The sequence below is a fragment of the Pseudotabrizicola sp. L79 genome (genome assembly GCF_036553525.1).
In the GTDB taxonomy this organism is placed as follows: Bacteria; Pseudomonadota; Alphaproteobacteria; order Rhodobacterales; family Rhodobacteraceae; genus Pseudotabrizicola.
Genome location: NZ_JAZHDA010000051.1, coordinates 113,583 through 168,542, shown reverse-complemented (window position 1 = coordinate 168,542; position 54,960 = coordinate 113,583). Strand labels below are relative to the sequence as shown.

57 protein-coding genes (1 of these 57 cut by a window edge) are annotated in these 54,960 nt (G+C 62.6%); 22 read left to right on the top strand and 35 right to left on the bottom strand.

The annotated features are described in order from the left end of the window. Nucleotides 1-20: 20 nt before the first annotated feature. The 7 genes from V3C85_RS12590 to V3C85_RS12560 all read right to left on the bottom strand — a co-directional run bounded on the left by V3C85_RS12590 (nt 21) and on the right by V3C85_RS12560 (nt 7,214). Nucleotides 21-632, bottom strand: coding sequence for a L,D-transpeptidase (locus V3C85_RS12590; RefSeq protein ID WP_331795449.1), 612 nt, complete (start codon nt 630-632; stop codon nt 21-23). A 193-nt stretch (nt 633-825) separates the two neighbouring features. Further along, entirely contained in the window at nt 826-2,967 is a 2,142-nt protein-coding gene (pnp, locus tag V3C85_RS12585) for a polyribonucleotide nucleotidyltransferase (RefSeq protein ID WP_331795448.1), read from the bottom strand. A gap of 190 nt (nt 2,968-3,157) precedes the next feature. Further along, nucleotides 3,158-4,159: an NAD(P)H-binding protein gene (locus V3C85_RS12580; protein WP_331795447.1), complete on the bottom strand. Its 1,002-nt coding sequence runs from the start codon at nt 4,157-4,159 to the stop codon at nt 3,158-3,160. Beyond that, complete coding sequence (locus V3C85_RS12575; RefSeq protein ID WP_331795446.1) at nt 4,152-4,880, bottom strand: phytochelatin synthase family protein; 729 nt, start codon at nt 4,878-4,880, stop codon at nt 4,152-4,154. Before V3C85_RS12575 ends, V3C85_RS12580 begins: the two co-directional genes overlap by 8 nt. Nucleotides 4,881-4,975: 95 nt before the next feature. After that, nucleotides 4,976-5,455 carry a pyridoxamine 5'-phosphate oxidase family protein gene (locus V3C85_RS12570; RefSeq protein WP_331795445.1) on the bottom strand — a complete coding sequence of 160 codons (480 nt, stop codon included), beginning with the start codon at nt 5,453-5,455 and terminating at the stop codon, nt 4,976-4,978. Nucleotides 5,456-5,517: 62 nt separating this feature from the next. Beyond that, entirely contained in the window at nt 5,518-6,492 is a 975-nt protein-coding gene (locus V3C85_RS12565) for a class 1 fructose-bisphosphatase (protein ID WP_331795444.1), read from the bottom strand. A gap of 236 nt (nt 6,493-6,728) precedes the next feature. Next, on the bottom strand, nt 6,729-7,214 hold the full coding sequence (locus V3C85_RS12560) for an RrF2 family transcriptional regulator (protein WP_331795443.1): 486 nt from the start codon (nt 7,212-7,214) through the stop codon (nt 6,729-6,731). 175 nt (nt 7,215-7,389) lie between these two features. Between V3C85_RS12560 and V3C85_RS12555 the strand changes: the two genes are divergently transcribed. The 4 genes from V3C85_RS12555 to V3C85_RS12540 all read left to right on the top strand — a co-directional run bounded on the left by V3C85_RS12555 (nt 7,390) and on the right by V3C85_RS12540 (nt 11,834). Continuing rightward, entirely contained in the window at nt 7,390-8,610 is a 1,221-nt protein-coding gene (locus V3C85_RS12555; RefSeq protein ID WP_331795442.1) for an HlyD family efflux transporter periplasmic adaptor subunit, read from the top strand. Then, a complete protein-coding gene (locus V3C85_RS12550; protein ID WP_331795441.1) occupies nt 8,607-9,779 on the top strand; it encodes an FtsX-like permease family protein in 1,173 nt (390 codons plus the stop codon). The genes V3C85_RS12555 and V3C85_RS12550 overlap by 4 nt, the downstream gene beginning before the upstream one ends. A 5-nt stretch (nt 9,780-9,784) precedes the next feature. Further along, nucleotides 9,785-10,486, top strand: coding sequence for an ATP-binding cassette domain-containing protein (locus V3C85_RS12545; RefSeq protein WP_331795440.1), 702 nt, complete (start codon nt 9,785-9,787; stop codon nt 10,484-10,486). Nucleotides 10,487-10,565: 79 nt separating this feature from the next. Continuing rightward, nucleotides 10,566-11,834, top strand: a complete 1,269-nt coding sequence (locus tag V3C85_RS12540; protein WP_331795439.1) for a glycerate kinase type-2 family protein — start codon at nt 10,566-10,568, stop codon at nt 11,832-11,834. On the opposite strand, the gene V3C85_RS12535 is transcribed toward V3C85_RS12540, so the two are convergent. The 7 genes from V3C85_RS12535 to V3C85_RS12505 all read right to left on the bottom strand — a co-directional run bounded on the left by V3C85_RS12535 (nt 11,831) and on the right by V3C85_RS12505 (nt 16,155). Further along, on the bottom strand, nt 11,831-12,850 hold the full coding sequence (locus V3C85_RS12535; RefSeq protein ID WP_331795438.1) for an AI-2E family transporter: 1,020 nt from the start codon (nt 12,848-12,850) through the stop codon (nt 11,831-11,833). The genes V3C85_RS12540 and V3C85_RS12535 overlap by 4 nt on opposite strands. A gap of 12 nt (nt 12,851-12,862) precedes the next feature. Then, nucleotides 12,863-13,786 (bottom strand): hypothetical protein, encoded by a 924-nt coding sequence (locus tag V3C85_RS12530; protein WP_331795437.1) that lies wholly within the window; start codon nt 13,784-13,786, stop codon nt 12,863-12,865. Nucleotides 13,787-13,831: 45 nt separating this feature from the next. Next, nucleotides 13,832-14,161 carry a phage holin family protein gene (locus V3C85_RS12525; RefSeq protein WP_331795436.1) on the bottom strand — a complete coding sequence of 110 codons (330 nt, stop codon included), beginning with the start codon at nt 14,159-14,161 and terminating at the stop codon, nt 13,832-13,834. Next, entirely contained in the window at nt 14,158-14,391 is a 234-nt protein-coding gene (locus V3C85_RS12520; RefSeq protein ID WP_331795435.1) for a hypothetical protein, read from the bottom strand. The genes V3C85_RS12525 and V3C85_RS12520 overlap by 4 nt, the downstream gene beginning before the upstream one ends. Before the next feature lie 103 nt (nt 14,392-14,494). After that, entirely contained in the window at nt 14,495-14,686 is a 192-nt protein-coding gene (locus V3C85_RS12515; RefSeq protein ID WP_331795434.1) for a PLD nuclease N-terminal domain-containing protein, read from the bottom strand. A gap of 164 nt (nt 14,687-14,850) precedes the next feature. Next, nucleotides 14,851-15,651: a PRC-barrel domain-containing protein gene (locus V3C85_RS12510; protein ID WP_331795433.1), complete on the bottom strand. Its 801-nt coding sequence runs from the start codon at nt 15,649-15,651 to the stop codon at nt 14,851-14,853. A 24-nt stretch (nt 15,652-15,675) separates the two neighbouring features. Further along, the gene (locus V3C85_RS12505; protein ID WP_331795432.1) at nt 15,676-16,155 is read right to left on the bottom strand and encodes a hypothetical protein; all 480 of its coding nucleotides are present in this window, start codon (nt 16,153-16,155) and stop codon (nt 15,676-15,678) included. 214 nt (nt 16,156-16,369) lie between these two features. Here V3C85_RS12505 and V3C85_RS12500 point away from each other — a divergent pair, with 214 nt between their 5' ends. From V3C85_RS12500 to modC, 10 genes are all read left to right on the top strand, one after another. Next, nucleotides 16,370-17,401: a substrate-binding domain-containing protein gene (locus V3C85_RS12500; protein ID WP_331795431.1), complete on the top strand. Its 1,032-nt coding sequence runs from the start codon at nt 16,370-16,372 to the stop codon at nt 17,399-17,401. Between the two features lie 139 nt (nt 17,402-17,540). Continuing rightward, on the top strand, nt 17,541-18,542 hold the full coding sequence (gene iolG / locus V3C85_RS12495; protein WP_331795430.1) for an inositol 2-dehydrogenase: 1,002 nt from the start codon (nt 17,541-17,543) through the stop codon (nt 18,540-18,542). Next, nucleotides 18,542-20,443 (top strand): bifunctional 5-dehydro-2-deoxygluconokinase/5-dehydro-2-deoxyphosphogluconate aldolase, encoded by a 1,902-nt coding sequence (locus tag V3C85_RS12490; protein WP_331795429.1) that lies wholly within the window; start codon nt 18,542-18,544, stop codon nt 20,441-20,443. The genes iolG and V3C85_RS12490 overlap by 1 nt, the downstream gene beginning before the upstream one ends. A gap of 4 nt (nt 20,444-20,447) precedes the next feature. Then, complete coding sequence (gene iolD, locus V3C85_RS12485; protein WP_331795428.1) at nt 20,448-22,280, top strand: 3D-(3,5/4)-trihydroxycyclohexane-1,2-dione acylhydrolase (decyclizing); 1,833 nt, start codon at nt 20,448-20,450, stop codon at nt 22,278-22,280. Beyond that, a complete protein-coding gene (gene iolE / locus V3C85_RS12480) occupies nt 22,277-23,170 on the top strand; it encodes a myo-inosose-2 dehydratase (RefSeq protein ID WP_331795427.1) in 894 nt (297 codons plus the stop codon). Before iolD ends, iolE begins: the two co-directional genes overlap by 4 nt. Before the next feature lie 64 nt (nt 23,171-23,234). Beyond that, a complete protein-coding gene (gene iolB / locus V3C85_RS12475) occupies nt 23,235-24,041 on the top strand; it encodes a 5-deoxy-glucuronate isomerase (RefSeq protein ID WP_331795426.1) in 807 nt (268 codons plus the stop codon). A gap of 109 nt (nt 24,042-24,150) precedes the next feature. Then, nucleotides 24,151-24,492 (top strand): winged helix-turn-helix domain-containing protein, encoded by a 342-nt coding sequence (locus V3C85_RS12470; RefSeq protein WP_331795425.1) that lies wholly within the window; start codon nt 24,151-24,153, stop codon nt 24,490-24,492. Nucleotides 24,493-24,577: 85 nt separating this feature from the next. Next, on the top strand, nt 24,578-25,351 hold the full coding sequence (gene modA / locus V3C85_RS12465; protein ID WP_331795424.1) for a molybdate ABC transporter substrate-binding protein: 774 nt from the start codon (nt 24,578-24,580) through the stop codon (nt 25,349-25,351). After that, the gene (gene modB / locus V3C85_RS12460) at nt 25,348-26,046 is read left to right on the top strand and encodes a molybdate ABC transporter permease subunit (RefSeq protein WP_331795423.1); all 699 of its coding nucleotides are present in this window, start codon (nt 25,348-25,350) and stop codon (nt 26,044-26,046) included. Before modA ends, modB begins: the two co-directional genes overlap by 4 nt. Continuing rightward, on the top strand, nt 26,043-27,143 hold the full coding sequence (modC, locus tag V3C85_RS12455) for a molybdenum ABC transporter ATP-binding protein (RefSeq protein WP_331795422.1): 1,101 nt from the start codon (nt 26,043-26,045) through the stop codon (nt 27,141-27,143). The genes modB and modC overlap by 4 nt, the downstream gene beginning before the upstream one ends. 70 nt (nt 27,144-27,213) lie before the next feature. Here the strand turns inward: modC and rpsO are convergent, their stop codons facing one another. Further along, a complete protein-coding gene (gene rpsO / locus V3C85_RS12450; protein WP_331795421.1) occupies nt 27,214-27,483 on the bottom strand; it encodes a 30S ribosomal protein S15 in 270 nt (89 codons plus the stop codon). 332 nt (nt 27,484-27,815) lie between these two features. Between rpsO and V3C85_RS12445 the strand changes: the two genes are divergently transcribed. Further along, nucleotides 27,816-28,928: a calcium-binding protein gene (locus tag V3C85_RS12445; RefSeq protein WP_331795420.1), complete on the top strand. Its 1,113-nt coding sequence runs from the start codon at nt 27,816-27,818 to the stop codon at nt 28,926-28,928. A 3-nt stretch (nt 28,929-28,931) separates the two neighbouring features. Here the strand turns inward: V3C85_RS12445 and V3C85_RS12440 are convergent, their stop codons facing one another. From V3C85_RS12440 to rbfA, 5 genes are all read right to left on the bottom strand, one after another. Next, nucleotides 28,932-29,825 carry an alpha/beta fold hydrolase gene (locus V3C85_RS12440; protein WP_331795419.1) on the bottom strand — a complete coding sequence of 298 codons (894 nt, stop codon included), beginning with the start codon at nt 29,823-29,825 and terminating at the stop codon, nt 28,932-28,934. 75 nt (nt 29,826-29,900) lie between these two features. Next, a complete protein-coding gene (locus V3C85_RS12435) occupies nt 29,901-30,413 on the bottom strand; it encodes a DUF1643 domain-containing protein (protein ID WP_331795418.1) in 513 nt (170 codons plus the stop codon). A 4-nt stretch (nt 30,414-30,417) separates the two neighbouring features. Further along, complete coding sequence (gene truB, locus V3C85_RS12430) at nt 30,418-31,323, bottom strand: tRNA pseudouridine(55) synthase TruB (RefSeq protein WP_331795417.1); 906 nt, start codon at nt 31,321-31,323, stop codon at nt 30,418-30,420. 3 nt (nt 31,324-31,326) lie between these two features. After that, the gene (locus tag V3C85_RS12425) at nt 31,327-32,052 is read right to left on the bottom strand and encodes a phosphodiester glycosidase family protein (RefSeq protein ID WP_331795416.1); all 726 of its coding nucleotides are present in this window, start codon (nt 32,050-32,052) and stop codon (nt 31,327-31,329) included. Between the two features lies 1 nt (nt 32,053). Continuing rightward, complete coding sequence (gene rbfA, locus V3C85_RS12420; RefSeq protein WP_445942016.1) at nt 32,054-32,485, bottom strand: 30S ribosome-binding factor RbfA; 432 nt, start codon at nt 32,483-32,485, stop codon at nt 32,054-32,056. A 100-nt stretch (nt 32,486-32,585) separates the two neighbouring features. Here rbfA and dapB point away from each other — a divergent pair, with 100 nt between their 5' ends. Beyond that, entirely contained in the window at nt 32,586-33,395 is an 810-nt protein-coding gene (gene dapB / locus V3C85_RS12415) for a 4-hydroxy-tetrahydrodipicolinate reductase (RefSeq protein WP_331795414.1), read from the top strand. Nucleotides 33,396-33,467: 72 nt separating this feature from the next. Next, on the top strand, nt 33,468-33,830 hold the full coding sequence (locus V3C85_RS12410; RefSeq protein WP_331795413.1) for a dihydrodipicolinate reductase: 363 nt from the start codon (nt 33,468-33,470) through the stop codon (nt 33,828-33,830). 8 nt (nt 33,831-33,838) lie between these two features. On the opposite strand, the gene V3C85_RS12405 is transcribed toward V3C85_RS12410, so the two are convergent. Continuing rightward, nucleotides 33,839-34,033, bottom strand: a complete 195-nt coding sequence (locus V3C85_RS12405) for a DUF1674 domain-containing protein (protein WP_331795412.1) — start codon at nt 34,031-34,033, stop codon at nt 33,839-33,841. 69 nt (nt 34,034-34,102) lie between these two features. Here V3C85_RS12405 and V3C85_RS12400 point away from each other — a divergent pair, with 69 nt between their 5' ends. Then, nucleotides 34,103-35,356, top strand: coding sequence for an RsmB/NOP family class I SAM-dependent RNA methyltransferase (locus tag V3C85_RS12400; RefSeq protein WP_331795411.1), 1,254 nt, complete (start codon nt 34,103-34,105; stop codon nt 35,354-35,356). Here V3C85_RS12400 and V3C85_RS12395 read toward each other — a convergent pair. From V3C85_RS12395 to V3C85_RS12375, 5 genes are read right to left on the bottom strand one after another with little or no spacing between them, the layout of a single operon-like run. Further along, complete coding sequence (locus V3C85_RS12395) at nt 35,353-36,090, bottom strand: SDR family NAD(P)-dependent oxidoreductase (RefSeq protein ID WP_331795410.1); 738 nt, start codon at nt 36,088-36,090, stop codon at nt 35,353-35,355. The two genes, V3C85_RS12400 and V3C85_RS12395, sit on opposite strands and share 4 nt — an antisense overlap. Beyond that, nucleotides 36,087-36,647 carry a DUF3833 domain-containing protein gene (locus V3C85_RS12390; RefSeq protein WP_331795409.1) on the bottom strand — a complete coding sequence of 187 codons (561 nt, stop codon included), beginning with the start codon at nt 36,645-36,647 and terminating at the stop codon, nt 36,087-36,089. The genes V3C85_RS12395 and V3C85_RS12390 overlap by 4 nt, the downstream gene beginning before the upstream one ends. Nucleotides 36,648-36,650: 3 nt before the next feature. Next, nucleotides 36,651-37,910, bottom strand: a complete 1,260-nt coding sequence (locus V3C85_RS12385; protein ID WP_331795408.1) for an MFS transporter — start codon at nt 37,908-37,910, stop codon at nt 36,651-36,653. Further along, complete coding sequence (locus tag V3C85_RS12380; RefSeq protein WP_331795407.1) at nt 37,907-38,659, bottom strand: DUF1365 domain-containing protein; 753 nt, start codon at nt 38,657-38,659, stop codon at nt 37,907-37,909. The genes V3C85_RS12385 and V3C85_RS12380 overlap by 4 nt, the downstream gene beginning before the upstream one ends. Next, a complete protein-coding gene (locus V3C85_RS12375; protein WP_331795406.1) occupies nt 38,656-39,948 on the bottom strand; it encodes an NAD(P)/FAD-dependent oxidoreductase in 1,293 nt (430 codons plus the stop codon). The genes V3C85_RS12380 and V3C85_RS12375 overlap by 4 nt, the downstream gene beginning before the upstream one ends. Before the next feature lie 258 nt (nt 39,949-40,206). Between V3C85_RS12375 and V3C85_RS12370 the strand changes: the two genes are divergently transcribed. The 3 genes from V3C85_RS12370 to V3C85_RS12360 all read left to right on the top strand — a co-directional run bounded on the left by V3C85_RS12370 (nt 40,207) and on the right by V3C85_RS12360 (nt 43,147). Next, on the top strand, nt 40,207-40,764 hold the full coding sequence (locus V3C85_RS12370) for a sigma-70 family RNA polymerase sigma factor (RefSeq protein ID WP_331795568.1): 558 nt from the start codon (nt 40,207-40,209) through the stop codon (nt 40,762-40,764). Continuing rightward, the gene (locus V3C85_RS12365; protein WP_331795405.1) at nt 40,761-41,402 is read left to right on the top strand and encodes a ChrR family anti-sigma-E factor; all 642 of its coding nucleotides are present in this window, start codon (nt 40,761-40,763) and stop codon (nt 41,400-41,402) included. Before V3C85_RS12370 ends, V3C85_RS12365 begins: the two co-directional genes overlap by 4 nt. A gap of 146 nt (nt 41,403-41,548) precedes the next feature. Continuing rightward, nucleotides 41,549-43,147 (top strand): GMC family oxidoreductase, encoded by a 1,599-nt coding sequence (locus tag V3C85_RS12360; protein WP_331795404.1) that lies wholly within the window; start codon nt 41,549-41,551, stop codon nt 43,145-43,147. On the opposite strand, the gene V3C85_RS12355 is transcribed toward V3C85_RS12360, so the two are convergent. The 7 genes from V3C85_RS12355 to V3C85_RS12325 all read right to left on the bottom strand — a co-directional run bounded on the left by V3C85_RS12355 (nt 43,144) and on the right by V3C85_RS12325 (nt 51,870). Next, nucleotides 43,144-43,818, bottom strand: coding sequence for a DUF1523 family protein (locus V3C85_RS12355; RefSeq protein ID WP_331795403.1), 675 nt, complete (start codon nt 43,816-43,818; stop codon nt 43,144-43,146). The genes V3C85_RS12360 and V3C85_RS12355 overlap by 4 nt on opposite strands. Before the next feature lie 7 nt (nt 43,819-43,825). Beyond that, complete coding sequence (locus V3C85_RS12350; RefSeq protein WP_331795402.1) at nt 43,826-44,095, bottom strand: hypothetical protein; 270 nt, start codon at nt 44,093-44,095, stop codon at nt 43,826-43,828. After that, nucleotides 44,092-45,453, bottom strand: coding sequence for a DUF6638 family protein (locus V3C85_RS12345; RefSeq protein ID WP_331795401.1), 1,362 nt, complete (start codon nt 45,451-45,453; stop codon nt 44,092-44,094). Before V3C85_RS12345 ends, V3C85_RS12350 begins: the two co-directional genes overlap by 4 nt. Before the next feature lie 94 nt (nt 45,454-45,547). Continuing rightward, nucleotides 45,548-47,473 (bottom strand): AAA family ATPase, encoded by a 1,926-nt coding sequence (locus tag V3C85_RS12340; RefSeq protein WP_331795400.1) that lies wholly within the window; start codon nt 47,471-47,473, stop codon nt 45,548-45,550. Nucleotides 47,474-47,490: 17 nt separating this feature from the next. Further along, entirely contained in the window at nt 47,491-48,621 is a 1,131-nt protein-coding gene (locus tag V3C85_RS12335; protein ID WP_331795399.1) for a hypothetical protein, read from the bottom strand. Between the two features lie 15 nt (nt 48,622-48,636). Further along, nucleotides 48,637-49,710 carry a hypothetical protein gene (locus V3C85_RS12330; protein WP_331795398.1) on the bottom strand — a complete coding sequence of 358 codons (1,074 nt, stop codon included), beginning with the start codon at nt 49,708-49,710 and terminating at the stop codon, nt 48,637-48,639. Between the two features lie 183 nt (nt 49,711-49,893). Beyond that, the gene (locus V3C85_RS12325) at nt 49,894-51,870 is read right to left on the bottom strand and encodes an oxidoreductase (protein ID WP_331795397.1); all 1,977 of its coding nucleotides are present in this window, start codon (nt 51,868-51,870) and stop codon (nt 49,894-49,896) included. A 297-nt stretch (nt 51,871-52,167) separates the two neighbouring features. Between V3C85_RS12325 and V3C85_RS12320 the strand changes: the two genes are divergently transcribed. After that, nucleotides 52,168-52,740, top strand: a complete 573-nt coding sequence (locus tag V3C85_RS12320) for a hypothetical protein (protein ID WP_331795396.1) — start codon at nt 52,168-52,170, stop codon at nt 52,738-52,740. A gap of 16 nt (nt 52,741-52,756) precedes the next feature. Here the strand turns inward: V3C85_RS12320 and V3C85_RS12315 are convergent, their stop codons facing one another. Next, on the bottom strand, nt 52,757-53,575 hold the full coding sequence (locus tag V3C85_RS12315) for a glycosyltransferase family 2 protein (RefSeq protein ID WP_331795395.1): 819 nt from the start codon (nt 53,573-53,575) through the stop codon (nt 52,757-52,759). Beyond that, a protein-coding gene (locus V3C85_RS12310) for a hypothetical protein (RefSeq protein WP_331795394.1) crosses the window boundary here: on the bottom strand, nt 53,569-54,960 show its 3' portion. It continues 1,146 nt past the right edge of the window; the window shows 1,392 of its 2,538 coding nt (coding positions 1,147-2,538); its start codon lies beyond the right edge, outside the window — the gene reads right to left on this strand; its stop codon occupies nt 53,569-53,571. Before V3C85_RS12310 ends, V3C85_RS12315 begins: the two co-directional genes overlap by 7 nt.

The window sequence follows — 54,960 nt, the reverse complement described above, 5'->3', positions numbered from 1 at the left end:
CGCAGCTGGCATGTGATCGCTTAGCTGGATTGTGACCGCTTGGCGTAAAGGGTGACGGGGGCGCCAATCGGCACCAGATCATACAACTGCGTGATCTGGTCATTCACCAGCCGCACACAGCCATTCGACACGGCCGAGCCGATTGTCCAGGGATCAGGCGTGCCGTGGATGCGCAAGAATGTGTCGCCGCGCCGATCATCGAACAGATACAGCGCCCGTGCGCCCAGCGGGTTGGTCGGCCCGCCCGGCATGCCATCGGCATAGCGTGCATAATGGCCGGGGTCGCGGGCGATCATCTCTTTCGTCGGGGTCCAACTGGGCCATTCCTTTTTCGCGCCGATGCGGAAACTGCCGGGTTCATACAGGTTGCCCCGGCCGACCCCCACGATAAAGCGCATGGCCTGCTTTTTCTCCATCGTCCAATACAGCGAGAAGGTGTTGGGATCGACAAGGATCTGGCCGGGGGCAAACTGATCGCGCAGTTGCACAAGTTTGGGCTGATGCTCGGGCGGAACGACATAGGTTTTGCGGTCTGGTTTCGTCTGGGCCGCTGCGCGAGAGATTAGGGCCGGTGTGGCCAAGGCAGCCACGGCAGTTGTCAGGAAAAGGCGGCGGTTGGGAAATGATGTCATGCGGCAGGCCCTCATTTTTCTTCTGTATAGCTTAATTAAGTCGCGGATGCGCGCAAACGTTCCGTGATCGTGGTGTTTTCTGCGCTGAAATCAACTGATCTGGCGTGGCAAACCGGACACGCAGCCACCACCGACCCGCCAAAAGAAAAGGCCCCGGAACCCCGGGGCCTTTCTGGAACTGTCAGGAAAAAGATCAGGCCTCTGCGGCTTCGTCTTTCTTCTCGGCGAGTTCTTCGCCGGTTTCCTGATCGACCATCTTCATGCCAAGGCGCACCTTGCCACGATCATCAAAGCCCAGAAGTTTGACTTTCACTTCCTGGCCTTCTTTCAGGATCTCATTCGGATGGGTCAGGCGCTTGTTGGCGATCTGGCTGACATGCACCAGACCATCGCGCTTGCCGAAGAAGTTCACGAAAGCACCGAAATCGACCAGCTTGACGACCTTGCCGGTATAGATGCGGCCTTCTTCCGGCTCTGCCACGATCGAATAGATCATGTCATAGGCGCGCTTGATGGCGGCAGCATCGTTCGAGGCGATCTTGATCTGACCGTCGTCGTTGATGTCAACCTTTGCGCCCGATGTTTCCACGATCTCGCGGATGACCTTGCCGCCCGAGCCGATCACTTCACGGATCTTGTCGGTTGGGATCTGCATCGTTTCGATCTTGGGGGCATATTCGCTAAAGCCCTGCGGGGCCGACAGCGCCTTGGCCATTTCACCCAGGATGTGCATCCGGCCATCTTTGGCCTGTGCCAAAGCCTGCTCCATGATGGCAGGCGTGATGCCGGCAACCTTGATGTCCATCTGCAGCGAGGTGATGCCGTTCTCGGTGCCAGCCACCTTGAAGTCCATGTCACCAAGGTGGTCTTCGTCACCCAGAATGTCGGTCAGAACAGCGTAAGAGCCGTCATCTTCCAGGATCAGACCCATCGCCACACCAGCGACCGGGGCTTTCAGCGGAACGCCGGCATCCATCATTGCCAACGAGCCACCGCACACCGATGCCATCGAGGACGAGCCGTTGGACTCGGTGATCTCGGACACGACGCGGATGGTATAGGGGAAGTCGGTCGGGGCCGGCAGCACGGCCTGCAGCGCGCGCCATGCCAGTTTGCCGTGACCGATTTCACGACGACCGGGCGACCCCACGCGGCCCACTTCGCCCACCGAATAGGGGGGGAAGTTATAGTGCAGCAGGAAGTTCGAGCGGCTGTTGCCGTGCAGCGCGTCAATGATCTGCTCATCCTCGCCGGTGCCAAGGGTGGTCACGACCAGACCTTGGGTTTCGCCACGGGTGAACAGGGCCGAACCATGGGTGCGCGGCAGAATGCCGGTTTCGCAGACGATCGGGCGCACGGTCTTGGTGTCGCGGCCATCAATGCGGGTGCCGTTCTTGACGACGTCACCGCGCAGGATCGACGATTCCAGCTTTTTGATCGCCGAGCCAAGGTTGGCATCGGCCAGATCTTCTTCGCCCATGGCCTCTTTGATCGCAGCCACGGCAGCCGAGATCGCATTCGTGCGGTCTTGCTTGTCGCGGATGGCGAAAGCGGCGCGCATCTGGGCTTCGCCAGCGGCTTTCACCTTGGCATAAAGATCCGAATAATCGGGGGGCGAGAAGTCGAAGGGCTCTTTGGCGCAGGCTTCGGCGAAGTCGATGATCATGTCGATCACCGGCTGCATCGCATCATGGCCAAACTTCACGGCGCCCAGCATTTCGGCTTCGGTCAGTTCATAGGCTTCGGATTCAACCATCATCACGGCGTCTTTGGTGCCGGCGATGACCAGATCAAGGCGCTGGTCGGGGTTGTTGCGCAGGTTCTGCATGTCATCAACTTCGGGGTTGAGGACATATTCGCCATTCGAGAAGCCAACGCGGGCCGCACCGATCGGGCCCATGAACGGCACGCCGGAAATCGTCAGCGCGGCGCTTGCAGCGATCATGGCGACGATATCGGGCTCGTTCACCAGATCATGGCTCAGCACGGTGCACATCACCAGAACTTCGTTCTTGAAGCCTTCGACGAACAGCGGGCGGCACGGACGGTCGATCAGACGCGAGGTCAGCGTTTCCTTTTCGGAAGGACGGGCCTCACGCTTGAAAAAGCCACCCGGGATCTTCCCGGCGGCATAGTATTTCTCTTGGTAGTGCACGGTCAGCGGGAAGAAATCCTGCCCCGGCTTTGCCTGTTTGGCAAACGTCACGTTGGCCATGACGCTGGTTTCGCCAAGGGTGGCGATCACAGAGCCGTCGGCCTGACGGGCAACCTTGCCCGACTCCAGTGTCAGCGTTTCATTGCCCCACTGGATCGACTTCTTAGTCACGTTGAACATCTATCGTTTCCTCTTGGAAGCACTCACGGCCCCTGCCGTGTCTTCCGTTTCTATGGCGGCCCCATTGCCGCCGCCCCCAATCCTTTGCATGCGCCCGGGGGCATGGGCTCACGTCACAGATGGGGGGCCAATACAGGAAAAACGCCCGTTTGGGAAGCGCGCAGATTCGGCCCGCTGTGCGGCCGTGGTCTTACCAGACCGCATGTGCCCCACGATCATCGTCCACCTCGCCACGCAGCAGGGCGGCGTAATGATCCTCTAGCCGGTCCATGCCGAATTCAGGGGTGGCGTCGGCGTCATACTGGCCGGTTCGCGGGTTCCAGACCAGCATCGACTGCGTGGCGTAATAGCGCCCGATGCGGGCCAGTTCGGCCTTTTCCGCAAGGCGGGGCGAAACCGCGCCCAGAACGGCCAGCACCGTTACGATCGTATCCATCAGGGCCAGCGGCACATGCTTGATGCGCAGGGGTTTGACCGTCAGCCGCCCCAGCATGGCCGCCTGATCCAGCGGCGTGATGGCTGGCCCCGGCCCGCCAATCGGCAAGATCCGGTGATCGGCCGTGGGGTCGGTCAGTGCGCGGGCCAGAAACCGTGCCAGATCGCGGTCAGAAATCGGCTTGCAGGCGGTCAGTCGCCCGTTGCCGAATACCATAAAGGCCTTACCCGCCTGCACCCTTGGCACCTGTCCCGAAAGGGATTTGAAAAAGGCTGTGGGCCTGACGATCGTCCACCGCAGCGGGGCGGCCTGCAACTCTGCCTCAAAGGCAAGTTTGGCCTGCTGAAACGCCAGTAGGGGCCTTTGCACGCAAATGGCCGACAGCAGCAAAAAGCGCCCGACCCCCGCCGCCAGCGCTGCGCGCAAGACGGCACTGTGTGCGGCGTGGTCTATGGCCCAGGCATCTTTCGGTGCGCCTGTCCGGCTGGCCAGGCATGACATCACGGCGTCGAATGGGGCCCCGGCGAAGACATCCGCCAAGGCCCGGCCATCGGCCACATCGCCGGGGTGCAGGGCGCATCCGGGCGGCGCGTATTTTGCCCCCGGTCGCACCAGTGCCGTTACCCGGTGGCCCGCCGCCACCAAAGCGGCGGCTGTGGCCCGCCCGATTGTGCCGGTGCCCCCCAAAAGCAGGACGTGCAAGCCCCCGTCTTGCCCCGGTGCGGCGCGGGCGGGCGCGGCGTCTGGGTCAGCCACCGATCCGCACAAAGCCGCCCGTCTGCCCCTCTAGCGGGCCATGCTCGGCCGATGTTGGCTTGACCATCGCATCAAGCAGCACGGGGGCAGGCGTCCAATAGGGAACGTACCATTCCTGATCCACCTCTAGCACCAGCACGCGGTCTGTGGCGGCATCATAGGCCCCGATCAGGCTGATATGCGGGCCATCCCAATCGCCGGTGATGACCCCCTGGTTGAAATAGACCAGCAGCGCATCCTTGGCCGAAGCTTCGTTTTCGGTCAAAAGCCTGCGCAACTCGGCCAAGGCGGCGGCGTCTGCGGCAGCGGGGTGAAAGGTGCTGACGGTCTGCGCCATGCCCTTGGCTGCCAGCGTGGCCTTGGTGAATTCGGCCAGTTGGTCAAACGTCACCCCATCGCCCCCCTCGGCAGACAGGGCGGCCCATTCGGCATTCCCGACCAGCTCCAGCATCTGGGGTTGGGTGGTGACGGTATCTTCGGCATGGGGCGGCAGGCCCGACAGGCCATTGACCGCCGCCGTCACCGTGGCGATCGAGCAGGCCGAAGTGGTGAATTGTGGTTTCACAAAGGGGCCAAAAGCCCAGTAATCGGGGGCCGGATTGGTGCGCAAATAGGCATTGTCGGCGGTCACCGGCACCGCGTTCGGCCCCAGTTTGGGTGCAGGCGTTTCGGCCAAAGCGGGAGAGGCAAGGCAAAGGCAAACAAGGAAAAAGGCGCGCATCAGAGTGATCCTGAACAAATGATCAAATGACGCTATCCGGTTTCGGTGCTCTGTCAATGCCCCGTTGCGGCCCCGTTGCCGCCCTGCCTGCGGGCCTAGAAGCGGACCACACCTTGGGCGCCTGCGTCAGGGGGTGTGCCCTTGACCCGTGCTTTGGCCAGTTCGAAGAAAAAGGTGACAGCATTTGTGGTGGTCACCGAAACTTCGCCCTCTTGCGGGGTAAAGCACAGCAGGCACACATCGGGATCGTGCTTTCCACCCTCAAACCACGCATCTGCGACAAAGCTCCAGGCTTCCTCCAGGGCTTCGCGGTCATGGCTGCGGGCCAAGCTGCCTGCGACATCGGCAAAAAGCCCCGCGCTGTCGCTGGAAATCACCATCTGAGCAGGCTTTGGGCCGGTTTCGGTGGCCTTGGCAAGGTCGGTGCCGCGCGCGGTGATGAACCAGATCTTGCCGGGGAAATCATCATCCACCGAAGGCGACATTGCCACCAGCCGACCCTCGCCCCGGATGCCCAGCATCGCCGTGCGCACGTCGTCCATACGGTCCCAGAATTCCTCTTTCAGATCATTCATGGCGGTCTTCCTTTGGTTTTTTCGGTTCCCAAGCAGAACCGCCCAAGGCAGATTTGGTTCCGTCAGTCCTGATCTTGCTGGCCCGTATGGCCGAAATACGCCGCCACCCGCGCAACCTTGGCGCGGCTGCCAAAGACAAAAGGCGTGCGGTCATGCAGGCTGCGGGGCACGGCATCCAGAATGCGGGCGGTGCCATCGGTGGCCGCGCCGCCCGCCTGTTCGATCAGCATGGCAATCGGCGCACATTCATAGACCAGCCGCAAGCGCCCGTTTTCATAGCCCCTGCGGCTGTCGGCCGGATAGAGAAAGATGCCGCCGCGTGTCAGGATGCGGTGGGTTTCGGCCACCAGAGATGCGATCCAGCGCATGTTGAAATCACGGCCTTCGGGGCCTGTGCTGCCCGCCACCCGGTCGTCAACATAGGCGCGGATCGGTTCCGGCCAATGCCGGTGGTTCGAGGCGTTGATGGCATATTCCCGCGCCTCGGGGGCGATCGGGGGCACCGGGCCGGTCAGCACGAATTGCCCGGCCTGCGGGTCCAACACATATTTCAGAACACCTGCGCCAAAGGTGACGATCAGGCAGCATTGCGGGCCAAAGATCGCATAGCCCGCCGCGCGCATCTGGTGGCCGGGGCGCAGAAAGCTGGCCTCGGGCGTGGTGGCAGCATCGTAAAGGGCAAAAATCGTGCCAATCGACACATTGGTGTCGATGTTTGACGACCCATCCAGCGGATCAATCGCCAAGGCCAAGGGAGCGCCGGCGTTCAGCGTCAGAACGCCATCCTGTTCTTCTGACGCGTAATGCCGCACATCGCCGCCCCGCAACGCTGCCTGAAAGGCCGTGTCTGCAATCACATCCAGCGCCTTTTGCGCATCGCCATCGGTGTTGGTGCCGCGTGCTGCGCCAAGATGTTCATCAATCCCCCCCCGCGCGATGCGGGCGGCAATCCGAATGCAAACCCCGGCCAGACAATCGACGGTGCGCACAAGGGCAGGATCCGCCTTTGCAGGTGCGGTGTTCAGATGGGTGGGCATTATTGGTCCTTTTTCCGGCGCTGGGCAGCATAAACCGAGACAGCGGGCTGCACCAGCGCCTGCCAAGCCGCCCGCGCCTTATGGGTGCAGTCAACCCTGGATGGCCGGATATGAACAGACTCTGTACAACGCAATGCAACGGACCCTCGGGGTTCGTTCATGGTCCGCGATCATGCGTCTAATCTGAAGTGGGTCATGGGAAATGGATGTTTGGTGACCGATGCGCCAGCGGCCTGTTACGCCGGTTGTCCTGCAACCTGGCTGGATGGGCAGGTGGCGGGCGAGCGGGGGGCCATTTCCAGAAGCGCCGACAGGCCGCAGTTGCCCTTGACCAGATCTTCCAGCGTGATCATGTCCAGCTCATGGTAAAACGCTTCAACCGCCCGCCCGATATAGCTGCGCAGGCGGCAGGTGCTGTGCAGGGGGCAGGTGTTGCTGGCGGGGTCAAAGCATTCGGCAAAGGGGGTGCCGGATTCAAAGACCCGAAACACCTCTCCGATCGAAATCCGGTCAGGCCGCTGCGCCAGACGCAAACCGCCGCTTCGCCCCCGGATGGTTTCGACAAAGCCGTATTCCTGCAAATTGTTCACCACCTGCAACAGATGGTTCACCGAAGCGTTGCAGCGTTCCGCAATTTCGGGTGTGCGCACTGTCAGGCCATCGTTCACGGCGCAAGACATCAACACCCGCACGGCCAGATTGGTTTTTGTGGTCAGTCGCATGAATCGTGTCTCTTGGCGGTTTGGGGTTGTTGATCGGTCATTCGGCAACGCCCGACGGCCGGGCGCATGCTGTTCTTATCAAGAATGTCACAAGATCGTTTCGTCGGCCTTGATTTAAGTCATACGCGGGATGCCGGTTATACGACTAGGGTCGCGCAAACGACAGGATCACACAATGACCGACACACCCAAGACTGATGCTGATCTTCCGCTGCCCGTGGCCAAGCCAGATCCGGCGCCGGGCAAGGCGGGTCGGCGCTTTCGCAAGCGATACTTGCTGGTGCTGCTGGTGCCGGTTCTGATGTTTTCGGGCGGTGTGATGGGCATGTATTTTCAGCCGCCGGGGCTGAAAGTCTTTTATCAGGTGACGGGGCTGACCCCAGGCGCGGGGTCGGACAGCCCGATTGCCTTGCCGCCCGAGATTGATCTGCCCAAGGACATGGCCGAAACCATGCGCCCGACCGATGTGCTGGGCCTTGCCCGGCTGATGCCGCGCGGTGATGTGGCGGTGGTGGCGGCACCTTATGGCGCAGGCGATGCGCGGGTGGCTGCGGTGTTGGTGGCCATCGGCGATCGGGTGACCAAGGGGCAGGCCGTGGCGCGGCTGGATAATTCGGGTGTTCTGGAAAGCGCCGTCCTGCTGGCCGAGGCCAATCTGGCCGTGCGTGAGGCCACGTTGATGCAGACGAAATCAACAGTGCAAATCAGCCGGGATGAGGCTCAGGCCACGCTGGATCAGGCGCAGGCTGCCGCCGAAGAGGCCAGTTCGCAGCGCCAACGCAGCGAAGATCTGTTTCAGCGCAGCGTCGCCACCCAAGCCACACTGGACGCCGCGCGCGCCAGCGAGCGACAGGCGCTTGCCGCCGTTGCCAAGGCCGAGGCCACACTGGCCCGCTATACCGCCATCGCGCTGGACGACCAGCCCGATGTTATCGTCGCCTCTCGCAATCTTGACGCGGCCCGCGCTGATCTGGATCGTGCCAAGGCGGATCTGGCCCGCGCCATGGTGATGGCCCCGATTGATGGCACGGTGCTGGATATCCACGCCACCCCCGGCCAGCGGCCGCCAACCGAGGGCATTCTGGAAATGGGCAATACCGATGTGATGATGGCCGAGGCGGAAATCTGGCAGGATCGCATCGTGCAAGTGGCTGTGGGCCAACCGGTTGAACTGGCCGCCCCGGCCTTGGGCCGCACGTTTCAGGGCCGTGTCGATTCCATCGGTCTGACGGTGGGCCGGCAGGGGCTGATTTCGGATGACACCGCCGCCAATACCGATGCGCGGGTGGTCAAGGTGATGGTGGCACTGGATCAGGAGTCGTCGGCCATGGCTGCCCGCTTTACCAACCTTGAGGTTATCGCCCGCATCGACACCCATACAGGCCCCACGCAATGAGCCGCCTGTTGCAAGCCCTGTTTGGCCGCCTGCCCATTGGCTGGCTGCAACTGACGCATTCCCGAACCCGCTTTGCGGCTGCTCTGGCGGGCGTGGCTTTTGCCAATGTGCTGGTGTTCGTGCAGTTGGGCATCATGAATTCAATGGCGATTGCCACGCTGAAACCCTATGAATTCATGCGTGCCGACATCATGATTTCTGCCAGCGATTCCGACGCAATGACCGACGGTGGCAATGTGGCGCGCCAGTGGATGTTGCAGGCCATGGCCGACCCGGATGTGATCGGCGGGATGGGGCTGTTTCTGGGCAATGTCACATGGCAGCGTGCGCCCAACAGCATTGGCCTGTCTACCTTTGGCATTGATCCGGCCCAGACGGGCTTTCTGGCCCCCGACATCGCGGCCAAGACCGGGCCGTTGCAGGTGCAGATGTCAGGTCTGCTGGATCGTCTTTCGCGGGGTCTGCCCAGCGAGCAGGCCGCCGCAATCCGCCCGCAAACCCCGTTGTCGTTTGAAACGGGCGGCAAGACGGTGACGCTGTATGACACCTTTTCCGGCGGTGGTGGCTTTGGGGGGGATGGCTATATGATCGTCTCGGACCAGACCTTTCTGACCCTGTTTCCCGCCCGCAGTTCAGCGGCCCCTGACCATATCCTGCTGAAAACCGCACCGGGTGCAAACCCCGAAGTTGTGGCGGCCCGCCTGCGTGACATCATTTCGGATAAAAGCCTGCGGATCCGCAGCTATGATCAGGCCGCGCAAGAGGAATTGACCTATCAGCAAACCAAACGGCCAACCGGCCTGATCTTTGGCTTTGGTGTGGTGATCGGCGTTCTGGTGGGGTTGGTGATCGTCTATCAGGTTCTGTCCACCGATGTGGCCGACCATTTGCGCGAATATGCCACCTTCAAGGCCATGGGCTATGGGCCCGGCTTCTTTCTGGGTGTGGTGTTCGAAGAGGCGCTGATCCTGGGCATCATGGGCTTTGTTCCCGGCCTGATGGTGGGCACCGCCATCCTGACCTTCATGGGCAAGATGACTACCTTGCCGCTGATGATGACCCCCAGTATGGCCCTTATGGTTTTTCTGGGCACGATTGCCTTTTCCACCCTGTCGGGCGCGATTGCCACCCGTCGCCTTGCCGCCGCCGATCCGGCAGATTTGTTCTAAGCGCCATGACCGACACCCCGCCAATCAACGCCCAAGCGCTGAACCACTGGTTCGGCAGCGGCGAGGCACGCAAACAGGCGCTGTTCGACATTTCCCTGCAGATCCCGCGGGGCAGTTTTACAGCGCTGGTGGGGCCGTCAGGGTCGGGTAAAACCACGCTGTTGACCCTGCTGGGCTGTCTGCGCGATGTGCAAGAGGGATCGGTGCAGTTGCTGGGCCATGAATTGCGCGCCGCGCCCGAGGCTGATCTGATCACGCTGCGGCGGCGGCTTGGCTTTATCTTTCAGGCGCATAACCTGCATGAAAGCCTGACGGCGATGCAGAATGTGATGATGGGGTTGCAAGTGCACGGCCGTATTGACGATGCCACGGCCAAACAGGCGGCCGCGCATGCGCTTGGTCTTGTGGGTCTGTCCGAGCGGTTGCACTACCTGCCCGGCAACCTGTCGGGCGGGCAAAAGCAGCGCGTGGCCGTTTCGCGGGCGCTGGTTGGCAGCCCCGATATCGTCATGGCCGACGAACCCACCGCCGCGCTTGACCGTGAAAGTGGCGCCAATGTGGTCGATCTGCTGAAGCGGATGGGGCAGGCGCGCGGCACGACAACGCTGATGGTCACGCATGATGGCCGCATCCTTGACCGCGCCGACCGCATTCTGACGCTTGAGGATGGTCGGATCGTCAAGGATGAACGCCGCAGTCCGGCCTGACGCCAAGGCTGCTTCCCTTCTGCCTTGAAAACCGGTCAATATGGCGGCGCACCTTGGCTTGCCCCACCGAAAGACTATCATGCTGACTGATCCTGCCCACTTTCTGCGCCGCCTGTTTGACCGTGCTGTCGAGGTGGCAGACCCGATGCGCTCGCTGGCCCACCATCTGCCGCCCAAACCGCCGGGGCGGGTGGTGGTTGTCGGGGCGGGCAAGGCCAGTGCGCGGATGGCCGAGGCGGTCGAGGCCGCCTGGGGGCCCTGTGACGGGCTGGTGATCACCCGCTATGGCTATGGCCGCCCGTGCCAGGGCATTCGCATTGTCGAAGCCGCGCATCCGGTGCCCGATGCCGCAGGCGCGCAAGCCACGGCGGAAATGCTGGCGCTGCTGCAATCTTGCGGCCCGGATGACTTTGTTCTGGCGCTGATTTCGGGCGGGGCATCGGCCCTGCTGATCGCCCCGGTCGATGGTGTCAGCCTTGCCGAAAAGCAGGCGGTCAACGCGGCACTTTTGGCCAGTGGTGCCCCGATTGACCGGATGAACACGGTGCGCAAACACCTGTCGCGGGTCAAGGGCGGGCAACTGGCGGCAGCGGCCTATCCGGCCCGGATGCTGTGCCTGATGATCTCGGATGTGCCGGGCGATGATCCGGCCTTTATCGGTTCGGGCCCCACGGTGCCAGATGCCACCACCCCCGCCGATGCCCGTGCGGTCTTGGCGAAATGGCAGGTTGCCGTGCCAGACAGTGTGACGGCAGCGCTGACCCGGCCTTCGGGCGTCATTCCGCCGGGCGATCCGCGCCTGTCGCGGGTTGAAAACATCATCTACGCGGCCCCGGCCCAATCTTTGGCGGCAGCCGCCGAATTGGCGGCGAAGTGCAGGGTTCAGATGCTGGGCGACGCGCTTGAGGGCGAGGCGCGCGACGTGGCCGCCGATCAGGCCCAGATGGCGCAAAGCATTGCCGCAACGTTGCAGGCCGATGACCTGCCCGTGCTGCTGCTGTCGGGTGGTGAATTGACGGTGACGCGCCGCGGCGATGGCATCGGCGGGCCGAATGCCGAATTCTGTCTGGCCCTGGCCATCGCCTTGCAGGGCCACCCCCGCATTCACGCAATCGCCTGCGATACCGACGGCGTGGATGGCGCGGCCGAGGTTGCGGGGGCAATCATCGGCCCCGACACATTGGCCCGCGCCACGGCGGCAGGGGTTGACCCCGCAGCCGCCTTGGCGCGCAACGATGCCCACCAGTTCTTTGGGGCCATCGGCGCACAGGTGGTTCCGGGGCCGACGCTGACCAATGTCAACGACTTCCGCGCCCTGCTGATCTTGCCGCCTGACGGTTCGCTTTAATCCGCAAGATTGGCCGAGCCACTGTGCAGCACGGCCACCCACAGCAGCAGCGGGATTGCCACGATCCCGCCAATGGCCCCCCAAAGCCAGATGCCGAACAACAGCGCAACGAAAACCAGCAGCGGGTTCAACTCCATCTGCTTGCCGACCAAAGCGGGGGTCACGAACTGGCCTTCGACAAAGTTCAGCGCCGCAAAGGCCAGCGGGGGCAGCAGCACCGCCGCCCCGTCAAAGCTGGCCACCCCGGCAAAGAGCAGCGCCACGATCAGCATCGCGGGGCCAAGATAAACGACGTAGTTCAACAAGAACGCCACCACGCCCCATAAGAATGCACCCGGCAGCCCGATGGCCTGCAAGACAGCAGCCGTGGCAAGGCCCAGAACAGTGTTGATCGCGGTGATGGTCACGAAATAACGCGATACCGTCACCTCGGCATCGCGCAACCGTGCCGCCACCTGCCCCCGCTGGGCAGCTTTGGCCAATCGACGGGCCGCCCATTCATAGATGTCGTTGCGCGTCAGCAGAAAAAAGAACAGCGTGCCGATAAAGGTCAGGATCTGGGCAGCCACTGCGGGCGCAATCAGCAGCGCATCGGTCACCGATGGCATCTCGACCATGCTTTGATCGGTGGCGGGCGCGGCCGTGGCCGGTGGTGCAGCAGCCGACGACACTTCTCGCGTCGCCTCGGCCAAGCCCGCGGCAAGGCTGCGCAGGGCCTGCAGCACCTCTTGCACATCGGACCAGACCTTGGGGGCCTGCTCCACCAATTGCGCGGCAAGGGGTTGCAGCAGCAACCCGACCCCGCCCAGAAAAACCAGCGCCAGCATCAGGCTGACAGCGGCGCCCGCCGCAGGGGCCAGGCCGGCGCGTGCCAGAACACGCGACAGCGGCGACAGAACCACCCCCATGACCAAGGCAAGGGCCATGGGGGCGGCAATGTCGCTGATGGCATCCAGCGCGGCGACAACCGCGATGGCGGCCAGAACGACCAGGGCATTCTGCGACAGCCGTTCCATACCGGGCAAGCGTCAGGTCGCAACCGCGCCGTTGGCGCGCTTGCTGGTGTCTTTCGCGGCTTTCGTCGCCGCCTTTGCAGTGCGGCGCGCGGTGGCCTTGGCGCTTGCAGCCTTGGCCTCCAGCCCTTCGGCCATCTCATCCACCGCGCGGCTGGCCGAGGCGCTGACCCGGCTTGCCACCTTGCTGGCCTTGGTCTGGATCGTCTTTTCGCGGCTTAACACAGCCGCAGCTTGTGCCAGCAGGGCCGTTGCCGCCAGCGGGGCTGCGCGTTTTACAATCGGGCGCGTGCGCGGCATCGCCACCGCAAGGGCCGCGCCAAGGGCAAGGCCGATGGCCGTGGCGGCAAACGGATGTTGCCGCGCGGCATCGGCGCCTTTGGCCAAGCCGTCTTCAGCCGCGGCGCGCCCCTTGCCCAATGCCTCCCAAGCGCGTTCGCGGGCCTCGATCACCCGTTCGGCGGCCTCGTCGCTCAGATCGGCAAGATTGTCGCGAAAGGCCTCTGACAACTCTGTCGCCATCTCCATCGCCACTTCGGCCTTTTCTTCGGCGGTGGCGCGGCCTTCGTCGATCAGCGCCGCCAGCCTTTCCTGTGCGGTTTCGCGGGCCCGCATCGCGCGGGCGACCCAATCTTCCGTCAGGTCGTCAATCTCGCCCACCTCGGCGGGCAGGCCGCCTTCGTCTTCCCAGTTCATCAGGTTTTCGGGCTTGGGATCAGGCGTTGCCGTTCCCCGCCCGGCCAAAGCAAGCCATGCCAGCCCTGCACCGATGACCGCCGTCGCAAAGGGGTGGGCACGGGCCTGATCCATCGCCACGCCGCCCAGATTGCCGCCCAGAGGTCCACCGCCAACCTTCCGCCCCATCCGGGCCAGCCCGTCGCGCAGTGCCGCTTCGCTCTCTGCCGCCGCAGCGGCCAGTTCTGAAATGCTCTTGGTCATGACAGTCTCCTTTCCCGGCCACCGCAAGGGGCGGCCATTCCATTCTCAATGTCGTGTCGCCCGCAGCATCAGGGCGCGGGCCCCCATCGTTAATGCCACCGCCACAAGGATCGCGCCCGTGGCCGTCAGCAACAGTGCGGCCGGCCAGGAGTATCCGGCGATCTGCAATTCCCACGCCGCGGCCGCCAACCCCAGCCCCAGCGCCAACAGCACGAACATGCCCGCCAGGACCAGCAGCCCCAAGGCAAGGCCCGCCTGACGCCCCCGCTTGCGGGCCTCGACCTGCATCAGTCTAAGCCGCAAGACTGCATATTTGCGGGCCAACAGACCCAAATGCAGCCATTGCAGCAGCGATTTGGTGCCACCGTCGCTCATTGCGCCTGATCCTCCAGCAGCAACTGTGTCAGCACAAAGCCGCCAGCGGCTGCCGCAAGAACCAGGGCAATCGGGTGCTCTTGGGCAAATTCCTCCAGCCGCTGGGCCATGTCGTCGGGGGCCAGTCCTGCGATCTGTTCGAACATCTTGTCCGTGTCATCGGCCCCTGCTGGCATGTGCTGGGACAGCCTTGTCAACAGCCCGGTCAGGTCTTGCAACAACTGGTTCATCTTGCCTCCTTGCGCCCCAAGCGATCTGTCCAAACCCCGTCTCCACCTTGGGGCGGCACGAGGCTTGGGGTTGTGGGCCTTGGTCTGCGATAAAGGCGGCCGGTCAGCCCGCCTGATGACGCGACCGTGGTCCTGCCACCAGCCATATCAGGAAACCCAGCACCGGCAACAGCATCACAAGCAGGGTCCACATCACCTTGCTGCCCGTGCTGCGCGCAGAGCCGATAATTGAAATGATCGCCCAAAGATCAAGCGCCAGGATCAACAGGCCGCTTAATCCGGTCAGTTCAAACATCGAAAGTTCCATCATCCAGCATCCCTTTCCGTCTTGCCATCTCAACGCGACAGCCTGTGTTTGGTTCCCTGCCCAAATTGACGCCAAGACGTTTCAGCCCGCCCAGACAAAACGGCCCGCAGCACTGCCGCGGGCCGTTTCATCAAATTGTGCCGATGCCGGGATCAGCCCGTGTGTTCGGGCAGGGCTTCCAGTTGTTCCTTGGTCAGCGACACTTGCAGGCGCAACTCCTCCGACCCTTCGACCGACTGGATTTGCAACTGATCCATGTTCAGCGCCACCGGCTTGGCGCCCAGGCCCAGAAAGCCGCCGACATCAACCACAGCCTGTGAAACGGTGCCTTCCGGGGTCAGAACCAGTTCCGACACTTCACCAATCCAGGCGTCGGTCGCATCATAGACCGGCGCGCCTGTCAGCTCTTCGGCCGTCAGATCCGCGGTCTGGGGCAGCGCCTGTGGTGCTGGGTCGGCCGCCATCGTATCGGCCGTCATGGTGTCGGCCGATGGGGTCGCATCCATCGCGGCGGCATCGTCGCCCCAGCTATAGGCGGGCGCACCTTCCAGAACGGCGCGGTTCGCAGTCATGACCAGGAAGAAATCATCCAGATCTTCGGCGGTTCCACTGTCGGCAACAAAACGGATTGCCCCCATGTCAACGGCCACCTGCCGTTCACCCATGCCCAGAAAACCGCCGATATCCACCAGCACGGAATCGATGGTGCCATCACGGGCCAGCAGCACATCGTTGATTTCGCCGATATCCTCCCAGCCGTCTTGCAGGCCGGCATATTCATCGGCATCCAGCGCCGCCTCGGATGCATAGACGCGCATCCCGATAAAGTCAGACGCCGGGATCATCATTGGATCAGCCGCGCTGCGAAAGGGGTTCGACATATCGGTGCCTTGGGCGAATGCACCCGTTGCAATGGCACCAAGGATCGCCGTGGAAAGCATCAGCTTTTTCATGGTTAGTCTCCTTTTATCAATATGTTACGCGCTGTTTGCGCTCGGGGTGTCAACGTCTGCTTTTGGGTGTTGGTTCCGCAGCCGGTCGAAAAAACTTTCGCGTCCTTTGCCGCCTTGGGGTGCCGCGCCGATCCGGTTTTGCATGGCAAAGCGCAGGCCCCGTTGTGCGAACAGGCGGTTGGCATGGGTCACAAAGGCCCCCAGTGATGCCACCAAGCCATCAGGCATCAGGGGCGGAACAAGGAAAACGATCATCGCAGGCCGCCCCACTGGCAGCTTTTGGGCCACCAGCCGCGCCTCTGCCGATGCTTTCAGAAACGCGTCGCCCGCCGTCTGACCGGGCGCAATGGCGACGTGCACGCAGTGCAGCGATTGCGGGACGGCGCGGCGGCTGTGATCCTTGCCATGGGGGGCAAGTGGCTGCGCAATCTGGCGCGGCATCAGATCAAAGGGGGCCGCCTTTCGGGGCAGGGTTTGCGTGGACAGCATCTGATCTCTCCGCATCTCGGGGGTGTGGCAGATCAAGTCGCTGGGTGGCCTGCCGGTTCCCCTGCTGCCGCCCGACGGGCAAAGTTCCGCCCAAAGCGGGTGGGCGTGTGTGCAAATCCTTCGTCAGAGCTTTCGTCAAAAAACCGATGTCAGCGCGGCAATTCATGTTGTGATTTTCGTCAGGCCGCATCACGATGCTGCGGACCCCGCCCTTTGTGTCAGGTGCAGCATGGCCAGCCGAACCACCATTCACGATGTTGCCCGCGCGGCCGGTGTTTCCACCGCCACTGTCGACCGGGTGCTGAATGCCCGCGAAAAGGTGCGCGAGGAAACGGCGCTGCGGGTTTATGCGGCGGCGCGAAAGGTGGGCTATCATGCCGCGCCGTTGATCGGGCAACGGGTGCAGGCCGATTTGCCCCGGTTGCGGTTGGGGGTGGTGCTGCAAAAGGAAAAGCAGGCCTTCTATCAAAACCTGCGCGCCGAGTTGGAACGGGCCATTGGTCAGGCGACCGGGGTGCGGGCCAGTCTGATCCTTGAGTTTTCAACCTCGCAATCGCCGGCGGAGTTTGCGGCGCTGATGGATGGCTTGGCAGGGCGGGCCGATGTGGTCTGCGCCACCGCTGTCAGCCACCCTGACGTGACGGATGCGGTGACCAGGCTGAATGAACGCGGCATACCCTGCTTTGCGCTGCTAAACGACTTTGCGCAAGGAATTCGTCAAAATTATCTTGGGCTTAACAATATCAAAGTGGGCCGGATCGCGGCCCATATGATTGCCCAGACCAGCCGGAAGGATGGCAAGATTGCCGTCTTTGTGGGCGGCTATCGCTGGCATGGGCATGAGTTGCGGGAAACCGGTTTTCGCAGTTATTTTCGCGAATACGCCCCGCAGTTTTCGGTGCTGGATACCGTGGTCAATCTGGAAACCCGCCAGCTGACCTATGAGGCGACCTTGGCGCTGTTGGCACGAAACCCTGATCTGCGTGGCATCTATTGTGCCGGTGGCGGGATGGAAGGGGCCATTGCCGCCGTGCAGGAAATGCGCCCCCCCGGCGATGTCGTGTTGGTCGTCAATGAATTGACGCCCGAAAGCCGCGCCGCGCTGATCACCCGCCATGTCGCGATGGTGATCGGCACCCCCCTGCAACGCTTTTGCACGGATCTGATCGCTTTGGCGACCGAGGCGGTATCCACCCCCCTGCCTGCTTTGGCGGGACAACACTTCTTGCAGCCTGATCTGTATCTGCCTGAATCGGTCTGACGAAAATCCGTCAAAACTGCGCATCAATTTCGTCAGAAATGATGCGAAAATCATCAGGCAGATTGACCAAACCCCGCAGAAGCAGCACGGTCCCGCTCAATATCGGCTTGTTGCCCGCGCTTAACTTAAGGATTCCCTCATGTCGCTGAACTTTGCCATTCTTGGGGCTGGTCGGATCGGTCAGGTTCATGCCCGCGCCGTGGCCGCAACGCCGGGAGCCAAGCTGGTTGCCATTGCCGATCCGGTGGCCGCTGCCACCGATGCCCTGCGCGCCACCTATGGCTGCGATGTGCGCAGCATCGACCAGATCGAGGCTTCGGGCGATGTCGATGCCGTTGTGATCTGCACCCCAACTGACACCCATGCCGATCTGATTGAACGGTTTGTGCGGGCGGGCAAGGCGGTGTTTTGCGAAAAGCCGGTCGATTTGTCGCTGGCCCGTGTGCAGGCCTGCCTGAAGGTCGTCGAGGCCAGCAAGGGCAAGGTCATGGTCGGCTTCAACCGCCGGTTTGATCCTGATTTCATGGCGGTCAAAGCCGCGATCGAGGCGGGCAAGATCGGCGCGGTCGAGATGGTCACCATCACCAGCCGCGACCCCGGTGCCCCGCCTGCCGACTATATCACCCGCTCGGGCGGGATGTTCCGCGATATGACCATTCATGATTTCGACATGGCCCGTTGGCTCTTGGGCGAAGAGGTTGAAACGGTTTATGCCTCGGCTTCGGTTCTGACCGACAAAACCATTGGCGATCTGGGCGATTTCGACAGCGCCAATGTCATCCTGCGCACCGCCACGGGCAAGCAGGCGGTCATCACCAACAGCCGGCGCGCCACCTATGGCTATGATCAGCGGATCGAGGTTCTGGGTGCAAAGGGCATGGCCGCCGCCGAAAACCATGGCGAAAGCCGGGTGGTTCTGGCCGATGAAAAAGGGTTTCACGCGGCCCCTCTGCTGAATTTCTTCATGACGCGGTATATCGCGGCCTATGCCAATGAAATCGCCTCGTTCGTGGCGGCGGTGCAGGGCAATGGCCCAATGCCCACCACTACCCATGATGGGCTGATGGCGCTTGCCCTGGCCGAGGCTGCGTTGAAATCGGTCAAGGAAGGTCGCGCGGTCAAGGTGTCGGAGATCCTGTGATGCAGGATCTTGATCTGATCACCATCGGGCGGTCGTCGGTTGACCTTTACGGCGCGCAGGTTGGTGGCCGGCTTGAGGATATGGCGTCGTTCCAGAAATATGTTGGCGGCTCGCCCACCAATATGTCGGTGGGCACGGCGCGCCTTGGCCTGCGGTCGGCGCTGCTGACCCGTGTCGGCGATGAACATATGGGGCGCTTTATCCGCGAACAATTGGCGCGTGAGGGCGTTTGCACAGATGGCGTGATCACCGATCCTGAACGGCTGACGGCGCTGGTTTTGCTGGGCATCCGCGATGAGCACCGCTTTCCGCTGATCTTTTACCGCGAGAATTGCGCGGACATGGCCCTGTGCGAGTCCGATGTGGACCCCGCCTTTATCGCCCGTGCCCGCGCTGTGGTGGCAACCGGCACGCATCTTAGCCACCCCCGCACCGAAGCAGCGGTTCTGAAAGCCCTGCATCTGGCGCGTCAGGCCGGGGCGCAAACCGCGCTCGACATTGATTACCGCCCCAACCTGTGGGGCCTTGCGGGCCATGGGGATGGCGAAAGCCGGTTTGTCGAAAGCGCGGCAGTGACGGCCAAGCTGCAATCGACCCTGCCCCTGTTTGATCTGATCGTCGGCACCGAAGAAGAGTTTCACATTGCAGGCGGCAGCACCGATACGATCACGGCGCTGCGGGCCGTGCGGGACGTATCGAAGGCCACGCTTGTCTGCAAGCGCGGGCCTATGGGGGCGGTGGCGTTTACCGGGGCCATTCCCGATACGCTTGACGCGGGCGAGGCCGGGCCGGGCTTTCCGATCGAGGTGTTCAATGTGCTGGGCGCGGGCGATGGGTTCATGTCGGGCCTGCTGAAAGGCTGGCTGGACAAAGAGCCTTGGCCCGTTGCCTTGAAATATGCCAATGCCTGCGGCGCCTTTGCCGTCAGCCGCCATGGCTGCGCGCCCGCCTATCCCAGTTGGGAGGAGTTGCAGTTCTTTTTCAACCGTGGCGTTGTGCGCCCCGATCTGCGCAATGACGCGCCGTTGGAACAGATTCACTGGTCAACCAATCGCAGCGGGGGTTGGCCTGACATGCGGGTGTTTGCCTTTGATCACCGCATGCAGTTGGAAACGCTGCCGGGGGCAAGTGTCGAAAAGATCGGCGCTTTCAAACGGCTGTGCTTGCAGGCCGCAACGCAGGTGCAGGCAGGCCAGCCCGGCTATGGCATTTTGTGCGACAACCGGCTGGGGCGCGAGGCGTTGCAGGCCGCCGCCGACACCGGGCTGTGGATCGGTCGCCCGGTCGAATGGCCGGGGTCGCGGCCCCTGACGCTAGAGCCCGAGTTGGGGCCTGATTTCGGCGGTTTGGCGGAATGGCCCTTGGCGCATGTGGTCAAGGTCTTGTGCTTTTACCACCCCGATGACAGCGCCGAGATGAAGGCCGAGCAAGAGGCCACTGTCACCCGCCTGTTCCATGCCGCCCGCCGCAATCGGCTGGAGTTCTTGTTGGAAGTCATCCCGTCAAAAGCGGGCCCGGTGACGGATCAGACCACCGCACAGGTGATCCAGCGCTTTTATGACATCGGCATCTTTCCCGATTGGTGGAAGCTGGAACCAATGCAGACCGAGGCTGGCTGGCAAGCCGCCTGCGACGCTATCATCCGCAACGATGCCCATACTCGCGGCATCGTCGTTCTGGGCTTGGGCGAAAGCGAGGCCACATTGGCGGCCAGTTTCGCAAAGGCGGCCAAGTTCGATCTGGTCAAGGGCTTTGCGGTCGGGCGCACCATTTTTGCCGAGGCGGCACAGGGCTTTCTGGCGGGCACGATGACTGAAACGCAGGCTATCGCGATGATGGCCGACACTTATGCGCGGCTTTGTTCCCTGTGGGATGCGGCCAAGACACAGGCAAAGGGCTGAACACATGACCACGATCCGATTGACGGCCGCGCAGGCGATGGTGAAATATCTGGCCGCGCAGATGAACGAAGATGGCGAGCGTTTTCTGGCGGGGGTCTGGGCGATCTTTGGCCATGGCAATGTGGTTGGTCTGGGCGAGGCCTTGCAGGCCGTTCAGGCCGAGTTGCCCACCTATCGCGGCCAGAACGAACAGTCGATGGCCCATGCCGCCATCGCCTATGCCAAGCAACTGGGTCGGCGCCGGGCGATGGCTGTCACCTCCTCCATCGGGCCGGGGGCGCTGAACATGGTCACGGCTGCGGCCCTGGCCCATGTCAACCGGCTGCCGGTTCTGTTCATTCCCGGCGATGTCTTTGCCCATCGTGGCCCCGACCCGGTTTTGCAACAGATCGAGGATTTCGGCGATGGTGCGCTGACAGCCAATGATTGCTTTCGCCCGGTCAGCCGCTATTTCGACCGGATCACCCGGCCCGAACAATTGCTGACGGCACTGCCCCGTGCGCTGCGGGTGATGACTGACCCGGCCGAGTGTGGCCCGGTAACGCTGTCGTTCTGTCAGGATGTGCAGGGCGAGGCGTTTGATTACCCCGAAGCCTTTTTCGCCGAGAAAGTTTGGCGTCTGCGTCGGGTGCAGCCCGACCCGGCAGAGCTTGATCAGGTCGCTGCCCTGTTGAAATCGGCCAAGCGCCCGGTGATCCTTGCGGGCGGGGGTGTGCATTACGCCTTTGCCACCGATGCGCTGCGTGCCTTTGCCCAGGCACATCAGATTCCCGTCGTCGAAACCCAGGCGGGCAAATCGGCCCTGCCTTGGGATCATGCCATGAATTTCGGCCCTGTCGGTGTCACCGGGTCCAGCAGTGCCAATGCGATCTGCGAAAAGGCCGATGTGATTCTGGGCGTCGGCACGCGGTTTCAGGATTTTACCACGGGGTCTTGGTCGCTGTTCAAGGAACCAAACCGCAAACTGATCAGCCTGAATGTGGCGGCCTATGATGCGATGAAACACGGGGCCGAGCCGTTGTGTGCCGATGCGCGCGATGGTTTGCAGGCCCTGTCTGCGGCGCTGACAGGGGTGGTGTTCAATGCTCCCGATGCCGGGTTGAAGGATGCCTGGTTCAGGCTGGTCGATCCCTTGTGCGCCGCACCCGAGGGCGATCAGAACGCGTTGGCCACTGATCAGCAGGTGGTCGGTGCGGTGCAACGCGCGGCGGGCGAAGATACCGTGGTGATGTGCGCCGCAGGCACGATGCCGGGCGAATTGCACAAGCTGTGGAAATCGACGCGCCCGATGTCTTACCACATGGAATACGGCTTTTCCTGCATGGGCTATGAAATTGCCGGGGCCCTTGGCATCAAGATGGCACAGCCGCAGCGCGACGTTGTCTGCTTTACCGGCGACGGCACCTATATGATGATGAACAGCGAAATGGCGACAGCGGCCATGCTGGGCATCAGCTTTACGGTCGTCGTCACCGATAACCGCGGCTTTGGCTGCATCAACCGGCTGCAAATGGGCACCGGCGGGGCCGAGTTCAACAATCTTTACGCCCACGCCCGTATCGAGCATCAGCCCCAGATCGACTTTGCCGCCCATGCCGCCAGCATGGGGGCGACCAGCGTCAAGGTCGGCTCGATTGCCGAGCTTGAGTCGGCACTGGCCAATCGGCGGGGGATCACCGGCCCCTATGTCATTGTGATCGACACAACCCCCTATCACGAGCACGCCCTTGGGGGCACATGGTGGGAAACCGGGGTGCCCGAAGTCAGCGCGCGGCCTTCGGTCAACGCGGCCCGCGCCGATTATGATGTCAAACGCAAGACACAGGCGCGCGTATGATCCGCTTTGGCACAAACCCAATCGCTTGGGCCAATGATGATGATCAGACCATCGGCGCCGACATTCCGACCGCCCGCATTCTGGATGAGGCGGGCCGTCAGATCGGCTTTGACGGGATCGAAAACGGCCACCGCTGGCCTGATGACCCCGAGGCCCTGCGGGCACTGTTGGCCGAAAACGGGCTTGTGTTCATCTCGGGTTGGTATTCGACCAATCTGCTGGTCCAATCGGTGCAGGCGGAAATCGCCGCCTGCCAGCCCCATCTTGCCAAGCTGAAACACAACGGCTGCAAGGTGATGATCGTCTGCGAAACCTCGAACGCCGTGCATGGCTCGAATGCCTCTGTCAATGATCGGCCCCGGCTGACGGCCGAGCAGATGGCCGCCTTCTGCACCAAGATCGAGTCGTTTGCCGCCTATCTGGCCAGCCAGGGGGTGACGCTGGTCTATCATCACCACATGGGCACGATCATCGAAACCCCGGATGAGATTGACGCATTGATGGCAGGCACCGGGCCGCATCTGCACCTGCTGTTCGATGCGGGCCATTGCGCCTTTGGCGGTGGCAACCCCGAACAGGTGCTGGCCCGGCATGTTGCCCGCGTGTGGCATTTTCATGCCAAGAACATCCGCCCCGCTGTGACGGCCAAGGTGCGGGCCGAGGGGATGTCATTTCTGCAAGGGGTGGTGGCCGGGGCCTTTACCGTGCCGGGCGATCAAGAGGGGGGCATCGACTTTGCGCCGCTGTTGAAGATCCTGGCCGATGCTGGTTACGATGGCTGGATCGTGATCGAGGCCGAGCAAGACCCAACGGTGCGTAACCCGCTGCTCTATCAGACACTTGGGTTGGCCACGCTGAAACGTCTTGCAAAAGAGACCGGGTTGATCTGAACCTGACTTTCGCATCGGGCGCACGCGCCGGATGGATATTCGGGAACAGACAAAGGGCAGGCCGATGAGCAGACTTTTGGTGAAGCCAAACGGCACGCAGGGCAAGGTGCATGATTGCAGCCCCGAAACGGCGGGCTGGGGCTATGTCGGCTTTCAACTGTATCGTCTGGCCCCGGGTCAGCAGGCGGCAGGCCATCTGGGCCAGCGCGAGGCGATTGTGGTCTATGTCGAGGGCAAGGGCCATCTGACCGGGGCAGGCCGCGACTGGGGGGTGCTCGGGGACCGGTTGGATGTGTTTGAAAAAACGCCGCCGCATTGCGTTTATCTGCCCGAAGGGTCAGATTGGGCGGTGACAGCAACCACCGATCTGGTGCTGGCCATTTGCACGGCACCCGGCAAGGGGCAGCATGCCGCCGCGCAAATCGGCCCCCAAGGTGTGCCGCAAGTCACCCGTGGCAAGGGCACCAATACCCGCCAGATCAACGCCATCGCGATGGAAGAGCGCGATGTGGCGGGCAGCCTGTTGGTGACAGAGGTGTTCACACCGCAAGGGCATTGGTCATCCTACCCGCCCCATCGGCATGATGAGGATGACTTTCCCAACATGACCTATCTGGAAGAAACCTATTACCACCGGCTGAACCCCTCGCAAGGGTTTGGCATCCAGCGGGTTTTTACCGAAGACGGCACGCTGGATGAAACCATGGCGGTTGCAGATCATGATCTGGTGCTGGTGCCCAAGGGCCATCACCCCTGCGGCGCACCTTATGGATACGAGATGTATTACCTGAACGTCATGGCCGGGCCGCTGCGCAAATGGCGGTTCCAGACCCATCCCGATCATGACTGGATCGCACAGCGCGACGCGTGACGCGGGCCTTGTGGCGGGGGCCTTGTGACGGGGGCCGTGTGACGGGGGCCTTGCCTTGGCCCTGCCTTTTCCGGCAGGAAGGGGCAGACCGGTGTTGCAAAGGCCAGCCATGCCCGAACTGAAGCTGCGGATTCTGTTTGACGATGCGATGCTGGGCCCCGGCAAGGCCGAACTGTTGACGCGGATCGCCGAGACAGGGTCAATCTCGGCCGCCGGGCGCGCCATGGGCATGAGTTACAAGCGCGCCTGGTCTTTGGTTGAGGAATTGAATGCCAGCTTCGCCGCGCCGCTTGTCTCGTCGTCTCGTGGCGGGGCAGGGGGCGGCGGGGCCGATCTGACTGACGCCGGGCAGACCGTGCTGGCGCTCTATCGTCGTGTTGTCGAAAAGGCCCGCGTCGCCGCCACGGCCGAGATTGCCGCGCTTGAGGCGATGCGAAAGCCAACCGGTTAGGCGGGTTATGTCCCTTGGGAAATATCGCTTGCCAGAGCAGAGGTGCCGGATGATATGTTTGCCAAAACATATCGAAAGGCGTGCCATGGTTCGCACTGTGCTGTTGTCTGCCGCCCTGCTGGCCTTGGGCCCGCCTGCCTTTGCGGCCGAAGTTGTGGTCTTTGCCGCGTCTTCCCTGAAAACCGCGCTGGATCAGGTTGCTGCCGACTGGCAGGCCGAAACCGGCCACACCGTGCTGATCAGCTATGCCGGATCGGGCAAATTGGCGAAACAGATCATTGATGGCGCACCGGCTGATCTGTTCATCTCGGCGGCCGAAGATTGGATGGATCAGGTGGCGCAACAGGGCCAGATCGTCGATGGCAGCCGTATTGATCTGCTGTCGAACCGGCTGGTTCTGGTGGGGCAGGGGGCTGTGGCCCCGGTTCCGGTGATTGGCCCCGATTTTGATCTGGCGGGCCTGCTGGCGGGGGAAAAGCTGTCGATGGCCATGGTTGATTCCGTGCCAGCGGGCCAATATGGCAAGGCCGCGCTGATGACTTTGGGTCTGTGGGATGATGTGCAATCCCAGGTGGTGCAGCGCGATAATGTGCGCGCCGCCTTGGCGTTGGTCGAGGTGGGCGAAGCCGGTCTGGGTGTGGTCTATGCCACGGATGCCGCCGCCAGCGACCGCGTGGCCGTGGTGGCCCGTTTTCCCGACACCAGCCACCCGCCGATCCGCTACCCCGCCGCCTTGTTGACCCATGCACAAGATGATGCCGACCGCGCCTTTCTCGATGCCCTGTCCGGGCCTCGGGCGCGGGCGCTGTTCACGGCGCAGGGGTTTGTCGTCTTGCCAACCGATGCCCCGGCACCATGACAGGCTGGCTGACCCCCGAGGAATGGCAAGCCGTGGTGCTGTCGCTGCAAGTCTCGGGGCTGGCCGTGGTCTGCAGCCTGCCCTTTGGCATCTTCATCGCCTATGCGCTGGCCCGCTGGAACTTCTGGGGCAAGGCGCTGCTGAACGGACTGGTGCATTTGCCGCTGATCCTGCCGCCCGTGGTGACGGGCTATCTGCTGCTGTTGACCTTTGGCAAGCGGGGGGCCGTGGGCCATCTGCTGGATCAGTGGTTCGGCATCGTCATCGCCTTTCGCTGGACAGGGGCTGCGGTGGCTGCGGCGGTGATGGCCTTTCCGATGATGGTGCGCGCCATCCGGCTGGCGATCGAGGCGGTTGACCCAAAGCTAGAGCAAGCCGCCGCCACGCTTGGGGCCTCTCGGCCTTGGGTGTTCGTGACCATCACCTTGCCGATGATTCTGCCCGGCATCATCGCGGGCACCATCATCGGCTTTGCCAAGGCCATGGGCGAGTTTGGGGCCACGATCACCTTTGTGTCGAACATCCCCGGCCAGACGCAGACGCTGTCGCTGGCCATCTACAACTTCCTGCAAATTCCGGGTGCCGAGGCGCAGGCCATGCGTCTGGTCTGGGTGGCCATCGCCATTGCCATGACGGCGCTGTTGCTGTCGGAATGGGTGGCCCAGTCTGTGGCACGGCGGATTGCGGGAAAATGACGCTTTCCGTTGCCCTGACCCATCGCTTTGCCGGGCTGGCCCTTGATGTCGCCTTTCAGGCCCCCGTGGGTCTGACGGTTCTGTTTGGCCGGTCGGGGGCGGGCAAGACCACGGTGGTGAATGCGGTGGCGGGGCTGTTGCGGCCCGATGCCGGGCGCATCCAGTCGGGTGACCGGGTGCTCTTGGATACGGCGGCGGGCATCTGCTTGCCGCCACATCGGCGTCGGGTCGGCTATGTGTTTCAGGATGCGCGGCTGTTCCCCCATCTGACGGTGCGGCAAAACCTGCTGTATGGCCACTGGTTCGCGGGCGGGGCAGGGGCGGCTGATCTGGGCCAGATCGTCGAGATGCTGGGCATTGGTTCCCTGCTGGCCCGCCGCCCCGCCGCCTTGTCAGGGGGCGAGAAAAGCCGCGTGGCCCTTGGCCGTGCGCTGCTGTCAAATCCGGGTCTTTTGTTGCTGGACGAACCCCTTGCCGCGCTGGATGATGCGCGCAAGGCCGAGATCCTGCCCTATCTGGAACGGCTGCGGGATGAGGTGCACCTGCCCATCCTGTATGTCAGCCATTCGATGGCCGAGGTGGCACGGCTGGCCACAACTGTGGTGATGCTGGACAAGGGCCGGGTGGTGGCCACCGGGCCAGCGGCCCAAATCCTGTCTGATCCGGCCACAGCCCCCGGTCTGGGCCTGCGAGAGGCAGGGGCGGTGCTGGTGGCGCGGGTGGCCGAACATGCCCAAGACGGCCTGACCCGGCTGGAGACGGGGGCAGGCCCGCTTTGGCTGCCGCATGTGGCCCAGCCTCTTGGCACCGCGCTGCGCCTGCGCATTCTGGCGCAAGACGTGATGCTGGCGACCCAGCCACCGCAGGCGATTTCGGCCTTGAACATCCTGCCCGCCCGCGTTGCCGATATCCGCTTTGGCGACGGCCCCGGCGCGATGGTCAGCCTTCAGGCCGGGTCTGAACGGCTGTTGGCCCGTATCACCCGCCGGTCGGCCCAGACACTGGGCCTTGCGCCGGGGGTGCCGGTCTTTGCCGTGCTGAAAGCCGTTTCGGTGGCGCAAGAAAACATCGCGCCCCATGCAGGCACACCCGGCTAGGGCAATTGCTGCCATGAAAAACGCCCGCACCTTGCGGGGCGGGCGTTTTCCGAAAAACCGTTGGTCGGGCTTAGCGACGCAGACCCAGACGACCGATCAGGCCGGTGTAACGGGCTTCGTCCTTGCCTTTCAGATAGTCCAGCAGTTTGCGACGCTGTGCGACAAGCATCAACAGACCACGGCGAGAGTGGTTGTCTTTCTTGTGGCTTTTGAAGTGCTCGGTCAGCGTGGCAATGCGCGACGACAGGATCGCAACCTGAACTTCGGGCGAACCGGTGTCGCCTTCCTTGGTTGCGTATTCCTTGATCAGGCGGGCTTTTTCTTCGACGGTAATCGACATCGGATGTCTCCTTGTTCAGAAGGGTGAAGGTGCAAGCCGGGATGTCGTCCAGCAAGACCGGTTGCCCCCCGATTCCACGGATGGAATACAAAGGGATGCGCGCGTATAGGGGAATTCGCGCGAAAAGAAAAGATCCTTTGGCCCAATGCCGCACTGATCTGGGCCTGGCCTTTTTTTGCCGTTAACCATCAACCCATTTTCCTTGGGCAAAACCGGGTGACGTGATGGTTTTGCACAGCGATTAAGGCTAGATTTCCATTGGTGTGTTCATGCTGGTTCAGCAATCAAGGCCGCGACCCGCCAGGTTGCGCCGGATGGTATGGGGTGTTGTGATGTTGGCATTTCTGGCTTTGTTCGGGGCCTTGGGGGCAAGCTTTATCGCCGATGGCGTTCTGTCCTCGCGCCAAGATCCAGCCGATTCGGATGAGGTCGAAGACGACGGGGGCGACGACAACTCTGATAACGGCGCCGAAACAGAAAGCCGCCTCCTGCTGGACTGGGCCCTCTTTGATAATGATGCAGATGAAGGCGATGATCCCGACGTGACGTTGCCCGACGAATATGATCCCTACCCCGGTTTTGACGCGGGATCTATCGACGACGGTATGCCCGTTTCAGATGACATTGCTGACGCCATTGATGCAGCAAAGTTCGTGCGGGGCGGGGATCAGGCCGATATCCTTTCCGGTGGTGACGGGGCTGACAGCCTGTCGGGTGGCGCGGGCCAAGACCAACTGACCGGGCGTGCCGGCGATGATGACCTGCAAGGCGGCGCGGGGGATGACATCCTGCATGGCGAGGATGGCGATGACCATCTGTTTGGTGGCCTTGGCAATGACACGCTGCAGGGTGGCGCGGGCCAAGATGCGCTGCAGGGCGGTGCGGGGGATGATTTCCTGGCCGGGCATCAGGGCGACGATACGCTGTCGGGCGGTGACGGGGCCGATACTGTGCATGGCGGCGAAGGGGCAGACACTGCCAGCGGCGGTGCAGGCGACGACTGGCTGACAGGTGGCGCGGGCAATGATCTGCTGATCGGCGGCGCCGGTCAGGATACGCTGGATGGCGGCACGGGCGATGACAGCCTGTTCGGCACCGGCGATGGCGCTGATGATGGCGAAACCGATATGCTGAACGGTGGCGCGGGTGATGATGTCCTGACCCTGGGCGCAGGCGATTGGGCCACTGGCGGCGATGGGTCGGACAGCTTTGTTCTGACAGAAATTCAGGCTGGCGACTCTCCGGCGCAGATCACCGATTTTCTGCCCGGACAAGATGAGTTGGTCATCGAATTCGATGCCAACGATCACCCTGACCCTGCCATCACCATCACACCCGTGGCCGGGTCGTCGGATGTGCTGATCACGCTTGACGGCGTTCCCTTGGCTGTGGTTCAGGGCGGCGCAGGTTTGACGTCAGATCTTATCTCGCTGCGGCCCGTTTAGGGCTCAGGCGAAAAAGGGAACAAAACTCTCCAGCACAGCCTCGGGCGCCTCTTCCATCACAAAATGGCCCGAGTCGCAGGCCGTTGCTGTAACCGACGTGGCCCACGATCGCCAGATTGCCGCGGGGTCGCCACTGCGCGCGGGAAAGCCGTGGTGCCCATACAAGAACCGCAGCGGTGCGGTGATCTTTCGGCCAGCGGCCCGGTCGGCCTCATCATCGGCGCGGTCGGTGGTTGCCCCGGCCCGGTAATCGGCACACATGGCGTGAATCCGCGCCGGATCGGTGGCCTGCCTGCGATAACTGGCCAAAGAGTCTGCCGGAAAAACGGCCAGCGACTTGGCCTTGGTCCAGCTTTGCAGCGTCCAATCGACATAGGCCTGCGGGTCGGCCCCGATCATCCGCTCGGGCAGGGGGTGGGGCTGGGCAAGAAAAGTCCAGTGATAGGCCGCCATCGCCAGTTCGGCGCCCCAATTTGCCCAATAATCGGCCGTGGGGGCGATCTCGATGATGCCCAGCCGACCCACCCGCGCCGGGTGATCCAGCGCCAGACGATAGGCCACGCGCGCGCCCCGGTCATGGCCCAAAACCATGGCCTGATCCACATCCAGCACATCCAGCAGATCGACAATATCCTGCGCCATCCGCCGCTTGGAATAGCGGTGATGTCGGGCATCATCGGCGGGCGCATCTGACAGGCCATAGCCGCGCAGATCGGGAATGATGACCCGGTGGCTGGCGATGAATTCCGGCGCCACCAGCGACCAGCACATCCCGTTCTGCGGATAGCCGTGCAGCAACACCAAAGCCGGGCCCCGCCCCGCCATCTGCACCGACAGCGTCACATCCGGCAGGGCAATGCGCTGCCGATCAAATCCTGCAATCCTTGGTTCTGCCATGCTGCCCCCCCTGTCTACGCGCCTATCAGCCCAGCATTGCCGGGCGGCAGGGGGGTGGCAAGGGGCATCCCGGGCCTAAAGCCATCTTTGGGGCAGGTGGTCATAGCCGATATAGAGCGGGTGGCGGGGGTGGCCCCCTGCCGTCAGCCCCAGATGCCACAGTGGCACCCCGCTGTGCCGCAGCATATGCGCCACAGCCGCGCCGCGCCCCAGATGCGCGCCATGCGCACCCCAGGCGCACAGCACCAGATCCGGCCGTGCCGTTGCCAAGGCATCGTGCAACACCGCATCATTCTCTGGCCCGACAGGGTCGGCGGCAGCGCGCATCACCTTTGGATCCGTGGCGCGAAAGGCAAAGATATTGGCAATCTGCATCGCCCCGAACCCCAAACGCCGCGCCCGCCGTTCGCAGCGCTCGATCGTGGGGTCGTTCTGCACCTCGGTCGCGGTCGAGGGGTTCAGCATCACAAACAACGTGCGCTTGCCCTGCGCGTCCCAGACGCGGCTCAACAGATAGCGATAGGCCTCGCACTCTGAATACACCGCTTCTGACTGGGCATCGCCCTTTTGATGCCGCCGAACAAGCACCCCGTTACCGGTTGAAAACCCGGTTGGGGTGCAACTCGCCCCCCTGATACCGGCCCACGGCAATCGCCTGCCCATCATGGCTGGCCCAGGCTTCCTCGCCCCACTCCAGCCCGCTGGCAATCACCATGCCGGGGTTGCCATTGCGCAAACGGGCGGCCCCTTCGGGCGTTGCAATGGCCTCGGGCAGGTCTGTCAGGCCGGTTTCCAGGGGCAACAGCAGGCTGTCGATCTCATCGGTCCGCGCCAAGGCGTCGATCTGCTCCAGCGTGACGGCATCGCTGGCCTCGAAGGGGCCAGTCCATTCGCGCCGCAACCATGCGACATGACCCAAGCACCCCAGCGCCTGCCCCAGATCGCGGGCAATCGCGCGCACATAGCCGCCTTTGCCGCAGACCATTTCCAGATCGACATGGTCGGCATCCGGGCGGCCCACAACCTCCAGGCTTTCCACCCACAGCGGGCGGGCGGCCAGTTCCATCGCCACACCGTCACGCGCCAGATCATAGGCCCGCTCGCCGTCCACCTTGACGGCGGAAACCTGCGGCGGCACCTGCATGATATCGCCCCGAAACGCCCCCAGTGCGGCGGCGATCTCGTCATCCGACGGGCGGCGGTCGCTTTGGGCGATGACGGTGCCGCTGGCATCATCCGTGCTGGTTGCCGCCCCAAAGACCACGCGAAACCGATAGCATTTGGTGGCATCGGTCACAAAGGGCACGGTCTTTGTCGCCTCGCCCAAGGCAACGGCCAGAACCCCGGTGGCATCAGGGTCCAGCGTGCCCGAATGCCCGGCCTTTTGCGCCTGAAACGCCCATTTCACCTTATTGACGATCTGGGTCGATCCCATGCCCGCAGGCTTGTCAATGATCACCCAGCCCGAAACCGGGCGGCCCTTTTTCACGCGTCCCATCTTTTATCCTTTTGGCACCACGGTGCCCACAATCGGCCCCATGGAAAAACCCAGATCATTGCGCCCAAGGTCGGGCGCATACAGCCGCGAGATCTTGCCATCGAAATACAGCGCATTCGGCACGCCCAGCACATCGCGGAAGAACCGGGCAAAGCGGTGGAAATTCACCCGTCCATTCGAGATCACGAAAAACGCCGTCTGGCCATCGGCCGAAACGCCAACCCCATTGCGGATATATTCGCTGTCGCTGTCAGGGATCAGGCGGGGGTGCAACTTGCCCGCAATCAGCAGCATCGGCCCGGATTGGGTGGCATCGCGGCAGGTCGGGCGCTGCTGGCCAAAGCGGCGGCTTTCGACAATCGCAAACCCATCGCCGATGCAGAACACCCCGTTGGGCAACAGGCCAAAATTCCCCGGCCCTTCGCGGGTGACCAGCGGCGCGCGTTCCTGCCCCTGTTCGACATAAAGGCCCACAGGCGCCCGGTCGGCATGATACATCCCGGCATTCATCGCAAAGCCAAGGCTTTGCCCGCTGGCGGCCAACAGATCATTCACCGCGCCAAAGCTGCCCAGCAACCCCTCTGGCCCGCTGTGAAACAGGCGCAGATCCTCGTCCGCGCCCACTTCACACACTGTCATCGACACATCTTCAAACACCGCATCCCGGCACGCCGAAGCAGCCGCCACCTGCGGCAGCAGGAGGACGAGCAAAGCGCACCACAGCCGCATCTCAGTCTTCCTCGCCATCCCGGTCATCAGCGGTGGGTGCGGCAACATCTTGCTGCACCCGCGGGTCGGCAAACAGCCGCCGCGTTTCATCCAGACGATCAAAGGTTTCATCGGGCCGGAACCGCAGATCAGGCGCATATTTCAGCGTCAGCTCTGACGCGACGCGGTGGCGCAATTCGGCCTTGTTGCGGGCCAGTGCCGCGATCGCCTCTTCCATCGGCACCGACCCCATCAGCGGCGCCACATAAACCGTCGCCACCTTCAGGTCGTTCGAGCACGACACCTCGCCCACGGTGATCGACATCCGGTTCAGATCGGGGTCATGGACCTCGGCCCGGTTCAACACATCAGACAGGGTGCGCCGGATCAATTCGCCAACGCGAAGTTGCCGTTGCGTGGGGCCATTGCCCGAAGAGGATCGTTTGTTTGACATGGGCGTTCCCATAATCGCTTTTCGCCCCCCCCGCAACGGCGGGCTTTTGTCTTGGGCAGCAAGGCGCTAAACGGGGCCAGACAAACAAAGGGGAACAGCCATGGCAGACCTGCCGGGAATCGTGATCACCGGGGCTTCGGGCCGGATGGGGCAAATGCTGGTGCGTCTGGTCAGCGCCTCTGACAAGATGCGGCTGGTGGGTTGTGTCGAACGTGCGGGCAGCCCCGCCCTTGGCCGCGACATCGGCGAGGTGATCGGCAGCGCCCCCTTGGGCGTCACCGTAACCGACGATCCCCTGCCGGCTTTTGCCAAGGCCCAGGCCGTCATCGACTTTACCTCGCCTGCCGCGACGGTGGAATTTGCAGCCCTGGCCGCGCAGGCGCGCTGTGTGCATGTCATCGGCACCACCGGCATGGAAAAAGACCATATCGCAGCGCTGGAACCCGCCGCCCGCCACGCGGTTCTGATCCGCGCCGGCAATATGAGTCTGGGCGTGAACCTTCTGGTGCGGCTGACACAAAAGATCGCCGCCGCCCTGGATGAAGATTGGGATATCGAGGTGGTCGAAGCCCATCACCGCATGAAGGTCGATGCCCCGTCAGGCACGGCGCTGATGCTGGGGCAGGCCGCCGCCGATGGCCGGGGGATTGATCTTGAACAGGCCAGCGTCTCGGGCCGCGATGGCATCACCGGCGCGCGGGCGCGGGGCAGCATCGGCTTTTCGGCGATTCGGGGTGGCGATATCGTGGGCGAGCATGATGTGGTCTTTGCCGCCGATGGCGAGCGCGTGGTGCTGCGCCATATCGCAACCGACCGCGCGATCTTTGCCCGTGGGGCCTTGCGCGCGGCGTTGTGGGGGCAGGGGCAAAAGGCCGGGCAATATGACATGATGGATGTGCTGGGCCTGTAAGCTGAGCGCCGGCGACTGATCCAATCCGCGCGCGGCGGCGTATCTTTGGATATGCCAAATCAAAGGTCCGCCATGCGCTTTACAGTTCTGACCCTGATCGCCGCGCTGTTGCCGCTTGCCGCGGCGGCCAATGAATTCGAACCGATCCGTGACCGCGAAGAATTCCTGTCCACTGTTCAGGGCAAGGAGTTGCGGATCGGTCTTTACAACCTGTCGCTGGCCGTCAGCCCCGATGGGCAGATCGCGGGCCGTGCCCTTGGCTGGGGAATTACCGGGGAATGGGCATGGAAAGACGGTTATTTCTGCCGCGAGATGGATTGGTCGGGCAAGGCCATCGAATATAACTGCCAACTGGTGGAACGGCGCGGCAGCTCGGAACTGCGCTTCACCTCAAACCGGGGTGAAGGGCAGCGCGCCACCTTCCGCCTGCGCTGATCCGCAGATCAAAAGTCGATCGCCAGGCCCTTTTTTTCCCAATCGCCATAGCGCACCGGCTCTGGCCCGTCGCGGCCGCCCAATTCGGGCGGCAGGGCCAGTTTTGCCGCTGTGGCGCGGCGCTCCTCGGCCTCGGCCAAGGCCCGCAGGGCTGCGGGCGGCAAGTCTTTGGCGGGCAAGTCTTTGCGGCTGTCGTCGGTCATGGCTGGTTCCCTAATCTTTGCATTTGATATACGCGCACGGGGCAGGCAAACAAGGTCAGGAGTCCCGAATTGGCCCGAGACACATCCGCACGTCCCACCGCCCGGTCTATCGCGGTCGAGCTTTTGACCGCTGTTCTGGGCGATGGCGCCATGCTGTCGCAACTGGCCGCGCCCGACAGCCTGTCGCCCGCAGATCGCGCCCGCGCCGAGCGTCTGGCAACCGAAACCCTGCGCCAGCTTGACCGGATCGACCGCATCCTGAAACCCTTGATGCGCAAGGCCCCGCCGCTGCCAGTGCTGAACATCCTGCGCCTTGCGGTGCTGGAACGCGCCCAAGGGGCCGCCGCGCATGGCGTGGTGAACGAAGCCGTCACGCTGACCCGCACCAACCGTCGCACGCAGCACCTGTCGGGGCTGGTGAATGCCGTTTTGCGCGCGCTGCCCGACCCTGTCGATCTGGCCGCCTTGCCCGCCCCGATGCTGCCCCGCTGGCTGCGTCAGCCGCTGGTGCATGCCTGGGGCCGTGACGTGGTGGCCGCGGTCGAGGCCGCCCATACCCAAACCCCGCCGGTTGACCTGACCCCAAAGGCCAAGGCCAAAGACCTGCCCGATGGCACCGCTTTGCCGGGGGGCTCTGTGCGGCTGATGTCGCCGGGCCAGATTTCGGCCTTGCCGGGCTATGCGCAGGGCGATTGGTGGGTGCAGGATGCCGCCGCCAGCATGGCCGCCCGCCTGCTGGCCGCCAAACCGGGCGAAAGGGTGCTTGATCTTTGCGCAGCACCGGGGGGCAAGACATTGCAACTGGCCGATGCCGGGGCAGATGTCACGGCGCTTGATATCTCGGCGCCCCGGATGCAACGGGTGCGCGACAATCTGGCCCGCACGGGCCTGACGGCCCAGATGGTGGTGACCGATGCCCTGCAATGGCAGCCCGACGTCGGCTTTGATGCGATTTTGCTGGATGCGCCCTGTTCCGCCACCGGCACCATCCGCCGCCACCCCGATCTGCCCCATGTCAAGGATGGCAGCGAAATCGCCGATCTCTGTGCGTTGCAAGCGGCGCTGTTCGACCGCGCCCTGACCTGGCTGAAACCGGGGGGGCGGCTGGTCTTTTGCACCTGCTCGCTGCTGCCGGCCGAGGGCGAAGATCAGCTTGCCGCCGCCCTGACGCGCCACCCCGGCCTGACCGTGATCCGCCCCGCCCTGCCGGGTATCATACCCGACTGGATCACGCCCCAGGGTGGCCTGCGCCTGCGCCCCGATTACTGGCCCGATCTGGGCGGGATGGATGGGTTTTTCATGGCCTGCCTGACGAAACCCTAACCGCGCCCGAAGATCCGGTAATAGGCCCAGTCCGGCAAGAATTGCGACAGCCGGAACACCCAGGAAAACACCGTGGGAAAACTGCTTTTGAAGCGGTCCGTGCTCATATGCTCAAACATCGCCCGCGCGGCCTGTTCCGGCTCCATCAGAAAGGGCATCGAAAAGTCGTTCTTTTCGGTCAGCCGTGTCTTGATAAAGCCGGGGTTGGCCACCTGCACGTCAATCCCCGATCCGCGCAGATCGCAATACATCGACTCGGCCAGACTCATCACCCCGGCCTTGGATGCCGCATAACCAATCGCGCCCGGCAAGCCGCGAAAGCCTGACAAAGACCCGGTCAGCACGATATGCCCCGACCCGCGCTGCACCATGTCGGGGATCACCGCCCCCACCACCCGCGCACAGCCGGTAAAGTTGATGTCGCACATCGCGGCCACCTGATCGGCCTGCCAGTCCTGTGCCCGCATCGGCCAATAGACCCCGGCCAGATAGACCAGCCCGTCAATCTCGCCCACCTCATCTGCGGCGCGGCGCACCGAGTCTCCATCGGCCACATCGCAAACCACGGCGCCTGCGCGCCCCGGCAGGCTGGCCACGGCCTCGGCCAAACGGTCCGCCGACCGTGCCGACAAGATCACCTCGGCCCCCGCCCGGCTAAGCACCTGCGCCAGGGCAAGCCCCAGCCCCTCGGACGCGCCCACCAGCCAATAGCGTTTGCCTTGCCAATCCCTCATGCCTCTACCTTTCGCATCGTGGCCACCAGTTCGGCCACCGTGATCCCGAATTTACGAAACTGGCTGCGGTTCATGATGGTTCCATTTTCCATCAGATACATCCAGTCGGTCACATTCAGCACATGGCCGCCCGCCTTTTCATCCAGCTTGATGCGATAGGTCATCTGCACCGCAGGCCCCGCCGCCACGCCCGCACCTTCGCCGACCACATCGGGGGCGGTGGCGACGATGCGCCCGTCATTGCCCAGACGCAATGTCCAGCAGCGGTCTTGCACATCGCCACTGTCATAGCGAAAGCGCTCGCGCAGAACGCCGGTATTGCCGTTCCATTCGCCCACCATATCGGCCACGAACCGGCTGGTCACCCGCCCGGTCGGGCCGTAGATCACGCCCTCACACAGGATCGGCCCGCTCAGATGCTGGCGCAGATCAAAGGCCGGGCCTCTGTCAGCCAGATCTTCGGGCTTTTGTGTCGCAAAGCCGATAAAGCGTGATTTCATCGCCATCAGAGCGAAAATCACCAGAACGCCCAAGACAAGCGGATACAGCGTTTCCATGGGTCACACCCTTTCAAGGTCAGTCGTGGCCACAAGCGCAAGGGCCAAAAGTTTCAGCCCGCAGGGCAGTGCCGCATACAACAGCGTCAGCGCCCAGAGTGCGGCAGCATCATTGCTGGCACCGGGGGTAAAGCCTGCCCATTGCAAGGCAGGCAGCAAGATGGCAGCGGCCAGGGCCAGCGCCAGTTTCGATACGAACGACCACAGCCCAAATCCTGCGCCCTCACCCCCGTCGCCCAGTTGCGCCAGGCGCCGGGCAAACAGCGCGGGCAGCAGCGTCAGGTCGGCCCCCATCGCCGCACCCGAGGCAAGGCAGATGACAGCAAAGGCCGCCATATCGCCCGCCTGCAACAAAACCGCCCACAAAAAGGCCGCAATCGCCAAGGCCATCGCCGCCATCAGGCTGCGCTTTTCGCCGATCTGCGCCGCCAGCCTGCCCCACAGCGGGGCCGAAGCCGCCGCCGACAAAAAGAACAGCAGCAGCAGCGGGCCTTCCCAGCCCGGCGCGCCCAAGCGGCTTTCGACAAAGAACAAAAACAGGGTCGAAGTCACGGCCACAGGGGCCGCATTCACCAGCGCAATCGCCAACAAGCGCCGCGCCACCCGATCAGCCAAGGCCCGCCGAAACAACGGCATCACCGGGGCCGGGGCCATCTTTGCCGCCCCCTCCCATTCGTGCCGCATCGCCAGCGCTGCAATCACCGCCAACAGCGCAAAGCCCAAGGCAAAGGCGGTAAAGGGCTGGTCAGTGACGGCGGCCAAGGCCACAGGGGCCACCGCCGCCACCGATACCCCCAGCAAAGACCCGGTTTCGCGCCAGCCGGCCAGCCGCAGATGGCCCTTGGGGCCCAGCGTCTTGGCGCGTGCCACGCCTTGGGCGTAAAAGACGATGGTCAGAAAGGAAAAGGCACTGAACAAACAGGCCAGCGACAGGGCAAACCACGCCAGCGGCGCAACCGGCGGCGGCACGGCGAACAGCGCCAGCATGGCCGCCATCATCACGCCCACGGCACCCGTCACCAGCAGCGACCGCTTTCCCCGCCCCGCCTCGGCCAACCAGCCCAGAAAGGGGTCTTGCACCACATCGACCAACCGCAGCAGCGCCAGCACCGCCCCAAGGGCCGCCAGACCCACACCATATTCATCAACATAGAACTTCGGCGCATGGATATAGATCGGCAATCCGGCACAGGCGATCAGCGCCGCGAAAACCGACCAAGGCCACAGCCTCGCGGGTGCCAGATTGGCCATCACAGCCATCATCGCGTCACATCCTCGGTCGGTGGGGTGGGGCGGGTGCGAAAGGCCACGCCCTTTGCCCACAGCTTCAGCGCCTGCCAGTGAATCAGGGCCAGCACCCGGCGTGACCCAAAGGGGCGGCGCAGACAGGCGCGCAGAATGGCCTCATTTGTCAGCGGCACCCTTGGCCCGATCAGATTGGTAAACAATCCACCAGTCTCGGTCGTGTAATCGATCCAGATCCCCACCCGCTCGGCCCGGATGTCGAACCGAAAGCGATATTCGCCCTCTACCGGCTGAAACGGCGAAACGTAAAAGATCTTGCGCGCCAGAATGGTGTCTTCGCGCGTGATCGGTGCCAGATCGTCGCGGTGCACCAGATAGGAATGGCGCTCGCCATAGGTGTTGGTCACTTCGGCAATCGCCACCCGCAACGCGCCGGCCGTGTCATGGCACAGCCAAAAGCTGACCGGGTTGAACACATGCCCCAGAACCCGCGGCTGCGCCATCAGCACGATGCGCGCCGGGGCGGGCAGGCCGTGGTTGGCCAACACCTCACGCACCCAGGCCGTGCCACGCCCCTGCCCGGGCGGGCCACCGTGATCAGCATCATGCAGCGCCGTCAGATTGGCGCGGTTGCGCGAAAACAGCGCCGGCCCGCGGGCGGTATCCGGCTCTAGCGCCACATAATCCACACTATAGCGAAAGGCATTCTGAACCGGGCCCTTGCGGCCGTGAAATGTCTCACCCCGGATCAGATCAACCGCTGTCATGCCGCCACCGGGGCCACGGCCCGTGCGCGGATCGCCTGCACCACATCCACGGCACTGGCAAAGCCATCTTCATGAAAGCCGTTCTTCATCCACGCCCCGCAGAACCAGGTGTTCTGCGCCCCGTTCATCGCCCGCACCTGCGCCTGCGCCTGCAAGGCCGCGGTATCATAGACCGGATGGCGGAAGGTCACGCTGTCATAAATGCACTCTTCGCGGATCGCGCGGTTGCTGTTCAGCGTCACGAAATGCGGGTCATCCTTGGGAATGGGCTGCAAGCTGTTCATCCAATAGGTCAGGTCAATCCGCTCACCCGGCCCGCCCTTCGGCTCGACATAGGCCCAGCTTGACCACACCTTGCGCGCTTTGGGCATCAGGCTTTCGTCACAATGCAACACAGCCTCATTCGGCTGATAGCGCACCGCCCCCAGGGCCGCACGCTCTTGCGGGGAGGCATCGGCCAACAGGGCAAGCGCATCATCGGAATGGGCGGCAAACACCACATCGTCAAACATTTCCCATGCGCCACCAACGGCCCGCACCATCACCCCTTCGGGCCCGCGCTGCACCCCGGCCACCGGGGCCGACAGGCGAATATCCACGCCCTGCCGTTGCAGCGCCGCCTGCAACCGCGACACATATTGGATCGACCCACCCTGCACCGTGTACCACTGGTGCTGGCCGTCGGCCGACAACAGCGCGTGGTTCTGAAAGAACCGCACCAAGGCATCGGCGGGAAAATCGAGAATACCCTTGGTCGGGGTTGACCAGATCGCCCCGGAAAAGGGCGTGATGTAATAATCGCGGAAATAGGCCCCGGTGCCCATTGCCGCCAGCAGATCGCCAATCACCATACCCGGCTGTGCCATCTGCACCGCCGTTTTGTTGAACCGCAAGATATCGCGCAACATGCCCAGGAACTTGGGGTTCAGCGCATTGCGCCGCTGCGCGAACAACGTATCCAGCGAGGCCAGGCCATATTCGATCCGCCCCCCATCAATGCTGGCACAAAAGCTCATGTTGCTTTCCGTGACGGGCACATCCAGCGATTCGAACAGGCGCACCAGATGCGGATAGTTCACGCGGTTGAACACGATGAACCCGGTGTCAACAGGCTGATCCCCGCGCTTGCCTGTCATCACAGTGCGCGCATGTCCGCCCAGACGACCCTCGGACTCAAACAGCACCACGGCATGATCCTGCGACAACATATGTGCAGCGGCCATGCCGGAAATACCCCCCCCGATGACGGCAATGCGGCGGGCAGTGGGGGAAAGTGTTTCAAATGGCATGTCTGATCCTTTTGGCAGTGTCTGGGAACTATACGCCCCCTGACTGCGTTCGGATCACCCCGCACTTGGCCTGCGCGTCTGGCCAACTCTTTTTCATATGCAGGTGATCCAACCGCCACAGGGCGCCGTAACAACCCCATGATGTTCGAAACCATGCGCGTCGAAAAACCGGATGCAGTTGCTAAACCCAAGCCCTATGATGGGCTCTTGGCGCGCGCTGCACGCCCGGAAGGACGGTATCGACCGGTGACGACTCTGGTGACGGATGAACAAGAAGATTGGACGGCACTGGTGTTCAGGGTGCGCGACCATCAGGACCGGGCGGCCTTTGCGGCGCTGTTCCGGCACTTTGCGCCCCGCGTAAAGGGTTTTCTGATGAAGTCGGGCGCCTCGGAACAACTGGCCGAGGAATGCGCACAAGATGTCATGGCAACGCTGTGGCAAAAGGCCGGTCAGTTTGACCCGACACGGGCGTCGGTGGCGACATGGGTTTTCACCATCGCCCGCAACCGCAGGATCGACGCGCTGCGCAAGGCGCGCCGGCCCGAACCCGAAGATCTGACCTGGGGGCCCGAAGCGGAACCCGATCAGGCCGAGGTGTTTGAGGTGCAACAGGAATCAGAACGGTTGGGCACCGCACTGGCCCAACTGCCACAGAAACAGCGAGAGCTGATCGAACGGGCCTATTACGGCGATCTCACCCACAGTGAAATTGCCGCAGAAACGGGATTGCCCCTTGGCACGATCAAATCTCGGATCAGGTTGGCGCTAGATAAGCTGCGCCAGCATTTGGACGTGAAGGCACAACAGGAATGACCATTCGGCATCATCTTTCAGACCAGCTTTTGATGGCCTATTCGGCAGGCGACCTGCCCGAAGGCTTTGCGCTGGTGATCGCCACCCATCTGTCACTCTGCGATGAGTGTCGGGCCCGTGCCGGTGCCTTTGACGCCGTCGGTGGCGCTGTCGTCGAAGACGGTTTCTGCTCGATGTCGGACGGCAGCCTTGAGGCGTGCCTGTCGCGCATCGACGGCCTGTCACAGATCACCCCCCGCCCGCGTCAGGCCAAGGGCATCATTCCCGCGCCTCTGGTCGATTACATCGGCGGCGGTCTGGCAGATGTGAAATGGCGCCCCTTGGGCTTTGGCGCCAAACAGGCGATCTTGCGCATGTCTGACCGCGGCGCTTCGGTGCGTCTGCTGTCGATCCCCGGCGGATCTGCCATGCCCGAACACAGCCACCGGGGCACCGAACTGACACTGGTGCTGCAAGGCGCCTTTCGCGATGAAACCGATCGCTTTGGCCCCGGTGATATCGAAGTGGCCGATGACAATCTGGAACACACCCCCGTGGCCGAGGAAGGGCAGACCTGCATCTGCCTTGCCGCAACCGAGGCGCCCTTGCGCTTTAACCGGCTGATCCCCCGTCTGGCGCAGCCCTTCTTCCGCATCTGACCGGCCTTTGGCTGTGGTCACATCTGTGACCACAGATGCACCACGGCTGTAGCACGGAAAAACCACGCTTATCCCACGCCCTGTGCCGTTGCGTCATGCCCCACGCCGGGGCTTGAACGCGCCTTGGCAGGGCGTAGGCTGGCGGTATGGAATATGATGTCATCATCGCCGGGGGTGGGTCAGCGGGCTGTGTTCTGGCGTCCCGTTTGTCTGAAAACCCCAAGCTGCGGATCTGTCTGGTCGAGGCGGGTGGCCAAGGCAAAACCCTGCCCATCCGCGCCCCCGCCTTGGTGGCCGCCTTGGTTCCGGGGCGCCCACCATTGCACAATTGGGCGCTGAAAACCGTTCCACAACAATGCCTTAACGGCAGGCGGGGGTATCAGCCCCGGGGCAAGGCCCTGGGCGGGTCATCGGCCATCAATGCCATGCTTTATGTGCGCGGCCACCCTGCGGATTACGACGAATGGGCCGATCTGGGGGCCACTGGCTGGGATTGGCGGTCAGTTCTGCCCTATTTCCTGCGGGCCGAGGGCAATATGCGCGGCCCTTCGGCCCTGCATGGCGGCTCAGGGCCGTTGCAAGTGGCCAACCAAACCCACCCCCGCCCCATCACCCGCGCCTTCATCGCCGCCTGTGAAGAAAATCAGATCACGCAAAACGATGATTTCAATGGGGAAAATCAGGAAGGTGCGGGCCTTTATCAGGTCACGCAGTTTCATTCCGGCCCGCGCCGCGGCGAAAGATGTTCCGCCGCAGCCGCCTATCTGCATCCGGTGATGCACCGCCCGAACCTGACGGTTTTGACCGGGCACCGCATCGCCAAGATCACGCTTGAGGGTAAAACCGCCACCGGCATTCTGCTGACCAACGGCACCCATCTGCGCGCCCGCCGCGAAGTCATCCTCTCGGCCGGGGCCTTTGGTTCTCCGCAGTTGCTGATGTTATCGGGCATCGGCCCCGAGGACGCCTTGCACAGCCACCGCATCCCCATTGTGCATGCCCTTGAAGGTGTTGGGAAAAATCTGCAAGATCACCTGGACTATACCATCAGCTACACCAGCCCGCGCCGCGATGTGGTGGGGCTGAACCCTCGGGGCTTGCTGCGGCTGGCCAAGGCGGGCCTGCATTGGCGCAAGACGGGCGAGGGGCTTTTTGCCTCTCCGATGGCCGAGGGCGGGGCCTTCTTGCGCTCTGACCCGTCGCAAACGCGCCCCGATCTGCAAATTCACTTTGTGATAGGCATTGTGGACGATCATCTGCGTAAATTGCACGTGTCGGATGGCTGGTCATCGCATATTTGCCTGTTACGTCCGCAAAGCCACGGCACTGTTGGTCTTTATGATGCCAACCCCCGCCGCGCGCCGCGCATTGACCCGGCCTTTCTGTCGGCCCCGGCCGATCTTGCCCTGCTGAAAACCGCTGCCCGGCGGATGGAGGCGGTTCTGAGCGCGCCCGCATTGGCCCCATGGCGTGGCAAAAGGCTGTATCCACATGATGGCAGCGATGCCGCACAAGAGGCTGATATCAGAAACCGGGCTGATACGATCTATCACCCCGTTGGCACCTGCCGCATGGGCAGCGATGCGATGGCGGTGGTTGATCCTATGCTAAAAGTCAAGGGAATCAATGGCTTGCGCGTTGTTGATGCCAGCATCATGCCGCGTTTGGTGGGCGGCAACACCAATGCGCCCACCATCATGATCGCCGAGAAAGCCGCCGATCTGATCGCCGCCGACCACCCCTAGCGGCGCGGCGGCTTTTTCTTCCAACTGTCCAGCCAGGCACCGATCCGGCCCAGGAACCCGCGTGCCTGTTCGCGCGCGGCATCGGCCTTTGCATCCACCGCATCCCAGGTTTCCGACACATCCTCCAAGGCGGGGTCAATCGTGCGCTCTCGGAACTGCAACCACATGCGCCGGATCATCAGGCCCACCAGAACCAGCAGCACCAGCAGAACGATATTCACCCAAGGAATGATCGTCACATCCGGGCTTTCAACCTGTTTTACCGCCACGGCATTGGGGAAAATCGTGAAAAACTCATTGCGCCACCCATAGTGGGTAATCGCCACCCATTTCGGATTTTCTGCCGAAGAAACAAGAGATTGCGCCTCGGTTTGGGTGTTGGAACTGTCCAGTTTGAAATAGGGCGGCCATCCCCAGCCGGTATCTTCATTGCGGTAAACCATCGGCTTGCCATTTGGCTGCACGGTCTGAATGAAAAACACATCGCGGTTGCCCCCGGCGGCAGTGCCCACGTCAGGGCTGGCCCAGAAGATCGAGTTTTCACCAAAGTCGATCCGCCGGTTTTCGGTGCCGACAATGCGCACGATATCATGCTGCGGCAGGGTGTAATGCAGAAAGCCAAAGATCAGCGAGGCGATGATCGCCCAAAGGGTCCATTTCACATAACGCATTGTCGCCTCACTGAAAATTCAAGATATAGACCACCGCCACAAAGGCGATGGTCGGAAGGATGTAGATCAGCCAAAGCAGGCGCTTCTTCAAGCCCTTCTCATAGCTGGCCATGCCACTTTCGATATAGGCGGTGCGATCGCCCGGGATACCCCCGGCATCAAAGCGTTTTTCCAGCTCTTCTCGGTGCAGCGACCGCCAATAGATGCCGATCAGAAAATAGACCACCGTCATGCCGACCAAGGCAAAGACCCAAAGCCTGATCCATCCGAAAATCATCTGCGCCCCCTGTCCACGGCCCCCCATGGCCCGACGATGCGGCCCAGGTTTCGGGCGGGTTTCGGTTCGGGGCGGTGGGTTTCATCCATCCCCGGCTCTGGCCCGAACAAGGCGCTGCGGGCACCTTGTTTGTCCACAACATACTCGCGTTCCAGAAAATCTGCCACATATTGGCGCTTGCGGTCTGACCAGCGGGCATAGCTGGCATAGAACAGCTCTTTATGCGTGATATACATCTGCCGCACATCCATGGGCGCCAGTTCAGACAGCAGCATGTTCACCAGATCACGGTCTTTGTGGTTGCGCGCCCGCAAGGTATAGAAATAGGCCGGATGCTCGCTGTCGATCCGTGGCCAGGGCCCCCCGGCCTCGATCCAGCGCAACAGGGCAGCAAGCCCCTGAAATTCGGCTGGCAGGCTGTCGCCAAGGCGATAGGCGATCTTGCGCAATTCGGTGCGGCGCGCATCGCCGATGTCAAGGTTCAGCCGATCAGCCGCATCCACCAGAATGAAATCCATTTTTTGCCGGATCACCGCCGCCGCATCCATGCCGCGCGCCTGAACTATCGGCTCGACCAACTGGTTGCGCTCTAGCCAATCGGCAATCTGGTTGCGGTGCGTCAGATCGAACACCGGCGAAATCGGCAAGGCCCCAAGGCTTTGCCGCGGCAGAACCGAGATCACGGCCGGAAAGCTGACATCGCGAAAAATATAGACCCCGCCGAAATGGCTGGTCCAATAGTTCGGCTGTTCAAAGGCCATTTCGGGCAGGCTGATCGGCACCCGCGTCACATCCCCGGTCTTTTTGGCAAGGCCAATCATCTCGGCAATCAGCACATCATCGCGCCAACCATCGGGTTCGGTGCGAAAGCGGCCGATCAGCTTGGCCAGCTTTCCCGCATCGGCGACATGGCCGCCGATCGTATCGGCAATCACCGTGATGCGGCGAATATCCATCAACTTGGCGGGGCTGGAAATATCATAGACGCTGTCGGCCAATTCCCCCGCCACGGCATCGCGCGCGGTCAGGGCAAAAAGCTGTGCCTCATTGGCGTCGATGAATTGGCGAATGATGCCGCGGCTGGTCGAGAATTTCGCATTCAGCAGCGGCGCATGTTTTTGCGCCGTGGTCAGCAAGATGAACTGTCGGTTAGCCCCGTTGGGGTTCAGATACAGATCATCGCCCAACTCGGCCCCGATTTCCGGGGAATAGCCGGAAATGTCGATGTGAAAATCGGCAAGCTGGGTTTCCCGCCCGCACAAATGCTTCATCGCCCGTTTATAGCGTTCGACCAAGGCCGGAGAGCTGACTTCGACCAGATTTCCGAACATCAGACCTTTGGAGATGAGGCGTTTCATGGTGACGAAACCTTGACTTCATCCGTTGAAAAATACGCCCAAAGGGCACCAAAGGCACAGGGGCCGCACCCACAACTCTGGTTTTGCACAGGCATCACCCCTTCCCCTCCAGATACCGCCGCTTGGCTTCTTCCTGCCGCCCGAAATCGCGCACCATGGCATCAATCGCCACTTCGTCTGACTTGTCGGCATAGCGGAATTCGCTGTCGGCGTAGCGGTTGACCTCTTGGATCACCATATCCACCGTGATCGGTGTCATCAGGCCCCGGATCATGGCCAGTTTGTCGTCATAGGGTTTGAACAGGAACAGGTCGGGGGTTTCCATCCATTCATCGGGCAATTCAAAATCCATCGCCCGCACCTTGACCGCATCGGTGATGTTCTTGATGGCGCGGCCCGTGAACCGCTCATCCGCCTCTTGGATGGCTTTCAGATAGCGGCCGATTTTCGCAATCGTATCCAGCGGGCCGATTTCAGCGGCCAGTTTGTCCCACACCCGCAAAAGCCCGTCTTCATGCGGGCGGGAATGGCCCTCAAAGCTGGCAGCGACGGCTTTCTTGATCTCTTGTGCGGCGAACAAGTCGTGATCGCCCAAGGGGATCTGGTGGTTCTTGCCCAAAAGCAGCGACAGGATGTCGATGTAATCCTCGCGCGTTTGCGGGCCATCCACCAAAAACCGCGCCCCTGCCCTTTGGCGCAGGGCATCATCCACATTCTCGGGGTAGTTCGAGAACATGCCAAAGGTGCAATTGCCGCGCACCACCGTATTCGCCCCGGCAAAGGCCCCCATGAAAACGGCCGTCACCTCTTGCTGGCCCGCGCTGGATTGGCGGTCGCCGCGTTTGCCCGCCACCTGATCAATATCGTCGATGGTGCCAAAACCGATCACGCCGGGGTCGAGCACCGCGTCGATGAACGCCTTGGCGTTCTGGCCCGACTTGCCCTGATAGCTGTCGATCTGGTCGATGCTGAAATTCTGATAGCGGAACGGATAGCCGGCCACGGTGCAGTAATCGTTCAGCAGCCCCGCCATCATCTGGATCAGCGTCGTCTTGCCAGTGCCGGGTTTGCCATCGCCCATGAAGGTAAAGATGAATCCGCCCAGTTCGGCAAAGGGGTTCAGCTTGCGGTCGAAATCATAGGCCATCAACATCTTGGCCAGCCGCATCGACTGATATTTGGCGATATGGTTGCCCACCACCTCATGCGGTTTCTTGAACTGCATCGAAAGCTGGCCACCCTTGGCCGCGCGGGCAGGTTTGAAGCCCGAAAGGCTCAGCCCATCCGCCTCGACCTTCCACGACCCGCTGACAAAGCCCTCGAGCCGCGGGGCCGATGCCGCGCGCAGGGCCACTTTTTCCATCAGCGCCTCGCAAAAGGCGGCAACGGTGGCGGCAAGCCGGGGTTCTTCGGTGGCGTGCAGGGCGATGTCCTGATCCAGTTCCCACAGCGCGCCTTGCAGGGCCAGGGGGGCATTGTCGGTCAGCACTTCCTCGACGGTGCCGACCTCAACGGTCAGCGCGCCAAGATGGGGGGCCAGCAGGAAAGCCGTGGCATTGGCAAAGGTGAACAGCGTCACCAGCGCCTCGGCCGCCAGCAATTCGGTGAATTCGGCGCGGCGCAGATCGGGCAGACGACCTTCCAGATTGGCTTTCTTCAACTCGCCCAAGGCCGATTGCTGGGCAAAACTGTCGGCCATGGCAAGTGCGATGGCCACCCCCCGGCGCAACCCATGCAGCACACTGGCCTGTTGCGGGGAAATCAGGCCATCTGCCAGGGTCTCTACCCTCTCGACCAGCCGCACGCCACCGGGCCTGATGGTGGGGCGGGTGACAAGGCCGGGGGTGGTAGAGCGGAACCGGGGCCGGGTGCCAATGCCGGGGCTGCGTTCGGCCTGTGGGGACTCAGCCGCCTTGGCAAGACGCGGCGCATGGTCAAACCCGGTCAGCAGGTTCAGCGCCGCATCATACTGGGCGCGGATCGCCTCTTCCTTCAGTTCCATTGTATCGCGTGTCGACATGACCGCCCCCTTGAAAATCAGCGTGTCGAAATGATGCGCCCATTGGCGCCCACAATGAATTTGCGCACATCGCGAAAACCGGGCGGGTTCAACTCCATCAGAACCTGAAACGGGCGTTCGGGCAGAATGACCATGCGTTCCATCCGGGTGGCACCTTGATCGACGCCCTTGGCCAGAAACGGGTCCAGCTTGAAGATCTGCCGTTCGACCGTTGAAAACCAGCCATCCTTGACCTGCTCGCTGCGTTCGGCCAGCAGGTCTTCAACCGTCCAGACCAGCGCCCAGTCTTCGCCCTGCGGGGCCTTGGCGGTGGTCAGCACATCCGAGATAGGGCCGGTTTGCAACGTGTAGGCGCTGGAATACATCGGCCCAAGGTGAAAGCGCCGCAGCCGTTTGGGGTGCAGCGTCTCAAAATCCTTGTCAAAGCCGGTGGCGATGGTCAGCAATTTCAGCCCTCCCACCGATTGCGCAATCAGGTGCTGCTGAGCCTGTGGCCAGCGGCGGTCGTCATTGGGCAGGGGCTTGTGCCCGCTGTCCTCGACATCCATCAGATAGACGACGGGCAGGTTCAGTTGGGTGTCGAACACAGCCCAATGCACCAGATACTTGCGCCGCCCTTTGACATCCTCGGTCCATTGCGCCTCGGGGTCATTGCGCGACAGAAACATCCCCCCTTGGGCCAAAGCCTCGTAATACAGGCGCTGAGACAGGGCGAATTGCAGCTGGGTGGGAATGGTCAGATCGCCAACGATCTGACGCACCATGCGGTCTTTCAACTCTTCAACGCTGGCAATGCCGCCCAGATGTTTGTCGGCCTGTGCGGCATCGACGGCCATCAGCATCAGTTCCTGGGCAACGGGAAAGCCGCTTTCATGCCAGTCAAAGGTCAGCCGAGGCGCGCCATCGGCCCGGCCCGTCATCAGGTATTTGTGCGACAGGGCCTGAAACGTGCGCGAGATCGACGCCAGATAGCGCCCCAGCACCCGCGTTTCGGTGCGGGTCAACTGGCCTTCGGTTTCCAACTCGGCCGCAACCCGGCCCAAATGGCCCGAGATGCGGTCGAACTTGGCAAAGTAGCGCCGCACGACCAGCGTGTCGGTCAATTCGGCATGGTCTTGCGTCAGCTTGTCCTTGACGTCTTCGGTCACTTATTCCCCGCGCGCCTATTCGCCATAGGCGTTCTTGTCGTGCTTTTCGACGATGGCAGCAAAGCGGCGGTTAAAGCGTTCATCCGCCTTGGCCTTCTGCTCTAGTATCTTGCGGGCAAAGACCATGTGGCCTTCATGCGCTTCCAGCATATCGGCCATCTTGTCATTGGTGGCCGCCCCAATCGCGGCCATGGCGGCCTGCGCCTCTTGGTCGGTCTTGACGCCGATTTCATTGATGCGGTGCGCCACATCTTGCTGTTGCGCGGTCTTAAGGCTGCTGGTCAGCGCATCATACAGCACCACACGCTGCTTGGTGTCGGTCTGCAACTTGTTGATCAGCACCAACTGGGTGGCGGCCTGATTTTGCAGGCTGTCCATCCATGTCTTGCCCTTTTCGATATAGCGTTCCAGCGTCTGGCTTTTCGCCAGCTTGACCTGTTCATCCTGCACCAGCGCGTTATAGCGCGTGTTCAGCGCGGCAAGTTCTGTTTCCAGCTTGGTGCGCGCGGCGGCATCCTGTTCGACGCTGATCTTGTTTTCCAACTCGATGATCTTGGGGTCCATCCCCGCTATTTCGGCCCGCACGGCCTCTAGCGCGCTTACGGTTTCTTCGCGTTCGCTCAATGTGGCCGACAGGTTGCCCTCGACACTGGTTTTCTGGCCGTTCAGCATATCCAACTGGCCCTGCAACAGCTTGACGATCACGTCAGACTTGCTGATCAGATCCTGCAACTTGTCATCAATACTGGCAGTGCGCAGGCGCTCCTGGCGCATGCTTTCGGATTTGGCGCTGCTGAAAATGCCGATAAAGCTTTCCATCCCGGTTTTCGACCGCATCTCGTCGAAATCCTTGGTAAAGCCTGCCGTTACATCATCCAGCCCCATGATCAGCTCGGCGATGTTGGCATTCATCAGATCGGTGTGCTTGTGCACATCTTCCAGCGTGGCGTTTTCGATGTCGATCGCCGCTTCACCTGCCTCCAGCTTGGCCCGCGCGGTTTCGATCCGGCTGGTCACGGCAGTAATCTTGGCCTGAGCTTCGGCCACCTGCTTTTGGCTTTCGGAAATCTGCGTTTCAAAATCGGCCATGTTGCCCTCCGCTGGACGATGCCTTTGTTCGTTACTTAAGGGATGTAAATCTGAATTACATCCCTGTCGCCGGGGAAAGTGACATCCGCGCAAAACCGCCCTGCGCCATCCGCCCCAAAGATCATGGGGCATTCTTGCCGCAGTCAGTGCCCGTCGCCAAGGTTTTATTGGATTGGCCGCCGATTACAGGGCCAGGCCCAGCTTGCGTCCTTCGTGAAAGGCATAGGGGGCCTGACGCGGGGCCACGCAATCACCGATGCGGTGGGTGGCCTTTGCGTCAAAGGTTTCGGGCCAGGGGTCAAAGGCCGTGTTGGTGGTGGCCATGATCAGGGCCGAAGCCGCAATGGTTTGCTCGTCGCCGGTCAGAAAGCTGCGGATACTGGCCCCGTTGCCATGCCAGCGGGTCAGGCAATGTTCGGTCAGCATCGTCACCCCCAGCCGTGCCAGCCGTTGCCGGGCCGGGCCATCGGCCGAGGTGCGGGCGATTTCCTTGCCGACAAAGGGGTCGGGGGTCACCAGCGTGACCTTGTGGCCCCGTTCGGCCAAGGCCCATGCCGTGCCGACACCACGCCAGTTGCCGCCCTCATCATACAAGATGACATGGTCGCCCATCCGTGCCTCGCGGCGCATGGCGGCCTCGGCGGGCCAGACACCGCCCAAGTCATGGCCGGGCAGGGGGCCAAGGTCGGGCGCCCAGCGTTGGCGGAACTGGTCGTCTGGCAAAGACCCGGTGGCAAGGATGACCGTATCGGCGGGGTGCGCCGCGATGTCGTCGGCATCCAGAAAGGTGTTCAGGCGCAGGGTCACGCCCAGCTTGGTGAACTGGCGTTCATACCAGTCCATCAGATCAAGGATCTGCGCACGGCGCGGCTGTTCCCCTGCCAGCCGGAACTGCCCCCCGATCTGGGGCAGCGCCTCGACGATTTCAACACGGTGCCCACGTTCCGCCGCACTGCGCGCGGCCTCTAGCCCCGCGGGGCCGGCCCCGACGACCAGCACGAACTTTGCAGCAGCGGCCGGCGTAAACCGATCACCGCCCCATTCCCATTCGCGGCCCGCCGAAGGGTTGATCAGGCAGGAAATCCAGTAATCACGCGACCGTCTGCCCCAGCACATCTGATTGCAAGAGATGCAGCCGCGCACATCCTCGGCCCGGCCCTCCATTGTCTTACGGGCCAGATGCGGGTCAGCGATCTGGCCACGCACGATCGAAACCAGATCGGCCTGCCCGCTGGCAATCACGCTTTCGGCGTTTTCGGGGGTGCGGATATGCGCCTCGGACGTCACGACAGCCTGTTTGACCACGCCTTTGAAAATCTGGGTTGCGGGGGCTGTCAGCTTGTCGGCGAACAGAAAGGTTGGCATCAGCCGCTCGAAATCAAGATAACCGCCGTGACCACAGGTGATGTAGTCAATGTGCCCGGTGGCATCATGCAGGGCCAGAATCTCGGACAGGTTTTCAACAGACAGCAAGACATTGTGGCTGTCTGACGTGCTGACTGCCAGGCCAATGATGAAATCCTCGCCGCAGCGTTTGCGTATGCCTTCGATGATCCGGCGGGAAAAGCGGGTGCGGTTTTCAAGACTGCCGCCCCAGTCATCATCGCGGCTGTTCGACCACGGTGTCCAGAACTGATCCAGCAGGGAATGATAGGCGGCCCAGACCTCGACCCCCTGAAAGCCTGACCGTTTGCAGCGAACTGCGGCGGCGATATGGGCTTCGATCAGCTCTTCGATCTCGGCCACAGTCATTTTGTGCGATCCGTCACTGTCGTGATAACTGGCATGGCCCGAGGGCGACCAATGCGGCGCAAAGCTAAGATCGGAATCGCCATGTGCGCCGATATGGTAAAGCTGTTGGCAGATCACCGCGCCTGCGGCCTTTACCTCGTCGGTGATCTTTTGAAACGGTTTGATGATGTCATCTGATCCATGCAGCAGGTTGCCCCGCGTCAGCACCCCGGTTCGGTGCACGGGCACCGGTTCGCAGACAATCATCGCAGCCCCGCCAACTGCGCGTTCCAGCAGGTATTTTCCCATCCGTGGGCCGGGCAGGCCCTGATCGGACATGTTGTTGGTATGGGCCCCAAACACAATGCGGTTGCGCAGGGTATGACCGCGCAAAGGCAGGGGGGAAAGCAGGTGACGGTGCTGGGTCATGGCGTCCTCCGATCTTGTCAGGATAGGGGGGCGGACCGTCCCGGCGTGAGGCCCAAGAGCGACGCGGAAAGGCCGAAATCCGCCATTCAGCGGCCCCCCTGACCGCCCCCGAAATGATGCCCTGAAGCTGCATTTGGTTTGCCACGGCGCGCGCGGTGGCAAGGGCCGTGATCACAAACCTGACCCACAAGACCAAGCGCGGCATCTGACGCCATGGCCATGGCTTGGAATTGCCGGGCCGATCATATATGATTTTGCGCATGCATTCGGGTGCGCCCGGAAACCGGGGGACTGATCATGAAGGCTGTTTTCGGATTTGGGGCGGTGGTGGCCGTGGCCTTTGTGGGCTGGCAATTTGCCAGTGCCCAGATGATGGGCCACGACCAGATGCATGCAAGGATGCATGGCCCCGGCGGCATGGGCCATGACGAAACCACCATGCCCGGCCTGCGGGGCCTGAATGCAAGCCCCGAAGAAAGCGAAGAACTGGCGGTGATGTTTCGTGACTTTCAGTCGATCACCCGGACGGTTGAAAACCTGCCAAACGGCATCCGCACGGTCACCAGCTCGACAAACCCGGATGTGATGGCCGCACTGGTCAGCCATGTGGTGGGCATGATCGACAGAGTAGAGGCCAAGGATGATCCGCAGATCATGATCCAAAGCCCAACCCTCGACATCTTTTTTGAACGGGCAGAGCGGTTGGAAACCACAGTGGATGTCACAGATGACGCGATTGTGGTGCTGCAAACCTCGACCGACCCCCAGTTGGTTGAGGCCATGCACAAATATGCGGCCGAAGTATCCGCCATGGCGCTGCGGGGCATGGATGCGGTGCATGACATGATGATGCAGCGGATGGGGGGCTGACGGCGTGAAACGCGCCCTAGCGCCCGCGGGTAAAGGCGGCCCCACCCCGGCGGGTTTTGACGGCCAGTGACACGGCAGCGTAAGTGGCAAACCCGGTTGGGTCTTGCAGCGCCATCCGGGCAAGGTCTGCTCGCGTCAGGGGGGGCTTGCCTTCGCGATCTGTCAAGCCGGGATACAGGTTTTCCAGTTGCCGCACCCCGGCATCTTGCCGTCGGCGCACACGGGCCAAGGCCTTGAACCCCTCGATCATCGGCCAGTGATAGGTCTGGGGAACCTGCACCCGTTCGTCGGGGGTGAATTGCAGGCGCACAAAGGTATCGTCCGAAATGATCGCAGGAAACGCGCCCCAGCGGGCGCGGCCCGCGGCATTGACGGCAAACAGGCCATAGCCGGGGGCAGGGCTGCGGTTGAAGGGCAGTTTTTGCCAGAACCGGGCATAGGCACGGGTTACGGCGCTGCGGGGCGGCGGGATGACCGGCGTGCCGCTGGCATAGCGGGGATGATCGGTTTGCAGCGTCTGCGCCAAAGCACCCAACAGGCCGGGTGAAACGGTGACATCGGCATCAAGGTAAACACGGGCCGGATGGATTGCGGCGGCATCGCCTGCATTCAGCGCGCCGGGTTTTGACCCTTCGGCCAGATCCAGAACCTGTGCCTGCCAGCCCTTGGGCAGGTCTTTGGCCAGCACCTGACGGGCCAGATCGGCCGTGGCGTCGCGGCAGCCATTGGCAACCACAATCACCTGCGCCGCAGGCAGGGCCGACGCACAGAGCGCCGCAAGGCAGGGGCCGATCCATTCGGCCTCATTTGACGCGGGGATGATGATGCTTAGCATTGCAGGCAGCCCTTGGCCAAAACCTGCCAGCGTGGGTTATCATCGCCCAAATGCCGCAAGGCCCCCCATGATCCCCATTGCGACGGGGCGGCAATATCGACAAAGGCGTTGAAGGGTTGATCTGTCAGCCTGCCCCAGGCCTGCAGCAAGCGGTCATAAAGGCCGGCCATCTCGGCGCTGTAATTCAGGTGAATGAAAAAGTCGGTCAGCCGCTGATCTTCGACCAAACCGCCATAGGCGACCACATGGGTGCCGCCTTCATACATCATCAGTTTCAAACCATGGCGGTTGGCGACCTGTGCGTGATGGGGCAAAACTTCGGTGATCAGGCGTGTCAGCGTGTCTGACGGATCGCCGGTCAGGCTGCCGGTGTCGATTTCTGTGATGGCCTGCGCCACGGCCAGATCAAAGCGGTGGCGGGCGATGTGATCGGCCAAAGCGGTGCCTGTCAGGCCCTGTGCCGTGGCCTGATCGCGCGCCGCCTGTTCTGAGGCCTCCAGCCAGCCGCGCAACTGGCTGACCTTGTCTTCTGACCCCAGCAGGCCCGAGAAATAGCCGGTGATGGCATAGGCGTCAAAATGGCTGGCCGGGGCCGGGGCGCCACTGGCCAGGATGTCGGGCGCATTCAGGATCTGATCCTCCAGCCCCAGCCAGCCGGTCTGGGTGGCGATGATCCGCGTCAGGCGGTCGGGCGCTTCGGGGCCATAAACCTCGGCCCAGATGTCGGCCATCTGGGCGGCGCGCAGGGCGTAGAACTGCACCCATTTCGACTCGCCTCCCCAGATTGCGCGGCCCTGCTCCTCGGCCCATCCGGCCTGCGCGAATTGCCAGTTCCAGACCTCGTTTGAAAATTCCACATGGGCGTTCAGCTTGGGGTTCAGCCCGGCCTTGGCTGTTTCGGCGTAAAAGCGGATCAGATCATCCTGTGCCAGATGCGGCAGTGTGAACCACGGGTTTGCGTTCAATTCATTGGCCAATGCCACCATGATTTCAATCGGGGCGCCGATGCGCGACCATGTGTAATCGGCAGGCTTGGGGCGGTCGGCCAATGCGGCAAGGGCCGAGTCGTTGGTTTTCATCCAGTCCATCAGCCGGATGGTCTTGACGCCCCGGATGCGGGCCAGCCAGTCAGGGTTGAAGATCTGGCCCTGATCCAGCAGCGCCGCGCGATCCTGGCGTACCACGCTGATATCGCGGATCGGATCGGCTGCATCGGTGCGGGTGATGGTCAGGCTGACCGTGCCTTGGCCGGGGCTGTAGTCAAAGGCAATCTGGCCCGGGCTGGCGACAATACCGGTTGCCCGGCCTTCCAACGTGATCTCACCCTGCCCGGCATAGCGCAGCAGATAACGGCCGGCGACACCGGCGGCCCCGTCTGGCAGGTC

Bases quoted from the DNA above. Each gene is read 5' to 3' on its own strand.
- modB (WP_331795423.1), top strand. From the start codon at position 25,348: ATGACAGGCTGGCTGACCCCCGAGGAATGGCAAGCCGTGGTGCTGTCG.
- modC (WP_331795422.1), top strand. From the start codon at position 26,043: ATGACGCTTTCCGTTGCCCTGACCCATCGCTTTGCCGGGCTGGCCCTT.
- V3C85_RS12405 (WP_331795412.1), bottom strand. From the start codon at position 34,033: ATGACCGACGACAGCCGCAAAGACTTGCCCGCCAAAGACTTGCCGCCC.
- V3C85_RS12555 (WP_331795442.1), top strand. From the start codon at position 7,390: ATGACCGACACACCCAAGACTGATGCTGATCTTCCGCTGCCCGTGGCC.
- V3C85_RS12355 (WP_331795403.1), bottom strand. From the start codon at position 43,818: ATGCGTTATGTGAAATGGACCCTTTGGGCGATCATCGCCTCGCTGATC.
- iolB (WP_331795426.1), top strand. From the start codon at position 23,235: ATGAGCAGACTTTTGGTGAAGCCAAACGGCACGCAGGGCAAGGTGCAT.
- V3C85_RS12345 (WP_331795401.1), bottom strand. From the start codon at position 45,453: ATGAAACGCCTCATCTCCAAAGGTCTGATGTTCGGAAATCTGGTCGAA.
- V3C85_RS12410 (WP_331795413.1), top strand. From the start codon at position 33,468: ATGCGCTTTACAGTTCTGACCCTGATCGCCGCGCTGTTGCCGCTTGCC.
- V3C85_RS12385 (WP_331795408.1), bottom strand. From the start codon at position 37,910: ATGATGGCTGTGATGGCCAATCTGGCACCCGCGAGGCTGTGGCCTTGG.
- rbfA (WP_445942016.1), bottom strand. From the start codon at position 32,485: ATGTCAAACAAACGATCCTCTTCGGGCAATGGCCCCACGCAACGGCAA.
- dapB (WP_331795414.1), top strand. From the start codon at position 32,586: ATGGCAGACCTGCCGGGAATCGTGATCACCGGGGCTTCGGGCCGGATG.
- V3C85_RS12340 (WP_331795400.1), bottom strand. From the start codon at position 47,473: ATGTCGACACGCGATACAATGGAACTGAAGGAAGAGGCGATCCGCGCC.
- V3C85_RS12500 (WP_331795431.1), top strand. From the start codon at position 16,370: ATGGCCAGCCGAACCACCATTCACGATGTTGCCCGCGCGGCCGGTGTT.
- V3C85_RS12590 (WP_331795449.1), bottom strand. From the start codon at position 632: ATGACATCATTTCCCAACCGCCGCCTTTTCCTGACAACTGCCGTGGCT.
- V3C85_RS12550 (WP_331795441.1), top strand. From the start codon at position 8,607: ATGAGCCGCCTGTTGCAAGCCCTGTTTGGCCGCCTGCCCATTGGCTGG.
- V3C85_RS12320 (WP_331795396.1), top strand. From the start codon at position 52,168: ATGAAGGCTGTTTTCGGATTTGGGGCGGTGGTGGCCGTGGCCTTTGTG.
- iolD (WP_331795428.1), top strand. From the start codon at position 20,448: ATGACCACGATCCGATTGACGGCCGCGCAGGCGATGGTGAAATATCTG.
- V3C85_RS12505 (WP_331795432.1), bottom strand. From the start codon at position 16,155: ATGCGGAGAGATCAGATGCTGTCCACGCAAACCCTGCCCCGAAAGGCG.
- V3C85_RS12545 (WP_331795440.1), top strand. From the start codon at position 9,785: ATGACCGACACCCCGCCAATCAACGCCCAAGCGCTGAACCACTGGTTC.
- V3C85_RS12445 (WP_331795420.1), top strand. From the start codon at position 27,816: ATGTTGGCATTTCTGGCTTTGTTCGGGGCCTTGGGGGCAAGCTTTATC.
- V3C85_RS12425 (WP_331795416.1), bottom strand. From the start codon at position 32,052: ATGCGGCTGTGGTGCGCTTTGCTCGTCCTCCTGCTGCCGCAGGTGGCG.
- iolE (WP_331795427.1), top strand. From the start codon at position 22,277: ATGATCCGCTTTGGCACAAACCCAATCGCTTGGGCCAATGATGATGAT.
- V3C85_RS12520 (WP_331795435.1), bottom strand. From the start codon at position 14,391: ATGAACCAGTTGTTGCAAGACCTGACCGGGCTGTTGACAAGGCTGTCC.
- V3C85_RS12440 (WP_331795419.1), bottom strand. From the start codon at position 29,825: ATGGCAGAACCAAGGATTGCAGGATTTGATCGGCAGCGCATTGCCCTG.
- V3C85_RS12530 (WP_331795437.1), bottom strand. From the start codon at position 13,786: ATGACCAAGAGCATTTCAGAACTGGCCGCTGCGGCGGCAGAGAGCGAA.
- V3C85_RS12390 (WP_331795409.1), bottom strand. From the start codon at position 36,647: ATGGAAACGCTGTATCCGCTTGTCTTGGGCGTTCTGGTGATTTTCGCT.
- V3C85_RS12535 (WP_331795438.1), bottom strand. From the start codon at position 12,850: ATGGAACGGCTGTCGCAGAATGCCCTGGTCGTTCTGGCCGCCATCGCG.
- truB (WP_331795417.1), bottom strand. From the start codon at position 31,323: ATGGGACGCGTGAAAAAGGGCCGCCCGGTTTCGGGCTGGGTGATCATT.
- V3C85_RS12360 (WP_331795404.1), top strand. From the start codon at position 41,549: ATGGAATATGATGTCATCATCGCCGGGGGTGGGTCAGCGGGCTGTGTT.
- iolG (WP_331795430.1), top strand. From the start codon at position 17,541: ATGTCGCTGAACTTTGCCATTCTTGGGGCTGGTCGGATCGGTCAGGTT.
- V3C85_RS12365 (WP_331795405.1), top strand. From the start codon at position 40,761: ATGACCATTCGGCATCATCTTTCAGACCAGCTTTTGATGGCCTATTCG.
- pnp (WP_331795448.1), bottom strand. From the start codon at position 2,967: ATGTTCAACGTGACTAAGAAGTCGATCCAGTGGGGCAATGAAACGCTG.
- modA (WP_331795424.1), top strand. From the start codon at position 24,578: ATGGTTCGCACTGTGCTGTTGTCTGCCGCCCTGCTGGCCTTGGGCCCG.
- V3C85_RS12560 (WP_331795443.1), bottom strand. From the start codon at position 7,214: ATGCGACTGACCACAAAAACCAATCTGGCCGTGCGGGTGTTGATGTCT.
- V3C85_RS12470 (WP_331795425.1), top strand. From the start codon at position 24,151: ATGCCCGAACTGAAGCTGCGGATTCTGTTTGACGATGCGATGCTGGGC.
- V3C85_RS12315 (WP_331795395.1), bottom strand. From the start codon at position 53,575: ATGCTAAGCATCATCATCCCCGCGTCAAATGAGGCCGAATGGATCGGC.
- rpsO (WP_331795421.1), bottom strand. From the start codon at position 27,483: ATGTCGATTACCGTCGAAGAAAAAGCCCGCCTGATCAAGGAATACGCA.
- V3C85_RS12330 (WP_331795398.1), bottom strand. From the start codon at position 49,710: ATGGCCGATTTTGAAACGCAGATTTCCGAAAGCCAAAAGCAGGTGGCC.
- V3C85_RS12350 (WP_331795402.1), bottom strand. From the start codon at position 44,095: ATGATTTTCGGATGGATCAGGCTTTGGGTCTTTGCCTTGGTCGGCATG.
- V3C85_RS12395 (WP_331795410.1), bottom strand. From the start codon at position 36,090: ATGAGGGATTGGCAAGGCAAACGCTATTGGCTGGTGGGCGCGTCCGAG.
- V3C85_RS12570 (WP_331795445.1), bottom strand. From the start codon at position 5,455: ATGAATGATCTGAAAGAGGAATTCTGGGACCGTATGGACGACGTGCGC.
- V3C85_RS12510 (WP_331795433.1), bottom strand. From the start codon at position 15,651: ATGAAAAAGCTGATGCTTTCCACGGCGATCCTTGGTGCCATTGCAACG.
- V3C85_RS12515 (WP_331795434.1), bottom strand. From the start codon at position 14,686: ATGTTTGAACTGACCGGATTAAGCGGCCTGTTGATCCTGGCGCTTGAT.
- V3C85_RS12380 (WP_331795407.1), bottom strand. From the start codon at position 38,659: ATGACAGCGGTTGATCTGATCCGGGGTGAGACATTTCACGGCCGCAAG.
- V3C85_RS12375 (WP_331795406.1), bottom strand. From the start codon at position 39,948: ATGCCATTTGAAACACTTTCCCCCACTGCCCGCCGCATTGCCGTCATC.
- V3C85_RS12325 (WP_331795397.1), bottom strand. From the start codon at position 51,870: ATGACCCAGCACCGTCACCTGCTTTCCCCCCTGCCTTTGCGCGGTCAT.
- V3C85_RS12540 (WP_331795439.1), top strand. From the start codon at position 10,566: ATGCTGACTGATCCTGCCCACTTTCTGCGCCGCCTGTTTGACCGTGCT.
- V3C85_RS12490 (WP_331795429.1), top strand. From the start codon at position 18,542: ATGCAGGATCTTGATCTGATCACCATCGGGCGGTCGTCGGTTGACCTT.
- V3C85_RS12525 (WP_331795436.1), bottom strand. From the start codon at position 14,161: ATGAGCGACGGTGGCACCAAATCGCTGCTGCAATGGCTGCATTTGGGT.
- V3C85_RS12565 (WP_331795444.1), bottom strand. From the start codon at position 6,492: ATGCCCACCCATCTGAACACCGCACCTGCAAAGGCGGATCCTGCCCTT.
- V3C85_RS12575 (WP_331795446.1), bottom strand. From the start codon at position 4,880: ATGCGCGCCTTTTTCCTTGTTTGCCTTTGCCTTGCCTCTCCCGCTTTG.